The 56,659-nt window shown below is 65.7% G+C and carries 49 protein-coding genes and 3 tRNA genes (2 of these 52 running past the window's edge); 22 read left to right on the plus strand and 30 right to left on the minus strand.

The annotated features are described in order from the left end of the window. The 4 genes in view from galU to smc are tightly spaced (at most 8 nt apart) and all read right to left on the minus strand, a layout consistent with a single transcriptional unit that may run on beyond the window. A protein-coding gene (gene galU, locus GHK24_RS01295) for a UTP--glucose-1-phosphate uridylyltransferase GalU (RefSeq protein WP_153467769.1) crosses the window boundary here: on the minus strand, window positions 1–482 show its 5' portion. 385 nt of this gene lie to the left of the window's left edge; the window shows 482 of its 867 coding nt (coding positions 1–482); the start codon lies at window positions 480–482; its stop codon lies beyond the left edge, outside the window. After that, window positions 479–2,986: an NAD-dependent DNA ligase LigA gene (gene ligA / locus GHK24_RS01300; protein ID WP_153467772.1), complete on the minus strand. Its 2,508-nt coding sequence runs from the start codon at window positions 2,984–2,986 to the stop codon at window positions 479–481. The genes galU and ligA overlap by 4 nt, the downstream gene beginning before the upstream one ends. 4 nt (window positions 2,987–2,990) lie before the next feature. After that, entirely contained in the window at window positions 2,991–4,577 is a 1,587-nt protein-coding gene (locus GHK24_RS01305; protein ID WP_228384473.1) for a cell division protein ZipA C-terminal FtsZ-binding domain-containing protein, read from the minus strand. Window positions 4,578–4,585: 8 nt separating this feature from the next. Then, window positions 4,586–8,092 carry a chromosome segregation protein SMC gene (gene smc, locus GHK24_RS01310; protein WP_153467775.1) on the minus strand — a complete coding sequence of 1,169 codons (3,507 nt, stop codon included), beginning with the start codon at window positions 8,090–8,092 and terminating at the stop codon, window positions 4,586–4,588. A 152-nt stretch (window positions 8,093–8,244) separates the two neighbouring features. Between smc and queF the strand changes: the two genes are divergently transcribed. From queF to prmB, 6 genes are all read left to right on the plus strand, one after another. Beyond that, a complete protein-coding gene (queF, locus tag GHK24_RS01315; protein WP_153467778.1) occupies window positions 8,245–8,664 on the plus strand; it encodes a preQ(1) synthase in 420 nt (139 codons plus the stop codon). A gap of 4 nt (window positions 8,665–8,668) precedes the next feature. Next, complete coding sequence (locus GHK24_RS01320; RefSeq protein WP_153467781.1) at window positions 8,669–9,409, plus strand: UPF0149 family protein; 741 nt, start codon at window positions 8,669–8,671, stop codon at window positions 9,407–9,409. A gap of 175 nt (window positions 9,410–9,584) precedes the next feature. After that, window positions 9,585–10,790, plus strand: coding sequence for a succinyldiaminopimelate transaminase (gene dapC, locus GHK24_RS01325; protein ID WP_340666070.1), 1,206 nt, complete (start codon window positions 9,585–9,587; stop codon window positions 10,788–10,790). 4 nt (window positions 10,791–10,794) lie between these two features. Then, window positions 10,795–11,634, plus strand: a complete 840-nt coding sequence (gene dapD, locus GHK24_RS01330) for a 2,3,4,5-tetrahydropyridine-2,6-dicarboxylate N-succinyltransferase (RefSeq protein WP_153467783.1) — start codon at window positions 10,795–10,797, stop codon at window positions 11,632–11,634. Between the two features lie 78 nt (window positions 11,635–11,712). Continuing rightward, window positions 11,713–12,882: a succinyl-diaminopimelate desuccinylase gene (gene dapE / locus GHK24_RS01335; RefSeq protein ID WP_153467786.1), complete on the plus strand. Its 1,170-nt coding sequence runs from the start codon at window positions 11,713–11,715 to the stop codon at window positions 12,880–12,882. Further along, the gene (gene prmB, locus GHK24_RS01340; protein WP_153467789.1) at window positions 12,875–13,774 is read left to right on the plus strand and encodes a 50S ribosomal protein L3 N(5)-glutamine methyltransferase; all 900 of its coding nucleotides are present in this window, start codon (window positions 12,875–12,877) and stop codon (window positions 13,772–13,774) included. Before dapE ends, prmB begins: the two co-directional genes overlap by 8 nt. Before the next feature lie 20 nt (window positions 13,775–13,794). Here the strand turns inward: prmB and GHK24_RS01345 are convergent, their stop codons facing one another. The 3 genes from GHK24_RS01345 to GHK24_RS01355 form a co-directional block, all read right to left on the minus strand. Further along, window positions 13,795–14,094 carry a hypothetical protein gene (locus GHK24_RS01345; RefSeq protein WP_153467792.1) on the minus strand — a complete coding sequence of 100 codons (300 nt, stop codon included), beginning with the start codon at window positions 14,092–14,094 and terminating at the stop codon, window positions 13,795–13,797. Between the two features lie 375 nt (window positions 14,095–14,469). After that, the gene (locus GHK24_RS01350; RefSeq protein ID WP_209022523.1) at window positions 14,470–14,994 is read right to left on the minus strand and encodes a DUF6803 family protein; all 525 of its coding nucleotides are present in this window, start codon (window positions 14,992–14,994) and stop codon (window positions 14,470–14,472) included. A gap of 73 nt (window positions 14,995–15,067) precedes the next feature. Then, the gene (locus GHK24_RS01355) at window positions 15,068–15,571 is read right to left on the minus strand and encodes a hypothetical protein (RefSeq protein ID WP_153467795.1); all 504 of its coding nucleotides are present in this window, start codon (window positions 15,569–15,571) and stop codon (window positions 15,068–15,070) included. Between the two features lie 276 nt (window positions 15,572–15,847). On the opposite strand from GHK24_RS01355, the gene GHK24_RS01360 reads away from it, so the two are divergent. Genes GHK24_RS01360 through GHK24_RS01370 form a run of 3 tightly spaced genes read left to right on the plus strand, consistent with a single transcriptional unit; the run spans window position 15,848 to window position 18,871 of the window. Next, the gene (locus tag GHK24_RS01360) at window positions 15,848–16,753 is read left to right on the plus strand and encodes a DMT family transporter (RefSeq protein WP_228384474.1); all 906 of its coding nucleotides are present in this window, start codon (window positions 15,848–15,850) and stop codon (window positions 16,751–16,753) included. A gap of 43 nt (window positions 16,754–16,796) precedes the next feature. Continuing rightward, complete coding sequence (ompR, locus tag GHK24_RS01365) at window positions 16,797–17,513, plus strand: osmolarity response regulator transcription factor OmpR (protein WP_153467798.1); 717 nt, start codon at window positions 16,797–16,799, stop codon at window positions 17,511–17,513. After that, complete coding sequence (locus GHK24_RS01370; protein ID WP_153467801.1) at window positions 17,510–18,871, plus strand: ATP-binding protein; 1,362 nt, start codon at window positions 17,510–17,512, stop codon at window positions 18,869–18,871. The genes ompR and GHK24_RS01370 overlap by 4 nt, the downstream gene beginning before the upstream one ends. 27 nt (window positions 18,872–18,898) lie before the next feature. Here the strand turns inward: GHK24_RS01370 and GHK24_RS01375 are convergent, their stop codons facing one another. From GHK24_RS01375 to ispD, 3 genes are read right to left on the minus strand one after another with little or no spacing between them, the layout of a single operon-like run. Next, window positions 18,899–20,110 (minus strand): HD-GYP domain-containing protein, encoded by a 1,212-nt coding sequence (locus GHK24_RS01375; protein ID WP_153467804.1) that lies wholly within the window; start codon window positions 20,108–20,110, stop codon window positions 18,899–18,901. A 48-nt stretch (window positions 20,111–20,158) separates the two neighbouring features. Continuing rightward, on the minus strand, window positions 20,159–20,659 hold the full coding sequence (gene ispF, locus GHK24_RS01380; RefSeq protein ID WP_153467807.1) for a 2-C-methyl-D-erythritol 2,4-cyclodiphosphate synthase: 501 nt from the start codon (window positions 20,657–20,659) through the stop codon (window positions 20,159–20,161). Continuing rightward, window positions 20,656–21,357: a 2-C-methyl-D-erythritol 4-phosphate cytidylyltransferase gene (gene ispD, locus GHK24_RS01385; RefSeq protein WP_153467810.1), complete on the minus strand. Its 702-nt coding sequence runs from the start codon at window positions 21,355–21,357 to the stop codon at window positions 20,656–20,658. The genes ispF and ispD overlap by 4 nt, the downstream gene beginning before the upstream one ends. Window positions 21,358–21,375: 18 nt before the next feature. On the opposite strand from ispD, the gene GHK24_RS01390 reads away from it, so the two are divergent. The 3 genes from GHK24_RS01390 to GHK24_RS01400 all read left to right on the plus strand — a co-directional run bounded on the left by GHK24_RS01390 (window position 21,376) and on the right by GHK24_RS01400 (window position 23,787). Next, window positions 21,376–22,653, plus strand: a complete 1,278-nt coding sequence (locus tag GHK24_RS01390; RefSeq protein WP_153467813.1) for an MgtC/SapB family protein — start codon at window positions 21,376–21,378, stop codon at window positions 22,651–22,653. Between the two features lie 3 nt (window positions 22,654–22,656). Continuing rightward, window positions 22,657–23,340, plus strand: a complete 684-nt coding sequence (locus GHK24_RS01395) for a dienelactone hydrolase family protein (RefSeq protein ID WP_153467816.1) — start codon at window positions 22,657–22,659, stop codon at window positions 23,338–23,340. A gap of 234 nt (window positions 23,341–23,574) precedes the next feature. Continuing rightward, a complete protein-coding gene (locus tag GHK24_RS01400; RefSeq protein WP_153467819.1) occupies window positions 23,575–23,787 on the plus strand; it encodes a YdcH family protein in 213 nt (70 codons plus the stop codon). 159 nt (window positions 23,788–23,946) lie between these two features. Here the strand turns inward: GHK24_RS01400 and GHK24_RS01405 are convergent, their stop codons facing one another. The 6 genes from GHK24_RS01405 to GHK24_RS01430 all read right to left on the minus strand — a co-directional run bounded on the left by GHK24_RS01405 (window position 23,947) and on the right by GHK24_RS01430 (window position 36,856). Then, a complete protein-coding gene (locus GHK24_RS01405) occupies window positions 23,947–24,834 on the minus strand; it encodes a DMT family transporter (protein ID WP_153467822.1) in 888 nt (295 codons plus the stop codon). Window positions 24,835–24,889: 55 nt separating this feature from the next. Beyond that, the gene (locus GHK24_RS01410) at window positions 24,890–25,900 is read right to left on the minus strand and encodes an inorganic phosphate transporter (RefSeq protein ID WP_153467825.1); all 1,011 of its coding nucleotides are present in this window, start codon (window positions 25,898–25,900) and stop codon (window positions 24,890–24,892) included. A 12-nt stretch (window positions 25,901–25,912) separates the two neighbouring features. After that, window positions 25,913–26,551 carry a DUF47 domain-containing protein gene (locus GHK24_RS01415; protein ID WP_153467828.1) on the minus strand — a complete coding sequence of 213 codons (639 nt, stop codon included), beginning with the start codon at window positions 26,549–26,551 and terminating at the stop codon, window positions 25,913–25,915. Window positions 26,552–26,652: 101 nt separating this feature from the next. After that, window positions 26,653–36,021: a glycoside hydrolase family 94 protein gene (locus GHK24_RS01420; RefSeq protein WP_340666071.1), complete on the minus strand. Its 9,369-nt coding sequence runs from the start codon at window positions 36,019–36,021 to the stop codon at window positions 26,653–26,655. 226 nt (window positions 36,022–36,247) lie between these two features. Continuing rightward, window positions 36,248–36,472 (minus strand): CsbD family protein, encoded by a 225-nt coding sequence (locus GHK24_RS01425; RefSeq protein ID WP_153467831.1) that lies wholly within the window; start codon window positions 36,470–36,472, stop codon window positions 36,248–36,250. Between the two features lie 42 nt (window positions 36,473–36,514). Continuing rightward, window positions 36,515–36,856, minus strand: a complete 342-nt coding sequence (locus GHK24_RS01430; protein ID WP_167680661.1) for an ElaB/YgaM/YqjD family protein — start codon at window positions 36,854–36,856, stop codon at window positions 36,515–36,517. A gap of 183 nt (window positions 36,857–37,039) precedes the next feature. On the opposite strand from GHK24_RS01430, the gene GHK24_RS01435 reads away from it, so the two are divergent. Then, window positions 37,040–37,270: a DUF1328 domain-containing protein gene (locus tag GHK24_RS01435; protein WP_340642640.1), complete on the plus strand. Its 231-nt coding sequence runs from the start codon at window positions 37,040–37,042 to the stop codon at window positions 37,268–37,270. A 50-nt stretch (window positions 37,271–37,320) separates the two neighbouring features. On the opposite strand, the gene GHK24_RS01440 is transcribed toward GHK24_RS01435, so the two are convergent. Together GHK24_RS01440 and GHK24_RS01445 are read right to left on the minus strand one after the other, a co-directional pair. Continuing rightward, the gene (locus tag GHK24_RS01440; protein WP_153467837.1) at window positions 37,321–37,536 is read right to left on the minus strand and encodes a glycine zipper 2TM domain-containing protein; all 216 of its coding nucleotides are present in this window, start codon (window positions 37,534–37,536) and stop codon (window positions 37,321–37,323) included. 61 nt (window positions 37,537–37,597) lie between these two features. Then, window positions 37,598–38,212 carry a hypothetical protein gene (locus GHK24_RS01445; protein WP_153467840.1) on the minus strand — a complete coding sequence of 205 codons (615 nt, stop codon included), beginning with the start codon at window positions 38,210–38,212 and terminating at the stop codon, window positions 37,598–37,600. 253 nt (window positions 38,213–38,465) lie between these two features. On the opposite strand from GHK24_RS01445, the gene GHK24_RS01450 reads away from it, so the two are divergent. Together GHK24_RS01450 and GHK24_RS01455 are read left to right on the plus strand one after the other, a co-directional pair. Next, a complete protein-coding gene (locus GHK24_RS01450; RefSeq protein ID WP_153467843.1) occupies window positions 38,466–39,206 on the plus strand; it encodes a Crp/Fnr family transcriptional regulator in 741 nt (246 codons plus the stop codon). Window positions 39,207–39,337: 131 nt separating this feature from the next. Then, on the plus strand, window positions 39,338–40,030 hold the full coding sequence (locus GHK24_RS01455; RefSeq protein ID WP_153467846.1) for a DUF3334 family protein: 693 nt from the start codon (window positions 39,338–39,340) through the stop codon (window positions 40,028–40,030). Between the two features lie 60 nt (window positions 40,031–40,090). On the opposite strand, the gene GHK24_RS01460 is transcribed toward GHK24_RS01455, so the two are convergent. Next, window positions 40,091–41,497: a hypothetical protein gene (locus GHK24_RS01460; RefSeq protein ID WP_153467849.1), complete on the minus strand. Its 1,407-nt coding sequence runs from the start codon at window positions 41,495–41,497 to the stop codon at window positions 40,091–40,093. Window positions 41,498–41,722: 225 nt separating this feature from the next. On the opposite strand from GHK24_RS01460, the gene GHK24_RS01465 reads away from it, so the two are divergent. Beyond that, complete coding sequence (locus GHK24_RS01465) at window positions 41,723–42,013, plus strand: high-potential iron-sulfur protein (RefSeq protein ID WP_153467852.1); 291 nt, start codon at window positions 41,723–41,725, stop codon at window positions 42,011–42,013. Between the two features lie 183 nt (window positions 42,014–42,196). Continuing rightward, on the plus strand, window positions 42,197–43,096 hold the full coding sequence (locus tag GHK24_RS01470) for an EamA family transporter (RefSeq protein ID WP_153467854.1): 900 nt from the start codon (window positions 42,197–42,199) through the stop codon (window positions 43,094–43,096). A 7-nt stretch (window positions 43,097–43,103) separates the two neighbouring features. On the opposite strand, the gene GHK24_RS01475 is transcribed toward GHK24_RS01470, so the two are convergent. The 3 genes from GHK24_RS01475 to GHK24_RS01485 are packed head-to-tail and all read right to left on the minus strand — an operon-like array spanning window position 43,104 to window position 47,611. Next, a complete protein-coding gene (locus tag GHK24_RS01475) occupies window positions 43,104–44,420 on the minus strand; it encodes a lipocalin-like domain-containing protein (protein ID WP_153467857.1) in 1,317 nt (438 codons plus the stop codon). Between the two features lie 19 nt (window positions 44,421–44,439). Beyond that, window positions 44,440–46,953, minus strand: a complete 2,514-nt coding sequence (locus tag GHK24_RS01480; RefSeq protein WP_340666072.1) for an ABC transporter permease — start codon at window positions 46,951–46,953, stop codon at window positions 44,440–44,442. 4 nt (window positions 46,954–46,957) lie between these two features. Further along, on the minus strand, window positions 46,958–47,611 hold the full coding sequence (locus GHK24_RS01485; protein WP_153467860.1) for an ABC transporter ATP-binding protein: 654 nt from the start codon (window positions 47,609–47,611) through the stop codon (window positions 46,958–46,960). Window positions 47,612–47,682: 71 nt separating this feature from the next. Here GHK24_RS01485 and GHK24_RS01490 point away from each other — a divergent pair, with 71 nt between their 5' ends. The 3 genes from GHK24_RS01490 to GHK24_RS01500 all read left to right on the plus strand — a co-directional run bounded on the left by GHK24_RS01490 (window position 47,683) and on the right by GHK24_RS01500 (window position 50,337). Continuing rightward, window positions 47,683–48,054, plus strand: coding sequence for a hypothetical protein (locus GHK24_RS01490; protein WP_153467863.1), 372 nt, complete (start codon window positions 47,683–47,685; stop codon window positions 48,052–48,054). A gap of 715 nt (window positions 48,055–48,769) precedes the next feature. Next, window positions 48,770–49,399 (plus strand): hypothetical protein, encoded by a 630-nt coding sequence (locus tag GHK24_RS01495; RefSeq protein ID WP_153467866.1) that lies wholly within the window; start codon window positions 48,770–48,772, stop codon window positions 49,397–49,399. A gap of 89 nt (window positions 49,400–49,488) precedes the next feature. Then, window positions 49,489–50,337: an HAD family hydrolase gene (locus GHK24_RS01500; protein WP_153467869.1), complete on the plus strand. Its 849-nt coding sequence runs from the start codon at window positions 49,489–49,491 to the stop codon at window positions 50,335–50,337. Between the two features lie 196 nt (window positions 50,338–50,533). On the opposite strand, the gene GHK24_RS01505 is transcribed toward GHK24_RS01500, so the two are convergent. Continuing rightward, the gene (locus tag GHK24_RS01505) at window positions 50,534–50,950 is read right to left on the minus strand and encodes a cation transporting ATPase C-terminal domain-containing protein (protein WP_194286348.1); all 417 of its coding nucleotides are present in this window, start codon (window positions 50,948–50,950) and stop codon (window positions 50,534–50,536) included. A 60-nt stretch (window positions 50,951–51,010) separates the two neighbouring features. On the opposite strand from GHK24_RS01505, the gene GHK24_RS01510 reads away from it, so the two are divergent. Both GHK24_RS01510 and GHK24_RS01515 read left to right on the plus strand, forming a co-directional pair. Then, complete coding sequence (locus GHK24_RS01510) at window positions 51,011–51,265, plus strand: type II toxin-antitoxin system CcdA family antitoxin (RefSeq protein ID WP_153467875.1); 255 nt, start codon at window positions 51,011–51,013, stop codon at window positions 51,263–51,265. Then, window positions 51,262–51,591: a CcdB family protein gene (locus GHK24_RS01515; protein ID WP_153467878.1), complete on the plus strand. Its 330-nt coding sequence runs from the start codon at window positions 51,262–51,264 to the stop codon at window positions 51,589–51,591. The genes GHK24_RS01510 and GHK24_RS01515 overlap by 4 nt, the downstream gene beginning before the upstream one ends. Window positions 51,592–51,670: 79 nt before the next feature. Here the strand turns inward: GHK24_RS01515 and GHK24_RS01520 are convergent, their stop codons facing one another. From GHK24_RS01520 to purF, 7 genes are all read right to left on the minus strand, one after another. Then, a complete protein-coding gene (locus GHK24_RS01520; RefSeq protein ID WP_194286349.1) occupies window positions 51,671–51,946 on the minus strand; it encodes a hypothetical protein in 276 nt (91 codons plus the stop codon). Between the two features lie 49 nt (window positions 51,947–51,995). Then, window positions 51,996–52,071: transfer RNA gene (locus GHK24_RS01525), tRNA-His, on the minus strand. An 8-nt stretch (window positions 52,072–52,079) separates the two neighbouring features. Beyond that, window positions 52,080–52,156: transfer RNA gene (locus GHK24_RS01530), tRNA-Arg, on the minus strand. Window positions 52,157–52,243: 87 nt separating this feature from the next. Further along, window positions 52,244–52,320, minus strand: a tRNA-Pro gene (locus GHK24_RS01535). A 138-nt stretch (window positions 52,321–52,458) separates the two neighbouring features. Then, the gene (locus tag GHK24_RS01540) at window positions 52,459–53,763 is read right to left on the minus strand and encodes a DEAD/DEAH box helicase (RefSeq protein ID WP_153467883.1); all 1,305 of its coding nucleotides are present in this window, start codon (window positions 53,761–53,763) and stop codon (window positions 52,459–52,461) included. Window positions 53,764–53,972: 209 nt separating this feature from the next. Continuing rightward, a complete protein-coding gene (locus GHK24_RS01545) occupies window positions 53,973–55,154 on the minus strand; it encodes an O-succinylhomoserine sulfhydrylase (RefSeq protein WP_422917784.1) in 1,182 nt (393 codons plus the stop codon). Continuing rightward, window positions 55,148–56,659, minus strand: partial view of an amidophosphoribosyltransferase gene (purF, locus tag GHK24_RS01550; RefSeq protein ID WP_153467886.1) — the 3' portion only. 24 nt of this gene lie beyond the right edge of the window; 1,512 of the gene's 1,536 nt are visible here — the last part of the coding sequence; its start codon lies beyond the right edge, outside the window — the gene reads right to left on this strand; the stop codon is at window positions 55,148–55,150. Before purF ends, GHK24_RS01545 begins: the two co-directional genes overlap by 7 nt.

A 56,659-nucleotide genomic window follows, 5' to 3' on the forward strand; every position in this document is an offset into this window, starting at 1 on the left:
TGCACGCCCAGCACCGAGCATTGACGTTCGGCAAAGACATCCGCCATCTGCTGCATGACGGGCGGTGTGCCGTCGAGCAAGTCATCGGCGAGGATGACGGCAAACGGCTCGTCGCCCACCACGGCCTGCGCGCAGAGTACGGCATGCCCCAGGCCGAGCGCTTCCGGCTGGCGCAGATAAATGCAATTGATGCCCTTCGGCAGCAGGTTACGCACGCGGGCGAGCATTTCGTCCTTGTGCTTCAGGGCCAGCTCGTTCTCCAGCTCGTAGGCCTTGTCGAAATGGTCCTCGATGGCGCGCTTGCTGCGTCCGGTGACGAAAATCATGTCGGTGATCCCCGCCGCTGCCGCTTCCTCGACGGCGTACTGGATCAGGGGCTTATCGACGATGGGCAGCATTTCCTTGGGACTGGCCTTGGTCGCCGGCAAAAAACGGGTGCCCAATCCGGCGACCGGAAAGACGGCTTTGCGTAGTTTCTTCATTCTTCTTCCCCCTCAAATGGCAGCGGCAGGCTTGCCTGCGCTGGGCCGTTGTTCTTTGCGGCGGCCGCAAGGGCGGCGGCGTCCGCAGGCGCCTCGCCCGGCAGCGCCCGATCGGCGAGCAGGGCGAGCAAGGCCGCCTCATCGAGCACGCGGACACCCAACTCGCGCGCCCGCTCAAGCTTGCTCCCCGCCTCACTGCCGGCGACCAGATAATGCGTCTTCTTCGACACCGAACCGCTGACGCGCCCCCCGGCCGCTTCGATCAACTCCTTGGCCGCATCGCGCGCCAAGGTCGGCAGCGTGCCGGTGAGTACGAAGGTCTTGCCGGCGAGCGGTGCGGCCGCCGGTCGCGCCGATGCCGGCGGCAAATCGGCGAGCAGAGCCTCGCGCTGCGTTGCCAGAGCGGCAAGCAGACGGCGGTTAGCGCCCGCCTCCAACCATTCGGCGAGCGCCGCGACGACGTCGGCCGGAATCTTCGCATCGAGCAAGGCCGGGCGATCGATCCCCTGCCGCACAAGCGTTGCGCCATCGACGACACAGGCGATCTGCCGGGCGCGCACCGGCGTCAGACGCGGCACGCCGAGCACGGCATACAGCTCGGCCCACGCCAGACGCTCAGCGAGTTCCGGCAGCGGCGGGTGCTCGTCGACGGGCGCGACGCCGATCTCCGCGCATAACAGCGCGTCTACGGCTTCGACGTTGCGCTCCTCGGCGAAAAAGTCGGCAATCGCCGCCGCCACCGTGGCGCCGATGTCGGGCAACACGGCGAGCAGCGGCGCCGGCGCCCGGCGCACGCGCTCGACGCTACCCAGCCAGTCGGCCAGCGTTTTCGCTGTCGATTCACCGACATGCCGAATGCCGAGCGCGAACAGCAGGCGCGCCAGCGTCGGCCGGCGGCTGCCGGCGATGCCGTCGAGCAGGTTTTCGGCCCAACGCGTCGGCGTCTGTCCGGCCTTGACCGTCTCCGGAACCGTGCCGTCGCGCTCGTCAGCGCGCCGCTTCATGTCCAGCAGATCGTCGAGCGTGAGGCGGTACAAATCGGCCACACCGTGCACGTAGTCGAATTCGACCAGGCGCTCGACATAGCGCTCGCCCAGCCCCTCGATATCCATCATGCGCCGCCCGGCGAAATGCAGGATGGCCTGAATCCGCTGGGCGCGACACGAGAAGCCACCTGAGCAGCGAGTCACCGCCTCGCCCGGCTCGCGCACCACGTGGGCATTGCATACCGGGCAGGTGGCGGGCATCGCGAAAGCCTGTGCGTCGGCAGGCCGCCGCTCGGCGATGACACCCACCACTTCCGGGATGACGTCGCCAGCGCGCCGCACGATCACCGTATCGCCGACGCAAATACCGCCTTTGCGCGCCATGTCTTCGGCGTTGTGCAAGGTCACGTTGGATACCGTCACGCCACCGACGAAGACAGGGGCGAGACGCGCCACCGGCGTCAGCGCACCCGTGCGCCCGACCTGCACCTCGATGGCCAGCACCTCGGTCGTCGCCTCTTCGGCCGGGAATTTGTGCGCCACCGCCCAACGCGGCTCGCGCGTCACGAAGCCCAGCTGCTCCTGCAGCGCGAGCGAATTGACCTTGTACACCACGCCGTCGATGGCAAACGGCAGCTCGGCCCGCCCGCTGCCGATCTGCTGGTGAAAGGCGGCGAGTTCGTTGGCACCTTTGGCAATCGTGCGTTCGCGGCAGACGGGAATACCGAAGGCGGCGAGTGCGTCGAGAATGCCCGCGTGCGTCGCCGGCACGCGCCACCCCTGCGTCTCGCCGATGCCGTAGGCGAAGAAGGAGAGCGGCCGGCTGGCGGCGATTTTCGGATCAAGCTGACGAATGCTGCCGGCGGCACCGTTGCGCGGATTGACCAGCGTTTTCTCGCCGCGCGCGGCGGCAGCGGCGTTGTAGCGCGCAAAGTCGTCGTAGCGCATGTACACCTCGCCGCGCACTTCGAGCACGGCAGGCGCTTCGCCCTCAAGGCGCAGGGGAAGTGCCCGGATGGTGCGCACGTTCTGCGTGACGTCTTCGCCGGTCAGGCCATCGCCGCGCGTCGCGGCCTGTACCAGCACGCCATCCTCGTAGCGCAGATTCATCGCCAGACCGTCGAACTTGAGTTCGGCGCAGTAGTCGAGCGGCGGTGCGTCGTCGGCGAGCTTCAGTTCGCGGCGCACGCGCGCGTCGAAGGCAAGCGCGCCGCCCTCGCCGAAGTCGGTTTCGGTGCGGATCGACAGCATGGGCATGGCGTGCCGCACCGGCTGGAATTCCGGCAGCGGCGCTCCACCCACTCGCTGCGTCGGCGAATCCGGCGTGCGCAGCGCCGGCTCGGCGTCTTCGAGTGCCTGCAATTCGCGGAACAGGGCGTCGTACTCGGCGTCGCTGATGAGCGGCGCGTCATCCTCGTAGTACGCCCGATTGTGCCGCTGCAACTCGGCGCGCAAGGCGCGGGCGCGCTCCTGCGTGCTGACGGCGGCCTTTTCGGTGTCGGTGGCTGAGGTCGACATCCGGCTACGCGAAGAGACGCTGCGCCAGCGGGCTGCCGGCCGGGATGCCGCGTGCCGACATTGCCGCCTGGCTCTGGGCGATGGTCCGCCGGATCGGTTCGAGCGCGCCGTCAGCCAGCGGGCGCCGATTGTCATCGACGAGCGCGCCGTGCAGCGTGGCGGCGAAACGCCGCGCCTGTTCGACCATCTGCGCGAAAACGCGGTCGCCGTTGGCGACACGCGGCACATCGAGCAGGAAGGTCACGCCATGCGTGCTCAGCGTCTTGATGCTGTCGACGACGAACGGGCTGGCTTCCTGATTAGAGAGCGAAAACAGCGCATTGCCGTCGTCGTCGCGTCGGACGAAACGGCCCGCGCCGTCGAGCGCCATCCCCGCCGCCTCGGCGAGCGCGCGCAATTTGGAGCCAGCAAAGGGAGCGCCCTGGCTGACGACATTCAGCCCCACCTGAATGTCGACGTCGGCACAGAAGGCGTCGAGACCTGCCGCCGTCGTCAGCGCCGGCTGCGCCGGCGGCAGCTCGGCCACCGCCAGCAGTTCATCGGCGATGTCCTGAATGGCGCGCTGAAAGATCGCCAGCTCGGCGTCACTCACCGGACCACGCCGATCCACCAGCTGCAAACCGATATGCAAGCGGCGATACCCCGCGCGTTCACGCGTTTCGTCGGGCGAGCTGTGGCGCAGGATGTCCCACTCGCCCGTTTGTTCGTTACAACCCAGCCAGCGAATGGGCTTACGCACCCGCGCCAGCGCCTCGCGCGCCATCCGCAGCAGCGGCGCCGCCGGCGAGGGATCGGCGGCTTCGATCAGGGCAACGTAGTCGATCAAGGGCGAAAACAGGACCGGCGGCGGCGTATCGCGCGGCGCCGTCGCCCCTTCGCGCGAGCCCTCGCGCGCTGCTTCACGAGCGCTTTCACGCGCAGCTGTCTCACGCAAGGACTCACGCGGTAACTCGGCAGCCGATGGCGCGAGCGGCGCCACCGGCGAATTCGGTGCCGCCGGTGGCACGGGAATCGACGCCGGCGCGCGCTCAGCCACCGTCGCAGGAGGTACCTCGACGCTGGCGGGTGCCGGCGTCACGGGAGTCACCGCCACCGGCGCTTCAATAGACGCCGCCGCGTGCGAATCAGCGCTGGCGGCCGCAGCCTCTGGCGCATCCGTCAGCACACCCGGCAAAGGATCAAGCGCGCCCAAGTGCGGTTCGATCCGCCCATCGGTCGCCACGAAGGGAGCCAGCCCGGCCACCGCATCCGCCATCTGCGGCGCGGGCGCAGGATCAGCCAGGATCGGCTCGGGAACGACGAGCGCCTCCTCGTCAATCGCCGAAAAATGCGGCTCATGCGCGGCGCCGGCGGCGGGCGCCAACTCGGCCGCAGGACTGGTCGCGTAGTCTGCCGGAATATCCTCATCATCAGTGGCGACGGGGGCCGGTGTGGATGCCGATGCGCTGTCGAGCAAGACATCCGTATGCGCGTTATCGAGCACGCGCTCAGCGAGTTGCCGTTGCTTGCGTTCCTGCCATTTGTTGAAGGTCAGGACACCGCCAACGACGGCGGCGCCCAGCCCGATCATTCCGATTTGAAGTTCGTTCATCGCGACTCCTAGGCAAGCTGTTCGCGCATCCGCAGGGCTTCCTCGATATCGACGTCGACGATGCGTGAGACGCCGGATTCCTGCATGGTGACGCCAACGAGCTGCTGTGCCAGTTCCATGGCGATCTTGTTGTGGCTGATGAAAAGAAACTGCGTCTGCGCCGACATTTCGCGGACGAGATTGCAGAAGCGTTCGGTATTGGTATCGTCGAGCGGGGCATCTACCTCGTCAAGCAGGCAGAACGGCGCTGGATTGAGGCGGAAGATGGCAAACACCAGCGAGATGGCGGTGAGCGCCTTTTCCCCCCCCGACAGCAGGTGGATCGTCGAATTTTTCTTGCCCGGCGGCTGCGCCATCACTTGCACGCCGGCATCGAGAATTTCGTCGCCGGTCATGATCAGGCGCGCCTCGCCGCCACCGAAAAGGCGGGGGAAAAGCTCCCCGAAGCTGCGGTTGACGTTATCGAAAGTACTTTGCAGCAATTCGCGCGTCTCGCGGTCGATGCGGCGGATGGCGTTTTCCAGCGTCGTCAGCGCCTGCGTCAGGTCTTCCGCCTGCGCGTCGAGAAAACCCTTGCGCTCACGCGCCGATTCCAGTTCGTCGAGGGCGGCCAGATTGACGGCGCCGAGGGCGTCGATCGCCTTTTGCAGATTGCCGATGGCCGACTGCAAGGCGCCGGCCCGCGCGCCGGCGAGTTCGGGCAAAAGCGAGCTTTCGTCGGCCGCCGCCTCGGTCAGTTGTGCCGCGAACTGTTCGGCCGCCAGCGCCGCCGCCTGTTCTTTCAGACGCAACTCGCCGATGCGCTCGCGCAAAGGGTCGAGGCTGCGCTCGGTCCCCAGACGCGATTCTTCCAGCTGGCGCTGCTGCGCCGTCGCCGCCTCCTGTGCATCGCGCGCCGCCGCCAGCGCGTGTTCGGCGGCCACGCGGGTGCTCAAGGCTTGCTGCAGGGCGGGTTCGAGGTCATCGGCGTGCTGCGCCTGCGCGCTTTCGGCGCAGCGGGCGAGTTCTTCTTCGACGCGTTCGAGTTGCGTCTGCGCGAGATCCTGTTGCCCGGCGATTTCGTCCTGCTTGTTACGGCACTCTTTCTCGCGGTATTGCGCTTCGCGCAACTCACGCTCGACGGCCGTCACCTGATCGCGCGCATCGCGCCAGGCGCGCTCGGCGCTTTCAAAGGCGATGCGCGACTCTTCCAGGCGCATCTGCGCGTCGTCGAGCTGGGCGCGCTGCTCGTCGAGCGTCTCTTCGGCGATGAAACGACGTTCCTGCTCGGCGTCTTCTTCCGCCGCCATATCGGCCAGGCCGGCGTCGATCTGTGCCTGCCGTTCGCGGTGGCGCTCGATGGCTTGTGCGAGCTTGAGCGACAGCACTTGCAGGGCGTGCGCCTGATCCTGCAATTCGCCTTGTCGCTGGCGGGCGTCCTGCACGGCCTGCTGCGCGTCGGCGAGGCGCGATTCAGACTCTGCCAGCGCCGCTTGCGCGGCTTCGACCGCTGCTTGCCGCGTCTCGATGAGCGCCGCCAGTTCCTCGATTTCGCGTTGCCGTTCGAGCAAACCATGCTCGCCGGCGTCCGGCGCGAAAAAGACGACGGACGAACGACTGACGACATCGCCACTCGGCGTGACGATGCACGCCTTGGCGGACAGCGTATGCCGCTGCGCCAGCGCGCCTGCGAGCGTCTCAGCGGTACCGATGTCAGCCAGCCAGTCGGCAAGGACGTCGGACAACGCCGCGTCGCTGCACGCGATGCGCGCCAACAGGCTCCCGGCCGCGGCGGCCGCAGCCTTGGCCGGCGCCGCCGCCGGCAGGAGCACGGTCAGACGGGCCGGAGGCCGATCCTTGACCCACGCCGGATCGGCCGCCTCGACGGCGATGGCGGAGAGACGCTCGCGCAGCACCGCTTCGACCGCCTGCTCCCAGCCCGCGTCAACACTGAGCAACTGCCAGAGCGGGCGACGCCCCTCCAGGTGATAGCGCCGTAACCAGCCCAGCCGGTCGCCGGCGCCGGCGACGCGCTGTTGCAACTGTTCGAGGGCCGCCCGCCGGGCGCTTGTCTCGGCGCGCTCCTTTTGCGCCAGTTGTACTGCCGCCAGCGCGTTCCGGCGCTGCTGTTCAAGCTGCGGCAATTCCTGCTGCAAGCCAAGAACGGTCTCTTGCGCCTCGGCGACGCGTTCGCCCAGATCGGCCAACTGCGCCTGATGCAGTTCGTATTCGCCGGCATCCGGCGCCGGCAAGGCGGCGCGCTCCTGCACCAGACGGTCACGGCGCGACGCCAACATCAACAGGGCGCGCTGCGCATGGGCGAGATTCGTCTGCTCGACCTGTACGCGTTGCTCGAGGGCCGAGACCGCCGCCCGCTCGCGGCCGACGGCTTCGCGCGCAGCGGCCTGCGTCGCTTCCGCCTGCGGCAGGCGTTCGCACATCGCTTCGACACGCAGGGTTTCTTCTTCGACGCGCGCCACGGCGAGCGCCCCGAGTTCGCGCCAGCGGGCGGCGTCGGCAGTCAGCTTGGCCGCTTGCGCCTGCCAGTGTTCGCGGTCGTCGGTCAGCTGCGCCAGACGGTTTTCAAACTCGCGCGCCGATTCGCGGCGGTGGCGGATTTCGGCTTCCAGCCGCGCGACGTCGGCATTGCTCTCGAAGAGAGTCGCCTGTGCCCGCTGCAAGGTATCGCCCGCCGCGAAGACGGCGTCGCGCGAGGATTCGAGCGTCGCTTCGATCTGCCGCAGGGCCGCCACACGCGCGTCAAGATCAGCGGCGGCACGCGACAACTCGCCCCCCATGCGCTCGCGCTCGCTCTGCGCTTCGTTGCGGCGCAGCAACCAGAGCAGCTGTTGCCGGCGTACCAGATCATCGCTCAGCTGGCGGTACTGCCGCGCCACCGCCGCCTGCGCTTCTAGTCGCTCCATCTGGCCGCCGAGTTCCTGACGGATATCCTCGACACGCAGGAGGTTGTCGCGCGTATCGGCGATGCGGTTCTCCGTCTCGCGCCGGCGCTCCTTGTACTTGGTGACGCCCGCCGCCTCTTCGAGGAAAACGCGCAATTCGTCCGGACGCGCCTCGATGATGCGCGAGATCATGCCCTGACCGATGATGGCGTAGGCACGCGGGCCAAGGCCGGTGCCGAGGAACAGGTCGGTGACGTCCTTGCGCCGCACGTGCAGATTGTTGATGTAATACTCGGACTGCCCGGCGCGCGTCAGCACGCGCTTGACCGACAACTCGGCATACTGCGACCACTGCCCGCCAACGCGGCCGAGCGAGTTGTCGAAGATCATCTCGACCGAGGCGCGCGACACCGGCTTGCGGTCGCCCGAACCGTTGAAAATCACGTCCTGCATCGACTCGCCGCGCAGTTCAGAGGCCTTCGATTCGCCAAGCACCCAACGCACCGCATCCATGACATTCGACTTGCCGCAACCATTGGGCCCAACGACGCCGACCAGCTGCCCCGGCAGGGCGATGGTGGTGGGGTCGACGAAAGATTTGAATCCGGCGAGTTTGAGCTTGGTCAGACGCATGAAGTGAAACGCGCCGACCACTGCGGCGCGCAAAGGGGATGGTGCAAAGAACCCGCAGAAGAAGCCGGCATGACGCGGCATTGGCGCCAAGGGCCGCCTATAATATCACCTCGCCCGCCTGAATCGGGCTCCCTGAACCAGATGGAATCCTCATGAGCACCCAGCCCGCCAAGACCCTCGAAACCTTTCCCAACCCGGCGCCGCACCGCGATTTCCAGATTCACATGGAGATTCCGGAATTCACCTGTCTGTGCCCGAAAACCGGCCAGCCCGATTTCGCCACGCTGACACTCGACTATATTGCCGACGAGCGCTGCGTCGAGTTGAAGAGTCTCAAGCTCTACATCTGGTCCTACCGTAACGAAGGCGCTTTCCACGAAGCCGTCACCAACCGGATTCTCGACGATCTGGTGCAAGCCACCGCGCCGCGCTTCATGCGGCTGACGGCCCGTTTCTACGTCCGTGGCGGCGTTTTCACCAACGTCGTCGCCGAGCATCGCAAACCCGGCTGGCAGCCCGCAGAAAAAATCGAGCTGGCCGAATTCGTCCCGCAATCCAACACCCGAGGCTAAGCCGATGTCCGCCACTCCCCCCCTGAACCCGCTCGGCGACGCCGATTTCGACCGCCTTGAGGCGCTGCTCGAAGACCCCTCCCTGCCCGAACCGATGAGCCTCGACGAAGTGCAGGGCTATCTCTGCGCCGTGCTCTCCGGACCGGAACAACTACCGGAAGCGCAACGTCTGGCCGAAATCCTCGGCAGCGATGACGCCCTCGATACCAACGTCGGACGCGAAGCGGCCGAACTGCTGCGCCGCTACACGGCACAACTGGAAGCCGGGCTCGCCGCCGGCGAAGCGCCAACGCTGCTGCTCTACGCCCGCGACGGCGAAGAAGCGGCGCCCAACGATTTCGCCCCCTGGTGTGAAGCCTATCTTTTCGGCGTCGACGCCTCGCCCGAAGACTGGTTCGAAGCCCTCGAAGCCGAAGCCGATGCCGGCGGCGCCGAAGGCGAAGAAGCCAGCGACGAACTCGACTACCTCGACGAACGCCTGTTCCCGATGATGCTGCTGACCGGCGAAGCCGAAACCGCGGCCCGCGAGCATGGCGAAGAGTGGCCGCAAGGCGAGGAACTCGAAAGCATCGAACGCGAATGCGAAGAGCGCCTGCCCTACGCCGTCGTCGATATCTACCGCTTCTGGCTTGCCAAGCGCGGCATCGCCACCGTTCGCCGCGACGACCCGAAGGTCGGCCGCAACGACCCTTGCCCCTGTGGCAGTGGTAAGAAGTTCAAGCAGTGCTGCGGCGCGGCGGAATAAAACCCAAGCCGCGCGCCGGACGAGCACGCCTCGTCTGACGCTCTCCGACACTGGCGCAGATTCGTCTGCGCCAGTGTCGTTAACGCCCCCTGCTCCGCCGGGCCGTGCGCGAAGTTCGCCGCCTGCGAGCGATGCCCTTTATAATCGGCCGCTTCGCAAAAACCCGATACGCAACGTGAATCCCAACCTGTCCCGCTTGCAACCGTATCCGTTCGAGAAGCTGCGGCAATTGTTCAAGGGCGTTCCCGCGAACCCTCGCTATTCCGAAATCAAGCTCTTCATCGGCGAACCGCAGCATGAGACCCCCTTGTTCATCAAGGACGCCCTGACGGCCGGGCTGAGCGGGCTGGCGAACTACCCGACGACGCTGGGCTGCGCCGATTTGCGGCAAAGCATCGCCGCCTGGATCGAGCGCCGCTACGGCATCGATGAAGTCAATCCCGACACCCAGGTCGTGCCGGTCAACGGCTCGCGGGAGGCACTGTTTTCCTTCTGTCAGGCGGTGATCGACACGACGGCCACGCGCGGCGGCCCGCCGATCGTTGTCTGCCCCAATCCGTTCTACCAGATCTACGAAGGCGCGGCGTTTCTCGCCGGCGCTGAACCGCGCTTTCTCAACACGCTGCCGGATAACGGCTTTGCCTTCGACTTCGGCTCGCTGTCCGAAGCCGAATGGCAGCGCGTGCAACTCTTCTACGTCTGTTCGCCCGGCAATCCGACCGGCAAGGTGCTGAGTCTGGAAGATTGGCACCGGCTCTTCGAGCTTTCCGATCGCTACGGTTTCGTCATCGCCGCCGACGAGTGCTACTCGGAAATCTACTTCGACGAAACGCAGCCCCCCCTCGGCGCGCTGCAAGCCGCGCGGCAACTCGGGCGCGGCTGGGAGCGCCTCGTCATGTTCTCCAGCCTCTCCAAGCGCTCGAATGCACCGGGTCTGCGCTCGGGCTTCGTCGCCGGCGACGCGGCAACGCTGAAGTCCTTCCTGCTGTACCGCACCTACCACGGCTGCGCCATGAGCCCGGCGGTACAGGCTGCCTCCACCGCTGCCTGGCAGGACGAAGCGCATGTGCGCGACAACCGCCGCCGCTACCGCGAGAAATTCGATGCCGTCACGCCGATCCTGGCGCAAGCGATGGGCGCCAGCCAGCCGGATGCGGGCTTCTACTTCTGGGCCAAAACGCCGATCGACGACCGCGAGTTCGCCCGCCGTCTGCTCGCTGAATATAATGTCATGGTGCTTCCGGGCAGTTTTCTTGCGCGCGAAGCCGATGGCGTCAATCCCGGTGCCGGCTTCATCCGCATCGCACTGGTCGCCCCGTTGGCCGAATGTCTCGACGCAGCCGGGCGCATCCACTCCTTCATCACGTCCCTCCAGGAATAACACCATGCCGGAAACCGCCGAAATCCTCGAAATTCGCCAGGTCATCGAAGACGCCTGGGAAAACCGTGCCTCGCTCCAGCCCGGAACGGCCCCGGCCAAGGTCGGCGCGGCCGTCGCCTGGGTGCTGCAAGGCCTCGACGAAGGCAGCCTGCGCGTTGCCGAAAAAATCGACGGCGACTGGTTCACGCACCAGTGGATCAAGAAGGCCGTGCTGCTCTCATTCCGCCTCGAAGACAACACGCTGATCGACGGCGGCGACACGCGCTACTACGACAAAGTACCGAGCAAGTTCGCCGACTACGACGCCGAGAAATTCGCGCGCGGCGGTTTCCGTGTCGTGCCGCCGGCGGCTGCCCGCCGTGGCGCCTTCATCGCCAAGAACGTCGTGCTGATGCCCTCCTACGTGAACATTGGCGCCCGCGTCGATGAAGGCACCATGGTCGACACCTGGGCCACCGTCGGCTCCTGCGCGCAGATCGGCAAGAACGTGCACCTGTCGGGTGGCGTCGGCATCGGTGGCGTGCTCGAACCCATCCAGGCCGGCCCGACCATCATCGAAGACAACTGCTTCATCGGTGCGCGCTCGGAAGTTGTCGAAGGCGTCATCATCGGCGAAGGTTCGGTGATCTCGATGGGCGTCTACATCGGCCAGTCGACGAAGATCTACGACCGCGAAACGGGCGAAATCACCTATGGCCGCGTGCCGCCCGGATCGGTCGTCGTCTCCGGCAACCTGCCGTCGAAGGACGGTAGCTACAGCCTTTACTGTGCAGTGATCGTCAAGAAGGTCGACGCCAAAACGCGCGCCAAGACCGGTATCAACGAACTGCTGCGCGGCGACTGAGCGTCGCTGCCCGGCCCGTTCGCCACGAACGCCCGTCTGCCGCTCCGTCCGCCCACTGCCACCGTGCGCCCGCCGACCATGCCCACGATCTCACCGCCCCCGGCGCGCGTGCAGGACGCCGTGCTGGACCTCGCCGCCGCCCTAATCGCCCGCCCCTCCGTCACCCCCGACGATGCGGGCTGCCAGGAACTGCTCGGCGAGCGTCTGGCGCGTCTTGGCTTTCGTCTCGAAACCATCGAACGCGGTGGCGTGAAAAATCTCTGGGCGCGGCGCGGCACGGCGGCGCCGCTATTCTGCTTTGCCGGTCATACCGACGTCGTACCGAGCGGCCCGGCCGAACACTGGCAGTCGCCGCCGTTTACCCCCACGCAACGCGACGGCCGTCTCTACGGTCGCGGCGCGGCGGACATGAAGAGTTCGCTCGCCGCCTTCGTGATCGCGGCGGAAGAATTCGTCGCCGCCCACCCGCAGCACAGCGGCTCGCTGGCCCTGCTGCTCACCGCCGATGAAGAGGGCGACGCCACCGATGGCACCGTCGCGGTCGTTGACGTGTTGCGTGCCCGTGGCGAGACACCCGATTACTGCCTCGTCGGCGAGCCGACAGCCGTCAGGCAACTCGGCGACACCATCAAGAATGGCCGCCGTGGCTCGCTGTCCGGCCGCCTGACCGTCAAGGGTCTGCAAGGCCACGTCGCCTATCCGCAACTGGCGAAAAACCCGATCCATCTCGGCGCGCCGGCGATCGCCGAACTGGCGAGTACGGTATGGGACGATGGCGACGACTATTTCCCGCCGACGACCTGGCAAATCTCGAACATCCACGCCGGCAATGGCGCCAACAATGTCATCCCCGGCCACGTCGACATCCTCTTCAACTTCCGCTTTGCGGCCGTGAGTACGCCGGAGAGCCTGCAAGCGCGGCTCGAAGCGCTGCTCGCGCGGCATGGTCTTGAGTTCTCGATCCAGTGGACGCTCGGCGCCCGCCCATTCATCACCGGACGCGGCGCGCTGGTCGACGCGGCGCTCGCCGCCATCAACGCCGAAACGGGCCTCGCCGCCGAACTCTCCACCTCCGGCGGCACCTCCGACGGCCGCTTCCTCGCCGAAATCTGCCCGCAAGTGATCGAACTCGGGCCGGTCAACGAGAGCATTCACAAAATCGACGAACACGTCAGCATCGCCGACCTGCCCCGTCTGGCGGCCATCTACCGACGCTTACTGGAAACATTGCTCCCCGACCATGTTTGACGACGCCCGCCAAGAACTCTGCACGCTGCGCGACCTGTTGCGCTTCACCGTCAGCCGCTTCAACGAAGCCAATCTGTTTTTCGGCCACGGCAGCGATAACGCCTGGGACGAAGCGGTCTACCTGCTGCTACACGCCCTGCACCTGCCGCTCGACCGTCTCGAGCCCTTCCTCGACGCCCGCCTGACGGCGCAAGAACGCGAGCAGGCGCTGGCGCTGATCGAGCGCCGCGTCAAGGAACGCCTGCCAGCCGCCTATCTGACGCGGGAAGCGTGGCTCGGCGAACACCGCTTTTACGTCGACGAGCGCGTCATCGTGCCGCGCTCCTTCATCGCCGAACTGCTCGACGAGCAACTGAGCCCCTGGATCGACGATCCGTGGGCCGTCAGCGACGTGCTCGATCTATGCACCGGCTCGGGGTGTCTGGCCATCCTCGCCGCTCTGGCCTTCCCGGAAGCGGCCGTCGACGCCATCGACATCTCGCCGGATGCGCTGGCCGTCGCCGAGCGCAATGTTGCCGACTACGAACTCGGCGAACGCGTCCGCCTCGTCCGCTCTGACTTGCTGAGCGAGGTCAAGGCGCGGCGCTACGACGTGATCATCTCCAACCCGCCCTACGTCGACGCCGCCGCCATGCGCGCGCTGCCCGCCGAGTACCGCTGCGAGCCAGCGCTGGCGCTGGCTTCCGGCGAGGACGGACTGGACATCGTCCGCACGCTCTTGCGCGAGGCGCACAAGCACCTCAAACCGGACGGGCTGCTGGTCGTCGAGATCGGCCATCAGCGGGAAGTTCTCGAAGCCGCCTTTCCGCAACTGCCGTTTACCTGGCTCGACACGCACGCCGGCGATCAGTACGTCTTCCTGCTGCGCCGCGAGGAATTGCCGGGCGCCTAGAGCGGCGGCGCCGAGAACGATCAGCGGCGCGGACCGTAAAGGTCGCGCCCTGCCTCGTGCACATCGCGCCGCAACTGCCGGCGCTCTTCCGACGAAAAATGCAGCGAGCGCGCCGCGCCGGGTGAATCGCCGGCGCCCGTTGGCGGCATGCGCCGCGTAACATCCGGCGCCGTTTCGCGGGAACGAGGGGAAGGCGCCGCCTCCGTGTCGCCCCGACCGTCACGCCAGCTGCTGTCGCCACTGGCAGCATTCTGCCGCGCTCCGGCGAAGGGATCGGCCTGAGCCGCCGTCAGCGTGGCAAGAAAGACGGTGAGGCCCACGGTCAGCCCCGCCGGCAACGTCGCCCAGCACAGCCCACCGCGAATCGGTCGCTCCCCGTGCGGCGCTGCGGCATTCCTGTCTGTGGCTCTACCCGGCAACAACATTCCGACACCCTCTGTTTTCCTGAAGCGAAGGCCGCGAAAGGCCCGCGACGCCTGCGCATTTTGCCTCGCTTCCCCCAGTGGAGGAACCGCCGGCACAAAGTTTTACGCTTCGCCACATCCGTTCGCGCACCGCCGCATCCCGGCGAGAACGGCGGGCGAGAGGCGCCGATTGGCGTACGGACAAAGACGGGTGACGCGTGGCGAATGGCAGGCAAACGAGGGGCGACCGCCACCGGCAAAACTGCTGCCGGGGCGGCGCCCTCACCTCATTTAGTGCTGATGATGATGCATCGTCGACATGTCCATTTCCTCTTGCACGATGGGCTCAGACGCCATCAGCAGGCGCGGATCGAGCATGCCGAAAATCATCGCCACGTGCGCGACGACGAGGAAAATGGCGACGAAAACCGCGTGCCGCCGCAAACGCCCATCCTCCGTCAAACCACGTCCAATCACGCCCAGATCGAGCAGGGCCAAACCCAGCAGGGGAACGACACCGGCCAGATAGGCGCCGACGGCGATCACATCGGCAGCCCCGCGCCATTCGCCGGCAAGCGTCAGTGGAAGCACCGCGTGCTGGACGAGATAGACGAATACGCCCGAAAAATAGAGCCCACCGACGATGCTCGCGGCGCGGTTGATGGCGCGTAAGGGACCACTGCGCACGCGCGAAAAAAGGATGAACAGCTCGGTCACGGCCACCGTTTCCGCAAGGACGACGGGAATCGCCATGAACAGGATCAGGTTCCAGGGTTGGTTGTCGGCCAGCAAGGCCATGTAGTGCGTCATGTACATCGTGAATCTCCTGAAGACGAGTCGATACCCTCCAGGCCAACGGGCGCGGAGAACAAAAAAACCGAATCAGACTTCAGGCGATGGGAGGGGGATGGTCGGGTGGCGCCAGCCAAGCGAGGACGCTGACCGGCCGCGAGACGGGCGACTCGCTGCGGGCGCCGCCATCGACCACAAGCGGCGCCGGCAGCAACAAGGGCGCGCCCGCCAGATCGCAGTGGAACTGACAGGCCTTGCCGTTCGTGCTGGCGCGGCCATCGGACGCAGCGTTGGCCATGTTAGGCACCTGGGCAGAGCCGATAGCCGCATCCTTGCTGAGGGCCTGCGCGCAAGCCGCGTGTTCGCCCGCCTGTGCCGCAGAGGCTCCGTGCACCATCTGCACAGCGACATGGATCGGCGAAGACGCAGGCAAAGAAGGCAGCGACGACGGCAACACCACCCCCCGCGCCACGAGCAGAATTGCCAGCAACGACAAGGCGAAGGCGCGCCCCGCCGATGGCCGACGCAGCGGCGCAAGCGCTGCCGCAAAGCGGGGCAGTCGTGGCAATCGGGGCAGGCAAAAAGTGCGCGGCAGGTTCATGGCGCAGCCAGTGTAGCCGCCGTGGAGAGGAAGACCAAGCGCGCCCTGCTCGCCCGCCAGCACGTTGAAGCGGAAACAGAAGCCCCCGCGGCAGCCGGCGAAACGTCAGCGCATCGCGCCGAATGGGCAAAGCCGGCATCGCCATGGGACGCCAGCGCCGGCTCAACAGCAGAGGCAAGAGCCGAAGCGACAGGCGACGCGACACACAACGCGAAAAGCGACGCACACGAGCAGAAAGCGTAGACTAACCGCCCCCTCGCTCACTGCCCCCCCGTTTTGGACAAAACCTTCGACCGACTGCCACGTACCGGCCTGATCCTTCTCGCCGCCATTACCTTGGGCTGGGGACTCAACTGGCCGGTGATGAAGATCGTCCTCAGTGAGGTGCCGCCGCTTTCCTTCCGTGGCAGCTGCCTGTTTCTGGGCGGCGTTGGCATGCTCGCCATCGCTCACTTTTCCGGCCAGGGCGTGCGCATCCCGCGTGGTCGCCTGCCGGCCATGCTGCTGCTGACGCTCTTCAATATCGTCGGCTGGAATGTGCTCGCCATCTACGGCGTCAGCCTGCTCTCCTCCGGTCGCGCCGCCCTGCTTGGCTACACCATGCCGCTGTGGGGCGTCCTGCTCTCTGCCTGGCTGCTCGGCGAGCGCCTCGACAGGCGGCGGCTGGCCGGACTGGGACTGGGTCTGACCGGCGTGGTTTTCCTCATGGGTGATGGTGTAGCGCTCTTTCGCGCGGCGCCAGCCGGCGCACTCTGCATGCTCGGTGCAGCGTTCAGCTGGGCGCTGGGCGTCGTGCTGCTCAAGCGCCTGCCGCTCGGCATGCCCGCCGCCGCGCTCACTGGCTGGATGATGCTGCTCGGCAGTCTGCCCATGCTGCTGGTCGCCGGCGTCTTCGAGTGGCCGCGGCTGCACATTCCAAGCCTTTGGCCGGCGCTCGGGCTCGTTTATAACGTCCTCGTCGCCTTCATGTTCTGCTACTGGGCGTGGAATCGCATCGTCCTGATGGTACCCGTCAGCGTCTCGTCGCTCTCCTCGCTGGCGACGCCGCTGATCGGTGTACTCGGTGGCATGCTGATCCTCGGCGAACGCCCCGGCTGGCATGAAGGCGTAGCCGCCCTGTGCATTCTCGGCGCCATCGCCTGCGTTTCGCTCGCACAGCGCCCCGGCACCAAGGCGCCCTAGCCCCCTCTTTCTTCGCATCGCCGATTACGGGTAGCATTCGCGCATGAGCGAACTGAAAATTCTCGTCGTCGACGACGACCAACGCCTGCGCGAACTGCTGCAGCGCTACCTTGGCGAACAAGGCTTTGTGGTGCGCACCGCCGAATGCGCCAAGAGCATGGATCAGCGCCTCGACCGTGAGCGCTTCGACCTCATCGTGCTCGACCTGATGCTGCCGGGCGAGGATGGCTTGTCGATCTGCCGCCGCCTGCGCGCCGCCGATCCGCAGCAAGCGGTAATCATGCTGACCGCACGCGGTGACGAGGTCGACCGCATCGTCGGTCTCGAAATGGGCGCCGATGACTACCTGCCCAAACCCTTCAATCCGCGTGAGCTGGTCGCACGCATCAACGCCGTGCAGCGGCGACGCGGCGCGACACCGCCGGGCGCCCCGATTGCCGATGTCTCGCACATTGCCTTTGGCGGAGTCGAAGTCGACTTTGCTGCCCGCACGCTGCGCCGTGGCGAGGAAACGATTGCACTGACGACCGGCGAATTCGCCGTCCTGCGGGCGCTCCTGCAAAATCCGCATCAGCCGCTCTCGCGCAACCGCCTGATGACGCTGGCACGCGGGCGCGAGCAAGGGCCGTTCGACCGTACCATCGACGTACAGATCTCGCGCCTGCGCAAACTCATCGAACCCGACCCCGCGCAGCCACGCTATCTGCAAACCGTCTGGGGGCACGGCTACGTCTTCGTACCGGATACGGCGCCGGCATGAACCGCCTGCCGCGCACCTTGCTGGCGCGCACCTTCCTGCTGATCAGTCTGCTGCTGTCCATCGCCGTCGCCTCGTGGCTGGGACTCTTTGCCTTGTCGGAAAAGCTGCCACGTGCGCAGCAACTGGCGCAACTCGTCGTTAGCGTCGTCAATCTGACACGCGCCGCGCTGGTGGCCGCCGAACCCTCGCGCCGCCACGCCTTGTTGCGCGAGATGGACGAACGCGAAGGCGTCCGCGTCCTGCCGGTCGAAGCGACCGACCGCGTCGAACCGCCCTCCGATAGCCGCTTCCAGACGCGCATGCGCAGCATCGTCACCGCCTCGCTCGGCGCCGACACGCGCTTTGCCAGCGTCGTGAATGGCCAGCGGGGCATCTGGGTGAGCTTTCACCTCGACCCTTTGCCGTCCGCCGCACCAACTGGCGCCAACACGGAGGATGAATTCTGGCTGATGTTGCCCGGCTCGCGCGCCGAGCACGACTTCCCGTGGCATTGGGTGATCTGGGCCGTTCTGGTACTTGGGCTGGCGCTGGCGGTCGCCTGGCTGATCGTCTCGCGCGTCACCGAACCCTTGCGCGCGCTCGCCCGCGCTGCCCGCGAACTTGGCCGCGGCCAGCGTCCGGCGGCGCTGCCCGAGCGCGGCTCGCTGGAATTGCAGCAACTCGCCGAAGCCTTCAACCGCATGTCGGAAGACCTACATCGCATCGATGCCGAACGCGCCGAAACGCTCGCCGGCATTTCGCACGACCTGCGCACCCCGCTGGCGCGGCTGCGGCTGGATACCGAACTGTCGGTGAGCGACAGCGTGGCCCGCGCCGCCATGTCCGCCGACATCGAGCAGATGGATACGGTCATCGCTCAGTTTCTCGAATTTGCGCGCGGCGAAAGCGAAGCCTTGCAGCACGATGGAGAAATCAACATGCTCGCCGTCGAAGCGGCGGCGCGCGCCCGGCGGGCGGGCATCTCGCTCGCGTATTTCCCCGGCGAACTGCCGCCGGGGCCGCTCTATCCGCATGCGCTGTCACGCGCTATCGACAACCTGCTCGATAACGCGCGCAAATACGCCGGCGGTGAAATCGAGCTGCATACCCGTCTCGACCGCACCGGCGAGCGTCTGATCGAAGTCATGGACCGCGGCCCGGGCATTCCCGAGAGCGAAAGCGAACGCCTCAAACGCCCCTTCACGCGCATGGAAAACGCCCGCTCGAATGCCGGCGGCGCTGGACTCGGACTCGCCATCGTCGAGCGCATCGCCCACCTGCATGGCGGCCAGCTGGAATTGCGTGCGCGTCCCGGCGGCGGACTGATTGCCTGCCTGCGCCTGCCGGGCGTCACGCCGCCCGACACCGCGCGGCGCTAAACTCCCGCCGCGCCCGGCACGCCAAGCTCAGAGAAAACGGTCGACATCGACCTTCCAGCGCGCCGGCGACTCGTGACTGACGATGCGGTCGCCACCGCCCGTCCCGAGCGGCCGTGAGAGATCGACGTCGTCCGGCGCCAGATAGTGGTTGTGCCGGATGTCGAACATCACGCGCACCACCGGCGTCAGCAGACTCGACTCGCGCTGTTCGATGACCACGCCCAACCGCTCGCTCTCCAGCCGCACCAGCGTTCCAACGGGGTAGATGCCGACGCTGCGCACGAAGCGCTGCACGAGCTGCGGGTCGAAATGGTGACCGCTCCATTCAAAAAGCTTGCGGATCGCTTCGGCCGGGCTTAACGGAACGTGATAGCAACGCTCCGAGCTGATCGCGTCATAGACGTCGACAATCGCCGACATGCGCCCGACGAGGTCGATCGTCTCGCCCTTGATGCCGCGCGGGTAGCCGCTCCCGTCGTAGCACTCGTGGTGCAACTCCAGCGGCGCAAAGGTGAGCGGCGGAATGCCGGGCATCTGCCGCAGCAGATCCGAGCCGAGAACCACGTGCGATTTGACGAGCGTGAATTCCTCCGGCGACAGCCGCGTCGTCTTGTTAAGGACGGCAGCGCTGACGCGTGCCTTGCCAATATCGTGCAAGAGACCGCCCAAGGCGATGTCGTGAATGTCGCCCATGTCCATGCCGACATCGCGTGCGAAGGCGGCAAGCATGGCGCAGACGGACACCGAATGCAGATAGGTGTAGTCGTCGACATTCTTCAGCCGGCGCAGGCTCATCATGGCGTTGCCGTTGCGCAGCACCGACGCGGCGATCTTTTCGACGGCGGACTTCGCCGATTCGATCTCCAGCTGGCGACCGAGACGGGCGTCTTCCATGACGTTGCGGATCACCCGCGTTCCCTCGCCGAAGGCGTTGCGCGCACGCGCCAGCTCTTCGGCCAGTGCGCTGCGCCGCTCGGCGGGCGGCGTTACCTGATCGAGCTGGCGAATCTGCTGCTCGGTGTCGACGGCGGCTTCTTCGCGCGTCGGCGCATCGACGTCGAGACCGCGCGAGGTATCGATGAAAAGCTCGCGGATGCCAGCAGCGAAGACGCGGCGCAGGTCTTCTTCCACCGCCAGTTTCATGCTGTTGAGCGCAAAAGGATGGTCGAGCCAGCCGGCGTTGAAGTCGTGCACGAACATGCCAACCCGCAGCTGTCCGACGGAAACCTTTTTGATCATCGGCGGCGACATCCCGCAGCGATGCGGCCAGCCAACGAGCGCGTAGTCTCAGTCATTGCCGACCTGTTCGATCAGCGCCACGGCCTCGACGGCGACGCCTTCCTCACGTCCGACAAAGCCCATACGCTCGGCAGTTTTCGCCTTGACGTTGATCGCCGTGCTATCGACCTGCAAATCAGCCGCCAGGTTGGCGATCATCGCCGGCACATGCGGCGCCATTTTCGGCCGCTGAATGATGACGGTGGCGTCGACATTGACGACGCGCCAGCCCGCTGCCGCCAGCAGGTCGACGGCGCCGCGCAGCAGGACGCGGCTGTCAGCACCGCGATAGCGTTCGTCGGTGTCGGGAAAATGGCGACCGATATCGCCCATGCCAGCCGCCCCCAGCAAGGCGTCGGTGATCGCATGCAGGAGCGCGTCGGCATCCGAATGGCCGAGCAGGCCCAGCGAGTGAGGAATGGTGACGCCGCCCAGAATGAGCGGCCGTCCTGCGACCAGCGCGTGGCTATCAAAGCCCTGTCCGACGCGCAAACGGGTTCGTGTAGTCATGGAGCGATATCCTCGCGACGGCTTTTCAGAATCATCTCGGCCAACGCCAGATCGGCCGGGAAAGTGACTTTCAGGTTCGACGCATCAGCCCGCACCAGACGCGGCGCATAGCCCGCCGCTTCGATGGCGCCGGCCTCGTCCGTGACATCGGGAAACGCCGCGAGCGAGCGCCGCAGAACGCCGTAGCGGAACATCTGCGGCGTCTGCGCCTGCCACAAGCCGTCGCGCGACAAGGTCGCCTGCACGCGTTGCCCTTCGCCGGCACGCTTGAGCGTATCGGCTACCGGTGCCGCCAGCAGACCGCCGACGGCGTCATCGGCCAGTTCGCGGCAGAGAGCATCCAGCATCGCCGCCGACACGCAGGGGCGCGCCGCGTCGTGCACCAGCACCCAATCGTCGTCGGCAACGGCGGTTTCAGCCGCCGCGAGACCGTTCGCGACGCTTTGCGCGCGCGTTTCGCCACCGCAATAGACCGTTTCCAGCTTCGCGCCGAGCGCTGACCAGTCATACTGCGGCCAATAGCGATCGCCGGGCGAGAGGACGACCCAGACGCGCTCGATTGCCGGGCAACGGCACAAGGCTGCAAGCGTGTGGCGAATCAGGGGGCGCCCGGCGAGAGAAAGATATTGTTTGGGCATTTCCGCGCCAAAGCGCGAACCGCTGCCGGCAGCGGGGACGATTGCATAGTGATGGGCCATCCGTTAATTTTACCGGAAATGAACGCCGAACTTCTCGAACACCCCGGTTTACACGACCTCCCCGGATTACTGGTCAGCCTCGGCGTCGGCCTGTTGATCGGACTGGAGCGCGAACGCAACCCGACCTCGCGCGCCGGTCTGCGCACCTGCGGGCTGGTCGCCACGCTCGGCGCCGTCTGCGCCTTGATCGCGCGGCAGACCGCGGCGCCCTGGATCATCGCCGTCGGACTGCTGATCGTCGGCGTGATGATGATCGCCGCCTACCGCACACATCCGGACAGCGACGACCCCGGTACCACCTCGGTCATCGCCCTGCTGCTCTGCTTCGGCTTCGGCGTGATGATCAACCTTGGCCTGCGCACGCCAGCCGTCATCATGTCGATCCTGACGACGCTGCTGCTCTACTTCAAGCCGGAGTTGCAGAGCCTCTCGAGAAGCCTGACGCGCAACGACCTCAACTCGATCCTGCAGTTTGCCGTCCTCTCGCTGGTCATTCTGCCGGTCCTGCCGAATCTCGACATGGGGCCGTACGCGGCGCTCAACCCGGCACAGATCTGGTGGATGGTCGTTCTCATCTCGGGCGTCAGCCTGACCGGCTATGCGGCCCTGCGCTATTTCGGCCAGCAGCGCGGCGCGCCCCTGCTGGGTATCTTTGGCGGACTGGCGTCGAGCACGGCGACGACCCTGATCTTTTCGCGACACGCCCGCAGCGAGCCGCGTCTTGCCTCGCTGGCGCTGGTGGTCATTCTCATCGCCAATCTGATCGTTCCGCTACGTCTTGGCATGCTGACGGCGGTGGTTCAACCCGGCGTGCTGCCGGCCCTGCTGCCCATTCTCGGCGGCGGCTTTCTCGGCGGCACCCTCGTCGCGTTCTATGCCTGGCGCAGCCTCGAAAACGGCCATGGGCTGCCACAACTCGAACTGCGCAATCCGACCGAGCTGCGCACGGCGATCACCTTCGGCGTGGTCTACGGTCTGGTGCTGATGTGCTCGGCCGCCTTGTCCGACGTCGCTGGCGCCGCCGGTCTGTACGTCGTCGCGCTCATTTCGGGACTCACCGATGTCGATGCCATCACCCTCTCCAGCCTGCGCCTGTTCGGACAGAACAAGCTCGGCGCGGAACAGACCGCCACGGCCATCCTGATCGCGCAGCTCGCCAACCTCTCCTTCAAACTCGGCATCGTCGGCATCGTTGGCGGACGCACGCTGGCCCGCGGCGCGGTGACGGGATTCATCGCCGTCGCCGCCGGATCGCTGGCCGGCTGGGCTCTGCTGCACTTCGCGCAGATTCCCTGACGCATGAGCGAAGAACACGACTCCGCCATCGACCTCCCCGAAGCCAGCGAAACGGACGAACTGCCCGCGTTGCTGCCGGGCGAGTTCCGGCAGCCTGAGGGAGCCCGCGCGCTCATCATCCTGGCGCACGCGGGAGCGGAGACCGCCGTCGAAGAACAGGCCCTCGCCGACGCGCTGCACGAGATCGGGCTGGCGACACTCGTTGTCGACCTCCTGCACGACGACGAAGAGCGTTTTGCCGATCCGAAATTCAACACGCCACAGCTGACTGGGCGTCTCCTCGATCTGATGGATCTGATCCGGCGGCGCGTCAGCGAAGGGCAGTTACCCGACTGGCCGATCGGACTCTACGCCACGGATCACGTCGCCCCCGCTGCCGTGCGCGTTGCCGCGCAACGCGACGCCGAGGTGCTCGCCCTGGTCTGCTGCGGCGGACTGATCGATCTGGCCGGCCTGATGTATCTGCAAGCCTTGCGCGCGCCGCTCCTGCTGCTCGTCGAAGACGATGCACATGTGCGCGAACTGGCCCAGCGCGCTCTGGCCCACATCGACGCGCCCAGCCACTGGCACGCCATCGCCGGCGTTGACTCGCCTCCGCACAGCGCCATCACGCAGGCCGAGATTGGCGCGCTCGGCATTGACTGGTTTTCCCGCCATCTGCCGTCATCGCCCCGGCATGGGAAATAGTCCCCTTTGGGCAGGGCAAAAACACGCAATGACAAGCCGGGCCGCGTTGTTTTTTGGCGGCGGCGCGCCTACCATGCGCTGACGCTCGCCTCCCCGCCAACGGCGCCGCCCCCGGCTCCCGCAACGCGGCATGCCAGCGTTGCCAAACTACCGCACACGTGCGGGAAACCACGCCTGCGTGCCGCGTGTGCCTGCACCTGACCGTGCCAGACCGATTTTCCGGACGCCACTGCAATGACGCTTACCGAAGACGACGCCTGTTTCCTCCGCTCGCGGTTGCACGCTCTGCAAGTTGAACACCGCGATCTCGACTCGGTGATCGAGCACCTGACCATCGCCCCACTGCCCGACGAACTGCTCGTTTGCCGCCTGAAAAAACGCAAGTTGCTTTTGCGCGACCGGATCGAACAACTTGAGCAAATGCTCATCCCCGACATTCCCGCCTGAGCGCAGAAGTCACGGGGAAAACGGTGCGCCTGCCGCTGCGACGAGAAGGCGAAGCGCGCACTAGAGAGCAATACTGTTCCGCCGTTTGCCCCCCACCGCCCCGCCGTCGCGCCGCTCTGCCAACTCGGCCAGCGGTCGTCAAACGTGCCGAAGAAAACCCTAGGTGGCCGGCGCCGGTTCGCGTAGACGCGTCAGCACGGTCACGGCGATGAGGATGATTGCCGCTCCCAGCATCTGGCGCGTACCGACCGTTTCGCCGAGAAAGATGGCCGCCAGCAGCATCGTCACCACGGGTTCCAGCGCCGACACCGTCGACGCGTCGGCCGCGCCGAGACGGGCCATCGCCGCCAGAAAGGCGGCAATCGCCAGCGCCGTCGACAACAGCACAATCGCCGCCACCGCCAGCCAGCCGCCGCCCGTACGCGGCCAGGCCGGCCCCTGCACGGCGACAATCGCACCATAGACCAGAGCCGCCGAGAGCATGACGACGCTGGCACCGGCAATCGGCCCACTCGCGCTGACGCGTTCGCCAACGAGGATATAGCCCGAATAAATGACGGCAGCGCCAACACCCAGCACAAAACCCAGCGGGCTGCCCGCCAGCCCGTCGCCAACAGCAAGCGCCGCACCGATAAGGGCGGCGGCGACGGCGGCCAGACGTGCCGGCGACAGACGCCGCCGCCAGAGCAGCGCCGAGAAGACCGTCACGATCGCCGGATACAGATAGAGGAGCAGCGCCGTCAGTCCGGCGGTGGCATAGCGCAGCGCGGCAAAGTAGCAGAACGCCTGTCCGACGTAGCCAATGGCGCCCATGCCGATCAGCAGCCAGAGATCGCGCCCCTGCGGCCAACGCCAGCCGCCGAGCCGGGTGATCGCAGCCATGACGACGCCCGCCAGCGCGAAGCGCAAGAACAGCAGCGTCGACAGATCGACCCCGTCGGCATAGGCGAAGCGGGCAAAGATCGGCATTGCGCCAAAACCGAGTACCGACAGCAGAACCAGCGCCACGCCGACGAGACGGGTGGAGCCGTGACGCGACGCGCTCATGAGCGCGAGCGCGGCAGACGCCGCCTCAGCTGCCTGCCGCCGTCGCGCCGCGTACTCAGAAGAAGAACCTGCCGAGATACCAGAACACGGCCGCCATCAGTGCGCTACAGGGAATGGTGAGAATCCATGCCCAGACGATGGTGCCGGCAATGCCCCAGCGCACCGCCGACAGCTTGCGCGTCGCGCCGACGCCGACAATGGCGCCGGTGATGGTGTGCGTGGTCGAGACGGGAATACCGAGCGCGGTGGCGAAGAACAGCGTCGCGGCGCCGCCCGTCTGCGCACAGAAGCCGCCGACCGGCCGCAGACGCGTGATCTTCTGGCCCATCAGCTTGATGATGCGCCAGCCACCGAACGCCGTTCCCAGACCAATCGAGGTATAGCAGGCGATGATCACCCACACCGGCGGCGAACTCGGATCGTTCCCGCTCATGCCGGCGGCGATGAGCAGCATCCAGATGATGCCGATCGTCTTCTGCGCGTCGTTACCGCCGTGGCCGAGGGCATACGCCGAGGCCGAGATCAGCTGCAAACGCCGCGACCATTTGTCGACCCGGCGCGGCGTGCTCGTGCGGAATAGCCACGAGACGAGAATCATCATCAGCGTACCGAGCACCATGCCGAGCAAGGGCGAGATGAAGATGAAAGCCACCGTCTTCAGCACGCCCGCCGTCACCAGCGCCCCCGGCCCGGCCTTGACCAGCGCGGCGCCGATCAGACCACCGATCAGCGCATGCGAGGACGAAGACGGAATGCCGTAGTACCAAGTGATGAAATTCCACAGAATGGCGCCGACCAGTGCACCGAAAACGACCGTCTGATCGATGATCGACGGATCGATGGTGCCCTTGCCGACAGTCGCAGCGACGTTGAGGTGAAAAATGAAGATGGCGACGATGTTGCAGAAGGCCGCCATCATGACCGCCGTGTGCGGCTTCAGAACCCGCGTCGACACCACCGTCGCAATCGCATTGGCGGCATCGTGAAAGCCGTTCATGAAGTCGAAGGCGAGCGCCAATACGACGAGAAAGGCTACGGCGCCAAAGCCGATATTTACCGATTCCATGCGTGATGCCGGTCAGGAGTTTTCGAGGACGATGCCTTCGATGATGTTCGCCGCATCCTCGCAGCGATCCGTCACCGTCTCGAGCAACTCGTAGATGGCCTTCAGCTTGATCAACTGACGCACATCCGGCTCGTCGCGGAAAAGGCGCGACATGGCGCCGCGCATGACACGATCGGCGTCGGATTCGAGCCGGTCGATCTCCTCACAGGTCTTGAGAATCGCCGTGCCGTTGTCCATCGACGGCAGCAGGCTGACGGCGTAGCGCACGCGATCACAGCTGGAGACGATGATCTCGGCGAGGTGCGTGGCTTCCGGCGTCGTCCGCCGGATGTCGTAGAGCGTCAGCACCTGGCCGGCGTTCTTGACGAGATCGAGGATGTCGTCGAGACAGTTGATCAGCTTGTGGATCTCGTCCCGGTCGAGCGGCGTGATGAAGGTCTTGTGCAACAAGGCCATCGTCTCGTGGGTGATGCGGTCGGCGCGATTTTCTGCCGCGTCGATCAATTCGAAGTGCTTGGCCGCTTCGCCATCGGCCTTGTTGAGCGAGGCCAGCAAGGCCACCAACGCTTGCGCGCCGAGCATGATCTGGTCAGCGTGCGCGTTGAAAAGATCAAAGAACTTCCCCTCTTGGGGCAACAAACGTCCGAACATGGATTTACTTCAAGAATTTTACCGGCGCGAGTTTATCACCGCCGGGCACACGCCGATGAGACGCCGTCCAAATTGCAAAGCGCCGGCACGCAGAATCGGCCTCAGCGTTGCAGCGTAACGACACCCCGGCGCACCCGAACCTCGACGCAATGCTCCCGCCCGTCGTCGCACAGCGCTACGTTCCGCGTCGCCAGCACGGCCCCATCGAGGCGAATTTCCTCGACCCACGCCTCTGCGTGCTGCGTTTCTTCCTGCCGTGCTTCTTCGCGGCGATCCTCTTCGACCTGCGTATCCTCAACCGACGCATCCGCGACCGGCCGCGAGACTGGCCGCGCGACCGGCGCAGCGGCGGCCCCGTCGAGCGCGGGTGCGGCCTCGCTCTGCTGCGTCACCTGCACCCAGTACGTCGCCGTACCAAAGCGGTAAGAGACGCTGAACGAGGGCCAGTCGGCGGGCAGGCACGGGGCGATGTGCAGAACATCGCCGAGTCGCCGCACGCCGAGCAGCGACTCGGTGATCAGCCGATACAGCCAGCCCGCCGACCCGGTGTACCAGCTCCAGCCGGCGCGTCCGACATGCGGCTCGGCAGCGTAGACATCGGCGGCGACGACGTACGGCTCGGCCTTGTAACGCGCCACCGCGCCCGGCGTCAGCGCGTGGTTGACCGGGTTGATGAAGTGCAGCAATTCCCAGGCGCGTTCGCCGTCGCCCAGCGCGGCGAACGCCATTGCCGCCCAGATCGCGCCGTGCGTGTACTGGCCGCCATTTTCGCGCACGCCCGGCACGTAGCCACGAATGTAGCCGGGGTCGAGCGCCGAACTGTCGAAGGGCGGATCGAGCAGCAGGATCAGGCCATCGTGACGCCGCACGAGATGCTCATCGACCGCCTGCATCGCCTGCCGTGCACGGCGGCGGGACAGTGCCGAGACGCCGGGCGCAGCGGCGGCCCCCTCCGCCCAGGCTCCCGGCGCGCCTGTCGCCGCCGGATTGAACGGCGAGAGCGCCGAGAGCACCGACCAGCTTTGCGCGATCGAATCGATGCGGCATTCGACGTTCGTCGCCGAACCAAGCGGTGTGCCGTCGTCGAAGTAGGCGCGGCGGTACCACTGGCCGTCCCAGGCATTCTGTTCGAGACTGTCGCGCAAACGTGCGCCATCGCTGCGGCATTCGTCGGCGACGCGGGTATCGCCGCGCCTGTCGGCGAGTTGCGCGAAACCGGCCAGCACGTAGCAGAGGAAGAAGCCGAGCCAGACGCTCTCGCCCTTGCCGTGTATGCCGACACGATTCATGCCGTCGTTCCAGTCGCCCGACCCCATCAGCGGCAGGCCATGCGCACCCAGTCGCACACCGTGGCGGATGGCGCGCAGGCAATGCTCGTAGAGACTGGCGACCTCCGCCGAGCGCCCCGGCAGATCGTAGTAGGAATCATCGTCCGGATTGACCGACCGCCCCTCGAGAAAGCCGACCGCCTCATCGAGGATGGCGCCATCGCCCGAGCCTTCGACGTAGCGGCAGACCGCCAGCGGCAGCCAGAGAAAATCATCGGAGCAATGCGTGCGCACGCCGCGCCCGGCCGGCGGATGCCACCAGTGCTGCACGTCACCTTCCTGGAACTGGCGGCTGGCGCAGAGCAGAAGATGCTGGCGCACGCGAGGCGGATCGGCATCGATCAGCGCCATCACGTCCTGCAACTGGTCGCGAAAGCCAAACGCCCCGCCCGACTGGTAATAGCCGGAACGCGCCCAGACACGGCAGGCGAGCGTCTGGTAGAGCAGCCAGCCATTGGCCAGCACGTCGACCGATGGCTCCGGCGTCTCGATGCGCATGACGCCAAGCGTCTGCCGCCAGAAGCGGGCAACCGCCTCGCGCGCCGCATCGGCGGCCGCCGCGCCGCGAAAACGGCGCACGAGGACACGAGCTTCGTCGGCGCTGCTGGCGACCCCGAGGCGAAAGATGAATGTGCGCTCCTGCCCCGCCGGCAGCTCGAAAACAAGCTGCAAGGCGGCGCACGGATCGAGGCCGGCACCCACACGCCCAGACAGACGCGAACGATGCAGCGCCGCCGGATCGCGCAAGGAACCATTGCGACCGATGAATTCGCGCCGGTCACCCGACACCGTGCGCACCGGCGCGTCGACATCGAAAAACGCCACCAGCCCGGCGAATTCCGGATTGAAGGGATTGCCCGCCAGCACGGCGCCGGTATCGGTGTCGAGAAACGTGCTGATGTGCATGGCCGACTTGCCGCGCACGTCGCCGAGTACCCATTCGACGTAGCCCGTTGCCGACAGGCGGCGCGGCCGCCCCGACACGTTGCGTACGCGCAGCGCCGAAAACTTGACGCCGGCATCGATTGCCACGAAGACCAACAGTTCCGAGTCGATGCCGTCGACGCAGGTAGCAAAGACGCTGTAGCCAAAGCCGTGGCGCACGCGATAGGCGGCCGGCCCCGCCGCCGGCAGCGGCGTTGGCGACCAGAACTGGCCGCTTTCCTCGTCGCGCAAATACAGCGCCTCGCCGCTGCTATCGCCGACCGGATCGTTGTCCCAGGGCGTCAGACGGTACTCGTGCGCATTTTCGCCAAAGGTATAGGCACTGCCGCTCTCCGAGATCACCGTGCCGAAATCCGGGTTGGCGATGACGTTCGCCCAAGGCATGGGCGTCGTCTGCCCTGGCGGCAAGGCGATGCGGTATTCGCGGCCATCGGGCGAAAAGCCCCCCAGACCGTTGCAGAGAATGAGCGCGGCAGCCTCCCCGGTCACTGGCGGCGGCGCATACTCGCCCGCCCCGCTCACGGTGAGCGCGCGCGTCGCCACAAAACGCGGTGGCAGCGGCAAGGTGCTTGTGCGATGGTCGAGCTGCTCGGCCAGCGTGCCCCGGTGGTCGCAGATGACGGCGCGCGCCACCGAGTGCAACAGCAGTCGGTCTTCGCTGGAAATGTGCTCGGCAGAGCGCGCAAAAATGCCGCCGGGACGGTCGATGACACTCGCCTCCATGCCTGATGCGATCATGCCCATGATCTGATCTTGCAGGCGCTGCCGATAGCCGGCGTGATCCTCGTTCCAGATCACCAGATCGACGACCAGCCCTTTCAGGCGCCAGTAGGCGTGCGCCTGCACCAGCTGGCGGACCAGCTCGATATTGGCCGCATCGCCGATCTGCAACAGCACGATGGGCAGATCGCCGGAAATGGCGTAGCTCCACAACCCCGATTGCCCGCGGCGATTCTTGATCAGGACGGCGGCGTCGGCCCGTAGCGCGGGACCGGCGTAGACGATCGCGCTGGCGAGGCGCGTATAGAGCACGGCGTCCGCCTCGCTGGCGTTGAGCTGCCAGAGGACCGCCTGACTGTGCGTCCACGTGAGATCGAAGACGCGGTCGGCGAGGTGCCGATCCTGATATTTCTCGATCAGGCACAAGGCCTGCGCGCGCGACTCGGCGACACCGAAGACGAGATCGATGGTCGCCGTCTGCTCGGGATCGAGGCGGAGGCGATGCCGGATGGCGACCACCGGGTCGAGCACCGAACCGGCGCTGCCCGAGAGCGGCGCCGCGCTGTCCATCGCCAGCGGACGCTCGGCGCTGCGCCCACGACCGATAAAGCGGGCGCGGTCGGTTTCGTAGGACGCCTCGTCGCAATCGGCGCCGTGCACGGCCACCAGATGCAGCATCCACGGCGGCTGTTCTTCGCGCGCACGCGGCCGCCGGGTGCAGACGATGGCGCGATGCTCGGGGACAATCTCGGTCTGCACAAAGAGATTGCTGAACGCCGGATGCAGAAAATCCGAGGCCGGCGAGGCCAGTACCACCTCGCTGTAGCTCGTCACCTCGATTTCGCGGTGCTTGCGCGAGCGGTTGGTGACGCGCACGCGTCGCAACTCGATATCGTCCTCCGGCGAGACGACGATATCGGTATGCGTCTCGAAATCGCCACTACCCAAGGCGACGGCGTCGTGGCGGCGAAACTCCGCCCGCCCTTCCGAAAACACCGCCGTCGCGCTGGCGCACGGCTGGAGCACCGGTTGGTGCGTAGTCGACCAGAGCGCGCCGAGAGTGTCGCCGCTTATCTCGCGCAGGTAGCAAAAGCTGCCCCAATGATCGCGTGTACCATCCTCGCGCCAGCGGCTGACCGCGAGATCGCGCCACCGGCTGTAGCCGCCGCCGGCCTGACTGATCATGACGTGATAGCGGCCATTCGACAGCAACTGCACTTCCGGCGCCGGCGTCTCGGGCGAGGTGAACACGCGCAAGGCGGGCTGCGCCGATACCGGCATCGAGCGCGCTTCCGACAGATGCAGGATCGGCGAAAACAGCGCGGTGGCTTTCGGAATGCGTTCCTGCAAGAGCAACATGACGGCCTGAAAGCGCCGGTCGGACTCGAAGCGTCGCTGCATTGGCCGTTGCAGCACCTGATAGGCGAGCGCCAGCAGACTCATGCCCTGATGGTGCGCCATGAACGAGCGGACGACCACCCGCGACTGGCCGCGCCGCTGCCGCGCCGGTGTGTAATCGATGGCTTCGAAAAAGCCGAAGCGGCCAAGAAATCCTTCACTGGAGAGCCGCTGCAAATTCAGGCACGCCGCCTCCGGCGCCACCATCAAGGCCAGCGCCGAGGCGTAGGGCGCGATGACGAGGTCTTCTGCCAGCCCGCGCTTCAAACCCAGCCCCGGCACGCCGAAGGCGCGGTACTGGTAGTTGAGGTGCATGTCGACGGTGTTGTAGCCCGACTCCGACATGCCCCAGGGCACGCCGCGCCGTACGCCGTAGTCGATCTGCCGCGCCACGGCGGCCTTGCAGGTCTGGTCGAGCAAGGTGTTGTCGTACGTCGGCATGACCAGCAGCGGCATCAGGTATTCAAACATCGAGCCGCTCCACGAAAGCAGCACCGGCTCACCGGAAGTGCCGGCCAGAAGACGCCCCAGCGCAAACCAGTTCTCCTGCGGCAGCGTGCCCTGCGCGATGGCGACGAAGCTGCACAGACGCGCCTCGGAGGCCAGAAGGTCGTAATAGCTTTTGTCCGCCCGATGCTCGTCGACGTTGTAGCCGATGCTGAGCAGGTGCCGCGTCGTGTCGTAGAGAAAGTCGTAGTCGATGCTTGCCAGTTCGCCGGCGTGTCGCACCAGCGCATCGAGGCGGCCCATGCGTTCGCGCGCGCGGGCGCTCGCCAAGACGAGGAGCCCTTCCAGATCGGCGAGCCAGACACGCTGCGCCGATGTCAGCGTCGACGCGGCGAGATGTTGGGCCATGCGCGGCCCCAGACGGGCATCGAGCGTCGCCAGTGTGCGCAGGCTCGGCGCCGTATCGAGCAGGTTGCCGGCGGACGCTGGCGAGTGCCCGGCCGGGTGGGGAGCGCTGCCGATGGCGCTCGCCGTCTCGCCCGTACCAGCGTCGGCGCCGCTAACGATATCGACCAATACCGCGTCCAGCCCCTCCGGTTCGGGCGGCAGCGCGAGCCAGGGGGCGAGCCAGTCGAGTTCCGCCAGGGCTTCGCTCAGTTGCCGCAACAGCGCCTGCGCCCAGGCGACCGTCTCGTCGCCGGCCAGCGTGGCGCCACCGCCGGCCTGCCGCGCGAGTGCAAGGACAAGCAGTTCGTCGGCATGCGCGGCGAGCGTCTGCAATTCGTGGCGCAGCCGGGGCAAGGACTGTGGCCGGATGAGCGCCGCCGCGATAGCGCCAAGCAAGGACTGGCGCACGGCATGCAGACAGGCGGCGGCTCGCCCACCGACGCCAGACAAGGAATCAGCGAGGATTTCGCTCGTATCGAGCAGGCCCGCCAGGAGCGCCGGCGAGACGATGGGGTCATCCGCCAAGGCCAGCAGCCCCGCGCGCAGGGTCAGGAGGTGGCCGGCCAAGTTACCGCTATCGACCGTCGAGATATAGCGCGGTTGCAGGGCTTGCAGCGTCTGCGTGTTGTACCAGTTGAAGAAATGCCCGCGATAGCGCTCCAGCGCGTCGAGCGTTTGCAGGGTGTTGCCAGTGCGCTGAAGCAACGGGCCGGCAGCGAGGTAGCCAAAATCGTAGGCGGCGAGATTGGCGAGCAGCGCCAGACCGATGTTGGTCGGCGAGGTGCGGTGGGCAATCGAGGCGACGCGATACTCCTGAAAGTTATCGGGCGGCAGCCAGTGATCGTCCTCGCCGACGAAATTTTCGAAAAACGCCCAGGTACGCCGCGCCAGCGCGCGCAAAAACAGCGTCTGCGCTGGATTGAGCGGCGTTTCGCGCCGCCCGAGCGGACGACTGATCCAGCTCGCGAGGAGCGGAGCGGTGAGCCAGGCCAGCAAAACCGGCGCCGCGACAAACAGGGCGAAAGGTGCCCAGCGCAATAACGCCGCCGCCGTAGCGAACGCGAGCAGCGGCGACACCGCCATGGCGCAATAAGTGCGGCGCAGTTCGCCTGCCCGCGTGCGCGGCCCGCCCGCTTCCGGCGTGCCGGAAGGCGTCCATTCCAGTACGCGGCGGTGCGACACCTGCGTCCGCCACAGCGAACGCAGGATGGCGTCAACGCTGAAATACGCCTCGAACGGCCAGCAGGCGATCTCGAAGCCCAGTTGCAGAAGGCGCCGCGACGCCGCCCGCGAAACGCCAGCCAGATGCTGGCGCAGCAGAACTTCGTGCGGCTTCTGCAGGACTTCGACGCACACCGCCAGCACGGCCGGCAGGAGCACGACGGCGAGCAGCGAGACGGCCCACAGCAGCGGCGCCGGTAGCAAGCCCCAACCCAGCACCAGCAGCAGCGTCAGCGACAGCGACACGAGGCTGCGCCGCAGGTTGTCGAACAGCTTCCAGCGCGACAGGACGGAGAGCGGATTACGGCCCGCCTCCTCGGCGCCGCTCTGGGGCGGCGGCTCCGGATCGTCGGCACTGTTCGCCACCGCTTCCGCGGCGGTAGGCAGGGCGCGCGGAGCCGAGGGAACACCGGGCGAGTGAGTTACCTGCGGCACAGGCGGTGTGCCACGCACCGGTACGCGCGGCCACAGCCAGCCGGTCAGTTGCCAGTCGCCGCGTATCCAGCGATGACGGCGGCGCACATCCGTGGCGTAGCGTGCCGGGAAGTCCTCGTACAGCTCTACATCGCTGAGCAGGCCGGCGCGCGCGTAGCAGCCTTCGAGCAGATCGTGACTGAGCACGCGGTTTTCCGGCAGACGACCGCCCAGCACCGTCTCGAAGGCATCGACGTCGTAGATGCCCTTGCCGATGAAGGAACCCTCGCCAAAGACATCCTGATAGACGTCGGAAACGGCGCGGGTATACGGATCGATGCCCGGCTCGCCGCCATACAGACGGGCATAACGCGAGCGGTTCGTTCCCGGCAGACTGACGGCGACGCGCGGTTGCAGGATGCCGTAGCCGGCGACGACGCGCCGCCGCGCCGGATCGAGGCGCGGACGATTGAGCGGATGCGCCATGGCGCCGACGAACTGGCGGGCGGCATCGCGCGGCAGTTGCGTGTCGGTATCGAGCGTGATGACGTAGCGAATCTGCGACAGCCGCCGCGTGTCGCCCACCACCTGCGCAAAACGCGAGGCCGGCGCGGCGCGGCGCGCATCCAGCACCGTGGCGGGAGGCACCGCCCGCAGCAAGGCATTGAGATCGGCGATCTTGCCGCGCTTGCGCTCGTAGCCCATCCACAGACGCTCGTGCGGATTCCATTGGCGCGGGCGGTGAAACAGAAAAAACAGGTCGTGGCGCCCGGCCGGGCCGGCACCGCCGTATTTCTCGTTCAACTCTTCGATACGCCGCCGCGCCAGCGAGACGAGTGCCGCGTCGTCGGGCAGGGTTTCCTGCGACGCATCGCAAAAATCGGTGAGCAGAGCGAAATGCAACCGCTCGTCGCGGTTGGCGAGGTAGCGCACTTCGAGCGCCTCGACCAGCTCCTCGATGGCGGCGGCGCCAGACAGCAGCGTCGGCACGACGACCAGCGTCCGCGCGGCATCGGGAATGCCGCTCGAAAAATCGAGTTTCGGCAGCGCACGCGCCTCGACCAGCAAGGTCGCCAGCCAGTTGACCAGCGCCACCGCCCACTGGCTGGCCGCCAGCACACAGAGCACGGCGAGCAGCGGCCACAACCAGTCCATCAGCAGCGGAGGCAACAGCGCCGGGGCGGAAAGCCCGCGCCATTGGGCGATGAGCAAAGCACTACCGCCCGCCGTCAACGCCGCGATGGCGCCCAGATAGCTCGTCAGCGCGTGACGACGCGCCAGACGGCACAACTGCTCACGCGCCGAAAAATGCACTCCGGCAACGCGCTCCAGCGCCGGTAGGCCGGCGTCGAGCAGGTAATAGCCAACGTGCGCCGCCGGCGACGCGGCCGAGCGGGATTCTGCGGCGCGGGCCAGCGCGACGACGGCCTGTGCCACCTCGCTTTCGTCAAGCCGGCTTTTGCGCGCGATGCGCTCGGTGGCATGCCGGTACTGGTCGCGCGTCGCAAAATCCATATGCGCGTAGACGCCCGCCGGGTCGCCGCGCAAGGTGCGTTCAACGACGCTCAAGGTCTCGACGAAATCCCGCCAATCCATATCGGCCAGCACGCGCAAGCTGCCGATGCTGTTGCTGATCGACACCTGATCGGCCGCTTGTTGCTGGTTTTCGGTCTGCACCATCGGCTCGATGCCAAGCCCCGTTTCGCACAGGCGCTGCTCGATCCAGGTGAGAGGCAGGGCGAGCGCCGGCCCGCGTCCTTTCAGGCGGCGCGCCAGCTCGGCCACAAACGCGCTGCTCATCGGCGGCGCCGAATGCGCCATTTCGGCGATGACGAGAATCAGGCTTTTCGGGTCGTTCTCGGCGGCATCCGTCATGCGATCCGCCCAGCCGTCGGCGAGGTTGCGCTCCAGCCAGCCCGCCGACAGGCGCACGCTGACGCGGCGCAGGTTTTCAATCAGCGCCAGCCGCAGCATGATCGGAATGGCCCACAGTTCGCCGAGCTTGAGCGCCGTCACACTCTGATAGGCGGCGACGAAACGAATCAGCGTTTCGCTATCGACGCGCCCGTCGCCATGCGCGACGGTTTCCAGCGCCAGATCGTAAACACGCGGCCGCCCCGTCTCCGCCGAAACGCTGCCATCGTCTCGCCGCGTCCCGGCGAGCCTGGGCAATTGCAAGCTGTAGGTTTTGGGCAGGTGCCGTTTGGCCGTGCGGATCTGCTCTTCGATCAGGTAAAAGTTGTCGAGCAGCCACTCGCCAGCTGGCGTGATGAGACGGTTTTCGCTGACCCCGGCGGTCAGCAGGCGGCTGACGCCGAGCAGGGCGCTCTCGTTCGCCGCCAGCCGCGCGAGCAACTGGTCGGGCGCGGCGCCAGCCGCCAGCGCATGCGTCGCCGCCAGCGCCCGGCCGTGCTGCTCCATCTGGTCGGCGCTGAACAGCTCCGCGCGCAGCGGGGCTTCTTCGACGACGGAGATGCGCGGCAGATTGCGCCGGAGCAGCTGTAGCTTCAACCGCCGCAGATGCTCGCCGAGACTCGTTCCGGTATCCACTTCGGCCGCCTTTCAGGAAGGTTTGCCGAGCGACCGGGCATGGCCCCGCGACGCCCGGCGGCAAGGCGCAGAGCGTCACCCCCTTGCGCCGACGCGGACACACGCCGGCGGTCGCCCCGACGATGGCGGGAAACACGGGGAGGGCCGACACCGCTGGTACCGGTGCCGAAAACCGCCGACGCCACCGCACCGCGCCGAACGGCGTGTGCGGCAGCCTTTCAGGACGTCAGGGCGTGTGCGGCGGGAAGAGATCCTTGTTGCGCGCCTCGAAGCCCTTGATCTGCTCCTCGGCCTCTTCGCGGGTGATGCCGTAGCTCTCCTGCAATTTGCCGGAAAGTTCGGTGCGCTTGCCGGCGATCACATCGAGATGATCGTCCGTCAGTTTTCCCCAGCGGGCGCGGACCTTGCCGCGAAATTGCTTCCAGTTGCCTGCAACGATGTCCCAGTTCATGGCCAACTCCTTATGCGATCGGGGAAATGCGAAATGGCGCCTTCAGCGGCGGCTAAGCAGGGCGCCGATGACGACACCCGCCGCCGCCGCGACGCCCAGTACCGTCCACGGGTTGTCGACGACAAACTCCTGTGTGGCAGCGGCCGCGTGACGGGTCTTGTGCACCACCGCGTGGCGCGCTTCGTCCAGACGCAGGCGGGCGTCGTCCAGACGCTGCTCGATGCTGGCGCCGAGCGCGCCAAATTCGTCAGCACCGGCATTCGCCACTTCGCGGAGCAAGGCGTCCGCGTCGGCGACGACGCCTTGTAGATCGCCCAGAAGCTTGGCCTTCTTGCTATCGACCGGGCGGTGGCCGGCCTTCGTTTCGCTAAGCGCGGTAGTCATCGTGCGTACTCCTCGTAATGGGGCCGATGCGCCAGGCGGGGCGTCGGCGGCGTGCTGCACAGCCACGCCTCGGAGGAGCATCGTCGCGCCCGCCGGGGCGATGGGTCTGTACGGCAGCGAACACAGCACACGGGCCCGGCGAAGTGCGCTGGCGCACAGACATGTGGCAGCGCCGGCGCCAGCATGCCAAAAGCACACCACCCGCAGCACCTCAGTCTGCTGCACTCTCAGGAAATGGAGGAAAACCGAATGCTCAACTACGCCATCACGTTTTTTGTCATCGCGCTGATTGCCGCGCTTTTTGGCTTTACCGGCATCGCCGCTGGCGCCGTCGAGATCGCGCGCGTTCTCTTCATCGTCTTCGTCGTGCTCTTTCTCGCCTCGCTCGTCGTCGGCGTGACACGACGCAAGTAAGCCCCCGGCCGCAAGGCCGGGGGCGGCTCCGCGGAGCGGCTCGTGCGACCTTACTTGCCGACCTCGTGGCCGATGACGCCGCCGACGGCCGCGCCGCCGACCGTGCCCAGCGCGCCACCGCCGGTGAGGATGGCACCGCCGACGGCACCGGCGCCGGCACCGATAGCGGTGTCTTTCTCTTGCCGCGTCATGCCGGAACACGCGGCAAGGCTGCTGACCACGAGCAGGCTCGTCAGGATGCGGGTCGTAACACTCAATGTCTTCATGGAAGTGACTCCTCGATGCGACAACAGGTTGGCCGGCGACGGATGCCGCGCGACCGATCGGCTACGGCTGACCGAGCGCGGCCTTGGCACGCTCCAGACAGTGCTGCTTTGCTTCGCCGGCGTAGACATCGCACTTTTCGCGGGCGACGCTGTACTGCGCTTCACGCTTGTCGATGTTGGCCTCGCGGCGCGCCTGATTGGCCGTGCTGCTGGCCTCCTGATGCGCGGTCGCCGCTTTTTCGTCGGCAAGATCGTTGGCGTCGCCCGTCGTCAGTTGCGCGCGGGCTTCCGCGCGGGCGGTGATACGCGCGGCCTTGGCTTCCTTCACGCACACATCGCGGGCGTTGCCGGCACGGTCGTCGCAGCGCTGCTGCGCCACGCCGTAGGCGGCTTCGGCGCGGGCGACGCCGAGCGTGTAGCGCGCCTGACGTGACGGGTTGTCGCGCAGATCGAGTTCGGCCCGCGCGATTTTTGCCTTGCCGGCGGCCTCGGCCCGACAGATATCGTTGGCGTTGCCGGAGAGCGATGCGCAGTGCGCCTTCGCCGCCTTGTAGTCGGCAGCGAGCGCGTCGCGGCCAGCCCGATACTCGTCACGCGACAAGGTTTGCGCCATCGCGCCCGCCCCCTGCACGACGCAAAAAGCAATGACGATGAGCTTGATCGGATGAGTCATCATGCAAAATCCTCCTCACTGAAACGCGCCGGCTGGCACGGTCAGGCAGAGCGTGGCGGCGAAGCGGCGGAAGGTCTGTTCGCTGACGTACGCTCGACGCGAGGAGCGGCAAAGCAGGCAAAAAAGCGCGCCCGACTCCCCGGAATCAGGGATAGCGAGCGCGCCAGCGAGCGGCCACAATGGGAGCGAACGCGGCGCGGCAGCGGCGACCGAGCGCCGTTCAGGAACGCCAGGCACGCTCACCGGAGACACGCGCATGCTCTGCCCGCATTCCCCGCAGCAGAACCATCTCATCCGTGCCCTGCCGCCGGAAGAAGGCGTCCGCCTGACCGCGCATCTCGAACTCGTGCCGATGCCGCTTGGCCACGTGCTCTACGAATCGGGCGTCAAAATGCGGCATGTCTACTTCCCGACCACCGCCATCGTTTCCCTGCTCTACGTTCTGGAAGACGGCGCCTCGGCCGAAATCGCCGTCGTCGGCAACGAAGGCATCGTCGGCGTCGCCATTTTCATGGGCGGCGACGCCATGCCCAATCGCGCGGTCGTGCAAAGCGCCGGGCATGCCTACCGCCTGCCGGGGCAACTGCTGATGCAGGAATTCAACCGCTCCGGCGGGCGCCGTAGCGGCGCGCTGCACCATCTGCTGCTGCGCTACACCCAGGCGCTGATCACGCAAATGGCGCAAACCGCCGTCTGCAACCGCCACCACACGCTCGATCAGCAACTCTGCCGCTGGCTCCTCCTGAGCCTTGACCGGCTGCCGACGAATGAGCTGACGATGACGCAAGAGCTGATCGCCAACATGCTCGGCGTACGCCGCGAAGGCGTTACCGAAGCCGCCGGTAACCTGCAACGCGCCGGCCTCATCACCTACCACCGCGGCCACATCACCGTGCTCGACCGGGCGCGGCTGGAAGCGCGCACCTGCGAGTGCTACGCCGTCGTCAACAAGGAGTACGAGCGGCTGCTGCCCACGCGGACGCCGCTCCGCACGTAGTAAACCGACCCCGCCGCCGCCAGCACGAACGGCCACCGGCGCTGCCCGCCTACCCGACAAACCGTACCCCCGCACGCGCACGGCATGTTATACATACGCCCATTTCTCAACGACAGGGGTGGCGTACCTCCATGAGCAAACCTGACAATTCCGTCGTCTTCGGCACCGAGGACATCCTCCTCAGCCTGTGCAATTCCGTGACGCGGGTGCTCTCCGTCGCCACGCAAAGCCAGCTGCGCTTTTCCGGCATGGTGCAGCGCATCAGCAAAACCTGCCTGAAGCCCGACATCGGCTGTTTCGTCCTCTTCGACGGCGGTTTTTCCGGCCTGGTCGTCATCAACTTCTCGGCACCGGCGGCGATGGAGCTATACGAAACCTACATGCTGACGATGGGCATGGCGAAAGAAGAACTGGCGACCTCGTATACGGCAGACGAAGTCAGCAACGTCATGGGTGAACTGATGAACCAGATCGTCGGCGATTTCACCGGCAAGGTCGCCCGCGAACTGCAAACCCACATCACGCAGAACCAGCCGAAGATGCTGGTGCTCAACAAGCAGGTCATGCTCTCCGTCGACACCAACCTCGACGCCCCGGAGTCGCGCCGCGTCACCTTCTACACCGCGCGCAACAACATCTTCTATCTTGAGCTGGCGATCGACCGCACCGAATTCATCAAACTCGTCGATTTCAAGGCGCCCGACGCCCCGGACCCCGACGCCCTGATCGACGCCGCATGCGCCGGTGCCCCCGCCAGCACGCCGGCCGCAGCGGTAAGCGCGCCGAGTGACCACTCCGACCTGCTCGATTCCCTCGGCATGTGATCGTCCCGGCGTCGCCGTCTCCCGCACGGCGACGCGCCGCCCGGCTACAGAACGTCAGCCCTAAGCCGAAACGCTGATAGTGCCGCCGACGTTGCCCGTGTCGACCGACACGCCGCCAGCCTCGGCAAAGGCCCCGGCACCGCCCGCAAACGCAGCGGCGCTTTCAGCCCCCGCCGCGCTCGTTACCGCCAGACCGCTCGCCTCACTGCCCGCCGACACACTCTGCCCGCCAGCGTTATCCGCGAGCGTTGCCGTGACGGAGATACTGGTGCCCTGACGCCCCGCTTCGACGAGCGAGTGTTCCAGACTCGCCAGGGCGCGCTCGCTTTCCTTAAGGTCCTTGTTGCTGCTCGCCACCTTGCTTTTCAACATGGCGATGGCTGCGCGCAGGGCTTTGCGGGCTTCTTCCAGCGCCGCTTTCAGCGCCTTGTTGGCCGATTTTTCGTCTTCCCCGCCCGCCGCAGTCGTTTCGCCCGATCCTTTCGCCTGAGCGTTCGCGCCATTCGCGTCCTTCGGGTTGGACGGCGAGGCTTGTCCCGCTGTTGCCGTACCAGCAGCCGATGACGCCGGAGCCGGCGTCGCGCCTGTGGCAGCGGCGGTTGCCGTCGCACCCGCGGCGGCAGCACCGCCAGCCCCTGCCGCCGCCGGCAACGCGCTAGATTCATCGGCCCCCGTCGCGGTGGCTGACGAACGCTCGGGCGACGCCGCCGCGCGCTCGGTACGCGCCGCTTCGTCGCTCGGCGTCACGGCATTGGCCGAAGCGGCGGCCGCGTCACTGGCGGTAGCGCTGGGCGCGGCGGCCGCTGGCGCTACCGCAGTCGCACTACTCGCGCCATTCGCGCCATTCGCGCCATTCGTGCCATCCACGCCACTCGCTACATTCGCTGCAATCGCCGAATCAGCGCCGCCCGCTGTCCCGGACTCGCCACCACCGCTCGCCACGCTGCTCGCAGCGGCAGCCCCCACGCCCAGCGAAGGAGCGGGAGTTCTGGCGCCGCCGCTGAGCGTTGCGCCCAAGGCCGACAACTGCTTGGCGATGTCTTTCAACTGCGCGGCGAGGGCTTTGGCTTGCTCCGGCGAAGCGCCGACCAGCATCTGCTTGAGCATGTCGAGACGGCTTTTCAGCATCGCCGCCTTTTGCGCGGCGGCCTGTTTCGCCGACACCCGTGCCGACGGCATTGCGCGCAGCTTCTCCAGCACGGCCTGCATGTTGCCGATCTGCTTGACCTGCGCCTGCAACGCCCGCTGCGCGGCATCCGAGAGATGAACGGTCGTACTCGCCAGCGGCGTCCACGCCAGCTGCATCGCCGCTTGGGCGCTGGTCTGGGCGCTGTCTTCCGCGCCGCCGGCAGTTGGCGCGCGCGCGCCCTTGCCGGCCGTTCCGTCGGCGTTCGCCGGACGTGCCGCGGAGGCGTCCGCCGCCGTCAATTCAGACGTTGGCAAGCGGCTGGCAGAGTCAATTCGCATGGCGCACCCCGATCAATGATTAACATTTATTAACATCGGCCGTTTCGGTGGATTCTTGAATGCGGCGAGCGAAGCAGCAGCGCCGCCGGGCGCGAGGCCGCAGCCCACGGCAGCGCGGCAAAACGGGAATGTCGCTGCCTGTTGTCAGCGTAGGCACACTGGGCCATCATGGCTCCCGGAACAGCTGCCTACGTTCCGCCGACAATTCAACGAGAGGATAAAACCATGGATGACCACTGTACTTCCCGTCGCCGGATGCTCAAGCTGGGCTGCACGGCGATTGCCGCCATCCCGCTGATGTCACTGACCGGTAACGCCGTCGCCGGCACCAATGCCTCCATGCGCAAGGCTTTCAACTATCAGGAAGTCTCCAAGACGGCGGGCAAGAACTGCGCGAATTGCGCGCAATTCATTCCGGGCGCGTCGGCCTCTGCCGCCGGTGCCTGCAAGGTCATTCCGGGCGACAGCGAAATCCAGCCGACAGGCTACTGTGACGCGTACATCGTCAAGAAGTGAAGGCGCTCCCGCGCTGGCCGCGTCGCAGCGGCACGCCGGGTACCGTTAGCATTGTCACGCCGGGCCTTGCCCGGCGTTTGTGTCTCCAGCGAGGGCATCCAGAAATGGCACTGAGTACGTCCCCCTTGGAATGGAGTACGCCAGGCTCGCGCAGGGAGCCCCCTCTTTGAAGGCGATCCTCGCATGACGGCATCGCTACCGCTGCGCCACTTCCTCCTCGCGCTGGCGGTCGTCGCCGTCTGGGGGAGCAACTTCGTCGTCATCAAGGTGGCGCTCGATGACTTCCCTCCCCTGCTCTTCGCCGCCTTGCGCTTCGTGCTGGTGTTCTTGCCAGCCGCGTTCTTTTTCCGCCGGCCGACCGTTGCCTTGGGCAATCTGGCCCTCTACGGCATCCTGATCGGCGTCGGGCAATTCGGCCTGCTCTATATCGCGATGAACGGTCTGATATCGCCGGGCATCGCCTCGCTCGTCATCCAGTCGCAGGTGTTTTTCACGATTGGCATGGCGGCCTGGCTGGCTGGCGAACGCATCCGGGGGTATCAGTACGTTTCGCTCATACTCGCGGCCAGCGGGATTGCCTTCATCCTTTACCACACCGATGGCACGACGACCGCTGCCGGGCTGGCGCTGGTGCTCTGTGCAGCGCTTGCGTGGGCAGGCGCCAATCTCGCCGCGAAAATCGGCGGCCCGAGCAACATGATGGCCTACGTCGTCTGGTCGGGCGCCTTCACGGTACCGCCGCTCCTCGCCCTCTCGCTGCTGCTGGAAGGCGCGCCGGCCATCGAACACGCACTCGGACAGGCAACCGTCTATTCGTGGCTGGCCGTCGCCTGGCAGTCCTGGGGCAACACGCTCTTCGGCTACGTCGCCTGGGGCTGGCTTCTGGCGCGCTACCCGATGGCGACGATTGCGCCCATGGCTTTGCTGGTGCCCATTTTCGGACTCGGCACTTCCGCCTTGCTGCTCGCCGAGCCGCTCCCGGCGTGGAAGGTCATCGCGGCAAGCCTCGTGATGACGGGGCTCGCCCTGAATCTCCTGTGGCCGCGCCGACACGGCGCCGCCGCGCAAAAACGCGGCAGCTAGCGAACGCTCAGCCGACCTTGATCTTCTCGCGGTAGCCGGTCATTTCCAGATAGCCGCGCCCAATCTCGCGGCCGTCCTCCGAAACGCGCACCGCGCCCTCCCAGTACAGCGCCCCCGTCGAGCGCCGGCTGTCGAGTTCCTGATCGTCGATGAGCGGTTGCAGATGCAGGCGACGGCGGCCAATGCGCACCTGCCACTCCACCGGATAGTCGACACCCGTGCGCGGCGAACGCCAGCGGCGCAAGGCGGTGAAGGCAACCGCTTGGGGCGGCAGAACCTCAACAGCGGCATCGGCATGGCGCAGCGTTCCCGCCGACCAGAGGGTTTCGGCTTGTATTTGTGAGGCGGTGTCTGCGTGGACCTCGGCGTGGGCTTGTGCCCCTGTCTGCGGCGCAGTGCTCACCTCGGCGGAGTTTTCCGCCTGCCCCCCGGCCAGCCCGGCCTTCGCCTTCTTTCCCGACGATACCTGCGACGCGGCAAGCGCAACGCCGCCCGGCGCCGCCGGCATCTGGCCCTCGCGACCGCGCAGGCGGAAGGCCATCAGCGCGCTGCCATCGTCGAAGTTGATGCCGATCCAGTCCCAGCCCTGCGCCGCCTCGGGCAACAGCTCGCTCGACCACTCGTGGTCGAGCCAGGCGCGACCAGTCACCGGCAGCGTGCGTCCGTCGAGGCCAAGCGTGCCGCTCACCTTGAGCTGCGGCCGGCTGTAGTAGTAGCTGGCGTGTTTCGGATCCGCCGCCTTGCGGGAAAAACCGCCTTCGCCGTTCAGCATCGGCGGCGCCTCGGCGACGAGCGTCAGTGCATACGAAAAACTCTCGGCCGAGACTTCGGCACGGTAACGCCGGCCGCTGTCGTCCTCCTGCCGGAAAGACCAGTCGCCCAGGTGCACATCGGTGCGCGCGCTCGAATAGTGGGCGCCTCCGGCACTCCCGGCGTTGGCGCCGCCGAGCACGCGCGCGGCGCGTTGGTCGTGGCGCAGGCGCCCCAGGCGAGGATCGGCAATCGCCGCGTGCGCGAGGATCAACTGGCGCGGTGCGAAGCTGCTCGGATTGCCCTCGCCGGCGCCGCTGCGCACACGGAAGAAGGTCGTCTGGAAGCCAACCGGGCTACCGTCGGGCAACTGCAGCCAGCCGGTGGCGTACCACCACTCGGTGCGAAAGTCCGGGTGCGCGCCGTGGTCGCGCGGGAAGACCAGCGTTCGCCCAGGCAGCACGGGAGCGAACGTGACAGGCGCAACCGGCCGAGCCGCGCCGAGTGGCGCTGCCGCCAGTGCGCGCCACGCCGGCAAGGCAGCCAGCGCGAGGAGAAATGCGCGTTTGTTCATCGCCGGATCACCAATTTCATTACCAATCCTCGCGCACGGCCAGAACGGCTTCTTGGCGCATCGCCTGCCGGCCGGCGAGCACCGCCGCCAGCGCCGCCAGCGCAACGAGTCCGCCGGCGAACACCACCAGCGAGCCCCACGGCACATGCAGGTCCATGCTCCAGTGGAAGCTCTGCCGGTTGACCACCTCGATCAGCACCAGCCCGATGGCACCGCCAGCCACCAACCCGCCGAGCACGCCGACGCCGGCCGCCAGCGCGCCCTCTGCGGCCAACATCCAGCCGACCTGCCGGCGCGTCAGGCCAAGGTGACGCAACATGCCGAACTCGCGCCGCCGCGCCGCCGCCAGCGCGGCGAAGCTCGCCGCCACGCCGGCCAGGCCGATCAGCACCGCCACCGCTTCGAGCAGGTAGGTGACGGCGAAGGTGCGGTCGAAAATACGCAGGCTGATGGCGCGAATCTCGCCGGGCAACGCCGCTTCGAGCGCGCCGGGCGGGACGCTGTCGAGCAGCGTTTTGACGATGGCCGCCGCGTCGCCGCCGGGGCCAAGGTGGATGCCGGCTTCGTTCACCAGCCGGTCACCGGTGAGTTGTCGATAAACGGTGAGGTCGATCATCAGCGTACCCGTCTGCCGCGAGTAGTCGCGCCAGATGCCGGCGACGTGCATCGCTACCCGTCGCCCGCCGAGCGGCACCTCGACGCGCTGGCCGGTGCGCCAGCCGTAGAGGTCGCGCACCGCCTCGGACGCCCACACGTCGGGCAGATGCTCTGCGCCGCCGCCGGGCTGCGTCGCCCCGACCAGCGCCAGCTCGCGCCCGTCGGGAATCACAGGCCGCGCGATCAGCGCCACCGGCACCTGCCCGGCTTGCAGGCGCAGGCTATCGGCGCGCGTGAAATCGACCTCGGCAACGCCCGGCTGGGCGAGGATGCGTTGCTGCAAATCCTCATCGAGATAGGCGCCGCCGATCTGGTGGCCGGCACGCACGTAAACGTCGGCCGACAGCACATGATCGAGCCACTCATTCACCGAGTCGCGGAAGGACGTCACCATGATCGCCATCGCCACCGCCAGCGCGACGCTGGTGAGCACGCCCGCCGCCGCCACCACCGCATGCCCCGGCGCCGCGCGCAGCCGCGCCAGCGCCAGCCGCCAAGGCACCGCGCCGCCTGACGGCAGATGCCGCGCCAGCGCGCCGGCCGCCAAGGGCAGCAGCAAGATGCTGCCGGCGAGCAGCAAAAGCACCGCCAGATAGCCGCCCAGCGGCAGTTCGCCGAACGGCGGAATGGCGCAGGCGGCGAGGCTCGCCGCCAGTAGCACGATGCCGAGCAGCGGATGGCCGCGCCCCTGCATCAGCGCGGCCTCGTCGCCAGCCTTGAGCGCCCGCGCTGGCGACACCGTGGCCGCCTCACGCGCTGGCAGCCAGGCGCCAGCGACGCCGGCGGCGACACCGAGCGCCACGTAGAGCGCCGTCATCTCCGGCTGGAAATGCAGTTGCGGCGTCAGCCCCGCGAAGTAGCCGGCACCGAGATCGCCACCAAGAACGCTAAGCAAGGCACTCGCCAGCGCGTAACCTGCCGCCGCGCCGACGAGGCCACCCGCCAGCCCGACCAGCGCGCCTTCGGCGAGCAGCCAGACGAACAGGCGCCGCCGGTCGAGGCCGATGGCGCGCAGGAAGGCGAATTCGGTGCGCCGCCGCACCACCGACAGCGCCTGCGCCGAAAAGACGAGGAAACCGCCGGTAACGAGCGCCATCGCCGCCAGCAGCGTGAGGTTCACGCGGTAGGCGCGCGACAGGTTGGCCGCCTGGTTCTCGGCCGCCTGCGGCGGCTCGACCAGCACGCCGGCCGGCAACAGCGCCTGCAAACGACTGCGCGCCGCCTCCGGGCTGACGCCTTCGCGCAACCGCAGATCGACGCGCGACAGCCGGCCCAAACGCTCGAAACGCTGCTGCACGGCGGCAATGTCCATCACCACCAGCCGCGGGTTTTCCGCCATCCCCGGCAGATCGCCGAGCACCCGCAGCGGCAGCACCTCGACGCCGGCCTGCACGCGCAGCACCTCGCCGGGTTTGACGCCGAGCGCCACCTGCGCCGCCGTGCCGAGGAAAGCCGCGTCGTCGGCCAATGCCGCCAACGGCTCGGGCGCCTTGCCGTCGACCGCCCGGGGCCGCGGCAGCAAGGCGGGCGTCACCCGCGCCAGCGCAAAGAGGTCGGCGCCGACCACCTGCACCGTCTCGCGGCGCCCGGCCAGCCGCGCTTCGAATTCGATCACCGGGCTGGCGGCGGCGACATCGGCCTGCCCGGCGATCAGCCCATAGACCGACTCGTCGAAGCCGACGCGGCCGCCGACCACCTGCAGATCGGCCTCGCCGGCCATGGTGCGCAGGCCGCGGCCGAATTCGGCGAGCGCCGCCTCATGCACCGCCTGCACCGCCATGCCGAGGCTGACGCCGAGAACGATCGCCGCAAACGAGAACGCCGTCGCCGCGCGGCGGCGCGCCAGCGAGCCGAGGAAAACCTTGGCCAGACTCACAGACTCACCCGACCAGCCCCTCGGCGGACAGGCGCAGCACGCGGTCGGCGGTTGCCGCCGCTTCCAGCGAGTGCGTCACCAGAATGCCGATGGCGCCGGCTTCGCGGATGCGCTCGCCGAGCAGCGCCAGCACGCGCGCGCCGTTGGCCGGGTCGAGATTGCCGGTCGGCTCGTCGGCCAGCACCAGCCGCGGCCGATGCACCAACGCGCGCGCAATCGCCACGCGCTGCATTTCGCCGCCGGAGAGTTCGCGCGGCCAGCTGTCGCCGCGCTCGCCGAGGCCCACCGCGTCGAGCAGCTGTTGCGCCGGTGTTTCCGCCGCCACGCCCTCAACGCCCTGCAGCCACAAGGGCAGCGCGACGTTCTGGCGCAGGTTGAGGTGCGGCAGGATGTGGAAAGCCTGGAAGACGAAGCCGAGCTTGTCGCGACGCAGATGCGTCAGGGCATCTTCATTGAGGCTGCCGTAATCGACGCCGTCCAGCGCCAGCCGCCCGCCGTCGGGCCGATCCAGCCCGGCGATCAGGTTGAGCAGGGTTGACTTGCCGACGCCGGACTCGCCGACAATGGCAACGTATTCGCCCGGCTGCAGGCGCAGCGATACCTCGCGCAGCACGCTGCGGCCGTTGAACTGGCGGGAAATGGCTTCGATTTCGAGCATGGCAGCTGCAACATCCGGCAATGACGCATTCCCCCGCCCGCATCACGCCGACACCAGAAGGAACACGCCCAATGACTGAAAAAACGGCTTCCGCCGCCCCGGCCGACCGCGGCACGCGCATCGCGCTGTGCTTCGCACTCGTCGCCGAACGACTGACAGCCTACTACGAACACGGCCAGTGGCTGAACGAGGCGCAAGGCGCCAGCCTCGCCGCCGACTGGCTGCGCCGCTCGCAACGCAGCCTGCCGCTGGCCGAGCGCCGGCAGCTATCCGCCGTCAGCGACGATCTGGCACGCGAGATCGCCGGCTCGCTGTCGCGTGAGGCGGGACTTTATACCGCACACGAACTGATGGAGGCGCTTGATCCGAATTATGTGTCGGAGGTGGGCGAGTCGATCATGAGCGAGTGCGAGGGGCGGCTGGCGGCGGCCGGGGCGATTTAGTAAGGGGCGTAGCGACGCAGCTTTGCATCTTCTCGAAAAAATACAAAGTCGCCTTTCGCCAGTCAGCTTGGCGGGAAAATGCTCATGAGCTATGCTCAGCGCGTTACCGCGTTCAACGTAGCAATGCCGAAATGAGAGTGACGATAGGTGCCTTACCGCCAGAAGCAGCGCTACCCCACGATACTTTTCTCGCAGATATGCGGAGAACTCTTCTGGCGCACCAGGGGTTTCATGCCAAACGTAAGCGCCAAGCGTGACTAAACGAGACAAATTAAAAAATCATTTTTGCCATTATCAGCATCAATTGGTACTGCAGCCTGAAAGCGTATCCTTCAGCACCGCCAGCTTCTTACAAGCTTACCATTTTCACTTTCGGGAATCATCCTTTATCTTGGATTAATTACCAGAGAAACTGGTGAGTGGCTATTCTAATAGCCGAAAATTGTCAAATGAAGAATCAAATATTCGGTTGGGCTTGATACTTGTGGCACTGAAATCAATAATCCATCACGTCGACAAAGGCGACAGTTAAAGCCAGAGCGAAATGTAAAAAAAATCGATTTTAAAGGATAGGCCGTAGCCAAATTTCGTGTACGCCCACCCTTGAAATAATTGTAATTCTTCACCCCACTTCTGAACTTGGCGAACTTGGCCATCGTTTCGAGGGGTGCCTAATCAAACAAAACAAGCCCTCTAAATATTCAGCTTTCTCGCGATGGACAAACTATCGACACTTGAAGCATTTCAGGGTGCGCATGACAAGTACTTTCGCTTGCTGCTGGAAAACTACCCGCTTATCCAGAGCAACCAGCCGTTTGCTGACTTTGGCCCTCTTGAACTATGCGAACTTGCGATCGAAGTGCACTCGTGCGCGATCGCCCTTGGGCCAAAGGCGCGCGAGCGTCTGTGTTACTTGGGACTAGATCTTCTTTACCCGTTTGACAATCCGGTAGATCTCTACAACTGGCGGGCTTGGGTGAAAAAAGAGAACATCAATCACACGACCTATGCATCTATTGCCATTCGCATCGACTCAGAAATTAAGCGAATGCGTCGAGTATTTTCGCTCGAAGCAAACACTGCCTATGCGGCGATGCCAACCGCAGATTTTCTTGTATCCAAGGCGCGCTATAAGCTAGACACAGCTCCCGATCAAATTAGGGAAAAAAACAACCAATCTACTTCTGCAGCATCACCTACAGCGATGCATATAGACACAATTAATATTCAGTACGCTGCCGACTCACAGGCCATTAGCAAGCTTGAGCAGCTTGAGAAAGAAACCACCATTGGCGCCAATTTCTCTAACATCATTGCCACCTTGCGAACGTTGCTTGGCAGCTGACATATCAGTCAAGCAGCGTCGCGCAAAAAGCCAAGCAACTCACCTCATTCGAAATAGCAGCCGATTTAAATTTATTCCCGGGGAAATTCATGCACGAAACAATCGCGGTAGTTTTTGACTTCGACGATACTCTTGCTCCCGACAGCACCTCTGGCTATTTGAGCCAAGCGGGGATCACTGACCTCTCGTCTTTTTGGAAGAAAGATGTTGCTTCCTTGACAGAAGATGACTGGGATCCGGTTCCAGCTTATCTGTACAAAATGATAGAACTCTCACTGACAGGACGCGTACCTAAGATTACGAAAGATAGCCTTATTGAATGGGGGAAACGTCTGCCACTACACGAAGGGGTCCCCGGGGTATTTGCAAGATTAAAGAATGTTGCAAAGGATGCCAACCCGCGGGCCAATCTAGAGTTCTATCTCATCAGCAGCGGCATCGGAGACATCGTCCGCAATACTCCTATAGCGAATGAATTTACCGACATATGGGCATCTGAGTTCGCGTACGGAGCAGATGGTGGAATTTGCTTTCCAAAGAAGATCGTCAGCTTCACGGACAAAACACGGTATCTATTCCATATTCAAAAAGGTCTAGTCGGCCCTCAGGCGAGAGGCAAGCCCTTTGACGTAAACAAAAAACTAAAACCAGAGCAAATTCGGATACCCATCAATCACATGATATTTGTCGGCGATGGTTATACAGACATCCCGTGTTTTTCTCTAGTCAAGAAAGACGGCGGCGTATCAATCGCTGTGTTCGACAAAACACTCGGCGAAAAGTGGGGAAGTGCGTACCAATTCGTTCATGACGGAAGGGTCAGCAATCTCCTGTCAGCAAACTATTCGGAACAGTCTGATCTATCGATATTCCTAAGCATGGCCGTTGAAAATCTCGCTACTGACATAGCAATTTCAAGTGGCACATATCAGGGTTAAACGATCATTCCACAGGGCCAGCGCAGATTCCGCGCATGCAGGTGAATTCAAACGCTCCTGCATATTTGTGGCGCTCACCAAGTAGCGCTTAGGTCGTCCCGCGTCATTCCCCTTTAACGACGACTCACCGCCCGAGCTCTGCAGTTCTATGATCGCGGTCGCGTCAGCGATTCCATGAGCGCAGCTAGGATGGGCGCTATTTCTTCGCCACCGGCATCACCACCTTTGTAGCAATGAACAGCACCAGCGTCGCCACCCCCACCGCCAGCAACCAGTTCGCCACCGACGGCGGCGCAAAGCCGAAGGTCGCCGCCGCGGGCAGAACGGTGATGATCACAGTAACCGCCACCAGCGTGCCGAGCAGCACCCACAGCGCCAGCTGCGACTGGCCGGTGAACATGCCGTGCCAGCCGGGGTGCGGCGAGCGGCTGGCGAAGATGCGCACTGCGTTGGCCGTGACCAGCGCAAGGAAAGCCATGGCGCGCGCTTCTTCGGTGGCGATGCCGCGGGCGAGCGCGGCCCAGTAGAGACCGGCGTCCACGGCTGTCGTCAGCGCGAGCGCGTTGGGCGCCGCCCCGGTAATCGGGCTATTCGGCAGCGGCGACCGCTCCACGGGCGGGAATACGCGGCTCTCGGACCACGCATGCGCATATAATGCGCAAAGGAGGTCTCCATGAAGCCGACCGTAAGCAGCGCACAAGCACCGAAGCGTCCTTTCAACCTGACCTTGAACGAGAGCACGGTCGAGGAAGCTCGCCGCTATACGAAGAACCTGTCAGCGACAGTCGATGTGTTGCTGAGCGAGTTTGTCGCCAGAGAAGAACAGGCTCGTGAAGAAAAGCTCCGGCTCTACGCGAAGGTATCCGAAGCGTGGAACGACTTTGATGAGCTTCATGGAACGTTCGGCGCGGACCATTCGCCGCTATGAGCCAATTCGACGTCCATGAAAACGTCGGAAAAAATGCTGACGCAATCCCGTTTGTCGTCGTGATTCAGTCGGCAGCGTTCGACGACCGCCGGAGTCGAATCGTCGTCCCTTTGGTCAGGACCGAGAAAGTCGCAGCCAACGTGGGCATGCCGGCATCGCGCCTGAACCCGACTTTCATGGTCAACGGCGTTCAGGTCACCTTGCATGCCTTGCAAGTGGTTTCCGTTCCGCTCGACGCCCTTGGCAGAAAAACGGGATCGTTGGCGCACGAAGCCGACGCGATCATTGACGCTTTGGACGAAGTTTTCTCCAGAGCCTATGGCTGACAGTTAGCTTCGTTTGCCTTCAAAGCCCCAGCCGTTACGGCACAGGCTTTGAAGGCAAACGATCCCCGACTAAAGCCCGTTATTTCACCTCGGACGGCATCGCCACCTTCGCGGCGATGAACAACACCAGACTCGCCGCCCCCGCCGCTGCCGAAATCAAACAGTTCGCCGCCGACGGCGGCGCAAAGCCGGAGGCTGCCGCTGCTAGCGGAACGGTAGTAATCAGCGTCACCGCCGCGAGCGTTCCGACCAGCACCCACACCGCCAGCGGCAACAGGCCGGTGAACGTGCCCTGCCAGCCGGGGCGCGGCGAGCGGCAGGCGAAGATGAGCACTGCATTGGCCGTGACCAGCATTACTTGAAAAGAAAAAGCCCCGTAACCTGATGGTTACGGGGCTTAATTTTGGGGCGACATACCGGGATCGAACCGGTGACACCTGGAATCACAATCCAGTGCTCTACCAACTGAGCTAATGCCGCCACTATTCTGGCGCGCCCGGCGAGACTCGAACTCACAACCCCCGGCTTAGAAGGCCGGTGCTCTATCCGGTTGAGCTACGGGCGCCCACTGTTTCGAGAACCACTTTTCGCCAACTGAGAGAGTCGAAAGTTGCGAATACTAATCGACGGAACGCTGGGGTCGTACACTTTCTGGTCGGGGTGAAAGGATTCGAACCTTCGACCCTCTGATCCCAAATCAGATGCGCTACCAGGCTGCGCTACACCCCGAGGAAGCGCGCATTCTACCGATGACCTTCCCGGAACGCAACCAACATCGAGAGAAAATCCGCCGGTAGCAGCAAGACGACCGACACACCACTTCAGCACGCGCAAAAAGGGGCGGCGCGACACGCCCCCTGCGGCAAATCAGCGATGGCGACTTCCGCCGCGCGACGGCGCCGTACCGGCTGCCGCACGCGGTGCCGGGGCACGACCACGCGGCGCTTGTCCGCGCGGCTTGCCGGGCGCTCCAGAGCGCCCACCGCCGGGCCGCGCGTTACCCGAACGCATTTCGATCGGCTGCGCGGCGATGCGCGGGTCCGGCTCGTAACCCGGATGGACGACGCGGTCGATGGTCCGACCGAGCAGACGCTCGATGTCGCGCATCAGCTTGTGCTCGTCGACGCACACCAGCGAAATCGCCTCGCCCGTACTGCCCGCGCGGCCGGTACGACCAATGCGGTGAACGTAGTCTTCGGCGACACTCGGCAACTCGAAATTGACGACATACGGCAGCTCGTCGATATCGATGCCGCGCGCCGCGATATCGGTCGCCACCAGCACGTGCAGGCGTCCGTCCTTGAAGCCGGCGAGCGCGCGCGTACGGGCGTTCTGGCTCTTGTTGCCGTGGATGGCGTCGGCTTCGATACCGGCCTTCACCAGCTTCTCGGCCAGCGCATTGGCGCCCCACTTGGTGCGGGTGAAGACGAGCACCTGATGCCAGTTGTGCGTGCGAATGAGGTCAACGAGCAGATCGCGCTTACGCTCGCGGTCGACCGCATACACGCGCTGGCTGACGAGTTCGGCCGCGCTGTTGCGGCGCGCCACCTCGACGTAGTCAGGGTCTTGCAGCAAGCCGGAGGCCAACGCGCGAATCTCGTCGGAAAACGTCGCCGAGAACAGCAGGTTTTGCCGATGCTTCGGCAACAGCGCCAGGACGCGGCGAATGTCGTGAATGAAGCCCATGTCGAGCATCCGGTCGGCCTCGTCGAGAACGAGGATTTCGACCGTCGACAAATCCACTGTCTTTTGCTGCGCGTGGTCAAGCAGGCGTCCCGGCGTCGCGACGAGAATGTCGACGCCACGGCGCAACGCGGCCACCTGCGGGTTCATGCCGACACCACCAAAAATCACCATCGATTTCAGCGGCAAGCCAGCGCCATAGCTGCGCACGCTTTCTTCGATCTGCGCAGCCAGCTCGCGGGTTGGTGACAGAATCAGGGCGCGCACACGCGTCGGCCCACCGGCACGCCGGCCAGTGGAGAGGCGTTGCAGGATCGGCAGGGTGAAACCTGCCGTTTTGCCGGTGCCGGTCTGGGCACAGGCCATCAGGTCACGACCGGAGAGAACGACGGGAATTGCCTGCGCCTGAATCGGCGTCGGAGCGGTATAGCCCTGAGCGGCCACGGCCGCCAGAATTTCGGGCGACAAGCCCAGATCAGAAAATTGCATCAGGAAAAGCTCCTGCCCTCCGCCAGTTACGGACGCGAACACGCGCAGGTCCGTAGCGGGCCGAAGACGGTATCAGAAGGTGAGCGCGGCGGGGTGTAGGTACGCAGTACCGGACCGCAAAGCCGCAGCGAAAGATGCGCCGTCAATAACAGCGGCATCGTGGGGAGAGGCATTGTAACACGCTGCCTACTCCCCCCTTGCCGGCGCGCTCAGATCAGAGCGAGTCCGCGCGCCAGATCGTTTTGCAGATCAGCCACCGATTCGAGGCCAACCGCGACACGCAGCAGCCCCTCGCTGATGCCAGCGACCGCCCGCTGTTCGGCAGACAGACGTCCGTGTGTCGTCGTTGCCGGGTGCGTCAGCGTCGTTTTCACGTCGCCCAGATTCGCGGTAATGGACAACAGGCGGCAATGATCGACGACCGTCCATGCCTCCTCGCGACCACCCTTCACCTCGAAGGCGACGATGGCGCCACCGCTGGCCTGCTGGCGCATGGCCAGTTCATGCTGCGGGTGCGATGGCAGGCCGGGGTAGAAGACGCGGGCCACGCGCGGATGGGCTTCCAGCCAGCGCGCGAGTTCGAGCGCCTTGGCCGACTGCGCCTGCATGCGTACGGTGAGCGTTTCCAGCCCTTTTTGCAGCACCCAGGCGTTGAAAGGCGACAAGGACGGCCCAGCCGTACGCAGGAACTTGAAAACCTCGTCGACGAGCGCCTTGGCACCGACCACAGCGCCACCGAGCACACGCCCCTGTCCATCGAGATACTTCGTCGCCGAATGCACGACGAGATCGGCCCCCAAGGCCAGCGGGCGTTGCAGCACCGGCGTGCAGAAGCAGTTATCGACCACCAGCAGGATGCCATGCGCGTGGGCGATGCTCGCCAGGGCCGAGATATCGGCGACCGTCGTCAGCGGATTCGACGGCGTTTCGAGGAAGAAAAGCCGCGTCTCCGGGCGGATGGCGGCTTCCCAGGCAGCGGGGGTGCAAGGATCGACAAAGCTCGTATCGATGCCAAAGCGCGGCATGATGCCGCCGAGCAGTTGCTGCGTCGCACCGAACACCCCGGAGGAGGCGACGATGTGCTCACCGGCACGGCACAGCGCCATGACCAGCGAGAGAATCGCCGACATGCCGGAGGCCGTTGCCACGCAGGCTTCCGCGCCCTCCAGCGCCGCCAGACGCTGCTGAAAGACGGTGACGGTCGGATTGGTGAAACGCGAGTAAACGTTGCCCTCATCCTCGCCGGAGAAGCGTGCGGCGGCTTGGGCGGCGCTTTCAAAAACGAAGCTGGAGGTGAGATAGAGCGCTTCGGCGTGTTCGTTGAACTGGCTGCGCTCTTGCCCTGCGCGTACGGCCAGTGTTTCTGTCTGCCAGATATCGTCGCTCACGATGATTGCTGCTCCGATGACATCAAATCCAGCTGCATCTGCGGTGCAGCGCCCTCCTCGTTCGTCGCCCGCGGCTTGCCGCTGCGCGCGGTTTCGATGGCGTCGAGGTACTCCGGCGAGACATCGCCAGTGACATAGCTGCCGTCGAAACACGAACAATCAAACCGCGAGAGCTTCGGATTGAGATCGCGGACAGAGGACTTGAGCGCCTCCAGATCCTGATAGACGAGGGCATCCGCGCCGATTTCGCGGGCGATTTCCTCGTCGCTGCGGCCAGTGGCGATCAGCTCGGCGCGCGTCGGCATGTCGATGCCGTAGACGTTCGGGTAACGCACGGGCGGCGCAGCCGACGCGAAGTACACCTTCAGCGCACCGGCGGCACGCGCCATGTCGACGATCTCGCGGCTCGTCGTGCCACGTACGATCGAGTCGTCAACAAGAAGCACGCGCTTGCCCTTGAATTCCTGTCCGACGGTATTGAGCTTCTGGCGCACCGATTTCTTGCGCGTCGACTGACCGGGCATGATGAAGGTGCGGCCGATATAGCGGTTCTTGACGAAGCCTTCGCGATAAGGGATGCCGAGGCGTTGCGCCAGTTGCATCGCCGACGGGCGGCTGGAATCGGGAATCGGGATGACGAGATCGATTTCGCTGACAGGAATGCGTTCCGCCACCTTGTCGGCCAGATGCTCGCCCATTTGCAGGCGCGTTTCGTAGACCGAGACGCCGTCGATCACGGAGTCGGGACGCGCCAGATAGACGTACTCGAAGATGCACGGCGCATGCACCGGCGCATCGGCGCACTGACGCGCGTGCAACTGGTGACGCAAATCGATGAACACCGCCTCGCCCGGCTCGACGTCGCGCAGGACGCGGAAATTGAGCGTATCGAGCGCAACCGATTCCGACGCCAGCAGGTATTCGTCGCCTTCCGGCGTTTCGTTCACGCCGATGACCAGCGGGCGAATGCCGAAAGGATCGCGGAACGCCAGCAAACCGTAGCCGGCAATCATGGCGACGACGGCGTAGGCGCCACGGCAGCGCCGATGCACGCCAGCGACGGCGGCGAAGATGGTGTCGAGATCGAGACGGCAGCCGCGCGCGACGCCTTGCAGTTCGTGCGCCAGCACGTTGAGCAGCACCTCCGAATCGGAATTGGTGTTGATGTGCCGCAAATCCTGCCGGTACATCTGCTCCTTGAGTTCCGCCGTATTGGTCAGGTTGCCGTTGTGCGCGAGCATGATGCCAAACGGCGAATTCACGTAAAACGGCTGCGCCTCGGCAAAATTCCACGCCGAACCGGCCGTCGGATACCGGCAGTGCGCGATACCCATGTCACCAGGCAGCGCACGCATGTTGCGCGTACGGAAAACATCGCGAACGAGGCCCGGCCCCTTGTGCAGATGGAAGGTATTGCCTTCCGCCGTAGCAATGCCGGCGGCGTCCTGGCCGCGGTGCTGAAGAACCATCAGCCCGTCATACAGCAGCTGGTTGACTGGTGTGGTCGC

It is taken from the genome of Rhodocyclus gracilis (assembly GCF_009617575.1).
Taxonomy (GTDB): domain Bacteria; phylum Pseudomonadota; class Gammaproteobacteria; order Burkholderiales; family Rhodocyclaceae; genus Rhodocyclus; species Rhodocyclus gracilis.

Excerpts from the sequence above, each read along its gene's own strand:
- ispF (WP_153467807.1), bottom strand. The coding sequence starts at position 20,659 with ATGACTACACGAACCCGTTTGCGCGTCGGACAGGGCTTTGATAGCCAC.
- GHK24_RS01495 (WP_153467866.1), top strand. The coding sequence starts at position 48,770 with ATGGACAAACTATCGACACTTGAAGCATTTCAGGGTGCGCATGACAAG.
- GHK24_RS01540 (WP_153467883.1), bottom strand. The coding sequence starts at position 53,763 with ATGCAATTTTCTGATCTGGGCTTGTCGCCCGAAATTCTGGCGGCCGTG.
- GHK24_RS01435 (WP_340642640.1), top strand. The coding sequence starts at position 37,040 with ATGCCAAAAGCACACCACCCGCAGCACCTCAGTCTGCTGCACTCTCAG.
- queF (WP_153467778.1), top strand. The coding sequence starts at position 8,245 with ATGAGCACCCAGCCCGCCAAGACCCTCGAAACCTTTCCCAACCCGGCG.
- GHK24_RS01445 (WP_153467840.1), bottom strand. The coding sequence starts at position 38,212 with ATGATGACTCATCCGATCAAGCTCATCGTCATTGCTTTTTGCGTCGTG.
- prmB (WP_153467789.1), top strand. The coding sequence starts at position 12,875 with ATGTTTGACGACGCCCGCCAAGAACTCTGCACGCTGCGCGACCTGTTG.
- GHK24_RS01475 (WP_153467857.1), bottom strand. The coding sequence starts at position 44,420 with ATGAACAAACGCGCATTTCTCCTCGCGCTGGCTGCCTTGCCGGCGTGG.
- GHK24_RS01405 (WP_153467822.1), bottom strand. The coding sequence starts at position 24,834 with ATGAGCGCGTCGCGTCACGGCTCCACCCGTCTCGTCGGCGTGGCGCTG.
- ispD (WP_153467810.1), bottom strand. The coding sequence starts at position 21,357 with ATGGCCCATCACTATGCAATCGTCCCCGCTGCCGGCAGCGGTTCGCGC.
- GHK24_RS01470 (WP_153467854.1), top strand. The coding sequence starts at position 42,197 with ATGACGGCATCGCTACCGCTGCGCCACTTCCTCCTCGCGCTGGCGGTC.
- GHK24_RS01390 (WP_153467813.1), top strand. The coding sequence starts at position 21,376 with ATGAACGCCGAACTTCTCGAACACCCCGGTTTACACGACCTCCCCGGA.
- GHK24_RS01355 (WP_153467795.1), bottom strand. The coding sequence starts at position 15,571 with ATGAACCTGCCGCGCACTTTTTGCCTGCCCCGATTGCCACGACTGCCC.
- GHK24_RS01510 (WP_153467875.1), top strand. The coding sequence starts at position 51,011 with ATGAAGCCGACCGTAAGCAGCGCACAAGCACCGAAGCGTCCTTTCAAC.
- GHK24_RS01465 (WP_153467852.1), top strand. The coding sequence starts at position 41,723 with ATGGATGACCACTGTACTTCCCGTCGCCGGATGCTCAAGCTGGGCTGC.
- GHK24_RS01375 (WP_153467804.1), bottom strand. The coding sequence starts at position 20,110 with ATGATCAAAAAGGTTTCCGTCGGACAGCTGCGGGTTGGCATGTTCGTG.
- GHK24_RS01425 (WP_153467831.1), bottom strand. The coding sequence starts at position 36,472 with ATGAACTGGGACATCGTTGCAGGCAACTGGAAGCAATTTCGCGGCAAG.
- GHK24_RS01305 (WP_228384473.1), bottom strand. The coding sequence starts at position 4,577 with ATGAACGAACTTCAAATCGGAATGATCGGGCTGGGCGCCGCCGTCGTT.
- GHK24_RS01500 (WP_153467869.1), top strand. The coding sequence starts at position 49,489 with ATGCACGAAACAATCGCGGTAGTTTTTGACTTCGACGATACTCTTGCT.
- dapE (WP_153467786.1), top strand. The coding sequence starts at position 11,713 with ATGCCCACGATCTCACCGCCCCCGGCGCGCGTGCAGGACGCCGTGCTG.
- smc (WP_153467775.1), bottom strand. The coding sequence starts at position 8,092 with ATGCGTCTGACCAAGCTCAAACTCGCCGGATTCAAATCTTTCGTCGAC.
- GHK24_RS01410 (WP_153467825.1), bottom strand. The coding sequence starts at position 25,900 with ATGGAATCGGTAAATATCGGCTTTGGCGCCGTAGCCTTTCTCGTCGTA.
- GHK24_RS01400 (WP_153467819.1), top strand. The coding sequence starts at position 23,575 with ATGACGCTTACCGAAGACGACGCCTGTTTCCTCCGCTCGCGGTTGCAC.
- GHK24_RS01320 (WP_153467781.1), top strand. The coding sequence starts at position 8,669 with ATGTCCGCCACTCCCCCCCTGAACCCGCTCGGCGACGCCGATTTCGAC.
- GHK24_RS01455 (WP_153467846.1), top strand. The coding sequence starts at position 39,338 with ATGAGCAAACCTGACAATTCCGTCGTCTTCGGCACCGAGGACATCCTC.
- GHK24_RS01440 (WP_153467837.1), bottom strand. The coding sequence starts at position 37,536 with ATGAAGACATTGAGTGTTACGACCCGCATCCTGACGAGCCTGCTCGTG.
- GHK24_RS01430 (WP_167680661.1), bottom strand. The coding sequence starts at position 36,856 with ATGACTACCGCGCTTAGCGAAACGAAGGCCGGCCACCGCCCGGTCGAT.
- GHK24_RS01450 (WP_153467843.1), top strand. The coding sequence starts at position 38,466 with ATGCTCTGCCCGCATTCCCCGCAGCAGAACCATCTCATCCGTGCCCTG.
- ompR (WP_153467798.1), top strand. The coding sequence starts at position 16,797 with ATGAGCGAACTGAAAATTCTCGTCGTCGACGACGACCAACGCCTGCGC.
- GHK24_RS01395 (WP_153467816.1), top strand. The coding sequence starts at position 22,657 with ATGAGCGAAGAACACGACTCCGCCATCGACCTCCCCGAAGCCAGCGAA.
- GHK24_RS01460 (WP_153467849.1), bottom strand. The coding sequence starts at position 41,497 with ATGCGAATTGACTCTGCCAGCCGCTTGCCAACGTCTGAATTGACGGCG.
- GHK24_RS01520 (WP_194286349.1), bottom strand. The coding sequence starts at position 51,946 with ATGCTGGTCACGGCCAATGCAGTGCTCATCTTCGCCTGCCGCTCGCCG.
- GHK24_RS01350 (WP_209022523.1), bottom strand. The coding sequence starts at position 14,994 with ATGTACATGACGCACTACATGGCCTTGCTGGCCGACAACCAACCCTGG.
- GHK24_RS01490 (WP_153467863.1), top strand. The coding sequence starts at position 47,683 with ATGACTGAAAAAACGGCTTCCGCCGCCCCGGCCGACCGCGGCACGCGC.
- dapD (WP_153467783.1), top strand. The coding sequence starts at position 10,795 with ATGCCGGAAACCGCCGAAATCCTCGAAATTCGCCAGGTCATCGAAGAC.
- GHK24_RS01485 (WP_153467860.1), bottom strand. The coding sequence starts at position 47,611 with ATGCTCGAAATCGAAGCCATTTCCCGCCAGTTCAACGGCCGCAGCGTG.
- ligA (WP_153467772.1), bottom strand. The coding sequence starts at position 2,986 with ATGTCGACCTCAGCCACCGACACCGAAAAGGCCGCCGTCAGCACGCAG.
- GHK24_RS01370 (WP_153467801.1), top strand. The coding sequence starts at position 17,510 with ATGAACCGCCTGCCGCGCACCTTGCTGGCGCGCACCTTCCTGCTGATC.
- GHK24_RS01515 (WP_153467878.1), top strand. The coding sequence starts at position 51,262 with ATGAGCCAATTCGACGTCCATGAAAACGTCGGAAAAAATGCTGACGCA.
- GHK24_RS01415 (WP_153467828.1), bottom strand. The coding sequence starts at position 26,551 with ATGTTCGGACGTTTGTTGCCCCAAGAGGGGAAGTTCTTTGATCTTTTC.